Raw genomic sequence first — 57,671 nt, 5'->3', positions numbered from 1 at the left:
TGGAGTCGGATGCTTTTTCGACTTCTTCGCAGGCCCATTCCTGACCTTTAGTGTAGACATTCTGCATGTCAATGACAAGTAATAGATCCTGATTTGTTTTTGCTGTTTGATCCATAAAGAGATTCCTCCTGATTCTTGGCGGCCTGGTGAGAGAACCGTGTATCTAAAGTTTAGTATAGTTTTGATGAGGAGAATTTACAAGTGAAACGAATGTTACTTTATTAACAATCTTGCTTGAAATCAGGCGTTTTCATTGACTTTACACAAAATCAATGCTATCTTTATTTGGAATTGTTGTTAAATTGTAACTATTTGGGTTCAGTAGGTCTGCGCATTTACTGCGCTGACCGTAAGAAAACATAGGCGGGTAGGCAAAAATCCCATTGCCGCAGGCAATTTTTCATGGATTTTTGCTCGTGACTGTGAAGGTACTGAACAGTTACCTATTTGGAAGTTTTTGCGCTTGATGCGCCAACCGGATGGTTACGTTGAAGTCACAATTTAGTATGTTCTGGAGGGAGGATATTGTATGGGAAGGGAGCGGATGCTGCTGACTTAGATTTTAGTGAGTCTAAGGTAGCGGAATCTAGTGCTTCTGGGAGAAATGGTCAGGAAAGACGTGAGAAGCTCCTGATAAACTGGCAAGGATGAAGATTAAGAAAAAAGAAAGGGTATATGAGGTATGAAGAATTTATTTAAAACAAAGTTTGATGCGGCAGTGATCGTGCTGATCCCGGCCTGCATCGGTATCAATTATCTTGGAAAGCTGTTTGCGAGTGTATTAAAACTTCCGTTATGGCTGGATTCTATCGGAACATGCATCGGTGGATGCCTTGGCGGTCCGATCATCGGCGCGATCTGCGGTGCGGCGAACAACCTGATCTATGGTTTTTCCGCGGGAGATAATATTACGCTTATCTATGCATTGACAAGCTTAGGTATTGGAGCGGCAGTTGGAATCATGGCCCGCCTTGGATTTATGAAATCATTCCCGAAGGCAATTCTTACAGCCTGTGCAGCCGGTCTTGCAGCGGTTGTGATCTCCACCCCGTTAAACGTATTATTCTGGGGCGGTACTACTGGAAATGTATGGGGTGACGCTGTGTTCGCAGCAACTCAGGCGGCTTCCATGCCGGTATTTCTGGGATCTCTGTTAGATGAAGTTGTTGTGGATGTTCCGGACAAACTGATCACTCTGATCGTTGTATTCTTTATTTTGAAGGGTCTTCCAAAGAAGCTTACAACGCTGTATGAGGCAAATTCCGAGATCGAGACTCTGGACTAATCAGATTTAGAAAAGGAAATGCAGCTGTTCTTCGGAGCAGCTGCCGGGAAACAAATATATGAAAAGTATCAGCCTGTTTGTAGATAACGGGACATATCTGACGAAGGTGCATCCCTTTACAAAATTGATGTATATCGCTGCCGCCATCAGTATTCCGCTGATCACTGGAAAGCTTTGGATGTTTGGTGTGTTTATCGCAGTCAGTCTCTGTGTTCTGGCCAGCGGAAAGATCCTGAAAAAGACGTTTCCGCTGATCGCTTTTTCTTTTACGATCCTTTTGACGATTTTCCTGATCCATGGATTGTTCAACCAGAGAAACGAGAATGTGCTGTTTCTGATCGGCGGGCTGAAATTTTACAGAGAGGGCACACTTTACGCCCTCCATATCGGTTTAAACATTCTGAACATGCTGCTGTCCTTTGCGGTGTTCGTCCTCTCTACCAAGCCGTCTGAGTTTGTGGATGAGCTGGAGAAACGTGGGTTTTCACCGCGTTTCGGTTACATCGTGACATCCGTGTTCCAGATCATCCCGCAGATGATGGGAACTATGAATACGATCATGGACGCGCAGCGCAGCCGCGGACTGGAGACAGAAGGAAATCTGCGGACCCGTGCTAAGGCATTTTTACCGCTGATCTCCCCGGTGGTCATGAGTTCCCTGATCAATACCAGAGAGCGGGCGATCGCTCTGGAGGTGCGTGGATTCGGCGCAGGAAAAAAGAAAACCTGGCTGTCAGATCGGAAACGTCACAAGGGAGACCAGGAGATCACGATCTTACTGGGACTCTGCATTCTGGCAGCTATTGCATGGAGGATCGTTGTATGTCTGAGATAATCATTGAAAATTTACGATACCGCTATCCTCACGCGAAGAAACTGGCGCTGGATGGTTTGAACTTTTCAGTAGAAAAGGGAGAGTTTATCGGTATTATCGGAGAAAACGGAGCAGGAAAAAGCACGCTGAGCCAGGCGATTATGGGGCTTGTTCCGCAGTTTTACAAGGGAGCTTACGGCGGAAAAGTCATTGTGGACGGCATAGAGGCCGGAAAGACTCCGGTATCACAGCTCTGTGGTCATGTGGGTCTGGTGTTCCAGAATCCGTTTAACCAGCTGTCCGGAGCAAAGGACAATGTATATGAGGAAGTCGCTTTCGGAATGCAGAACCTGGGAATTCCGGCCGAAGAGATGAAGGAGCGGGTGGAGAACGCCCTGAAGCTCCTTGATATCTGGCAGTATCGCGATCGAAATCCGTTTGATCTGTCCGGAGGTCAGATGCAGCGTGTGGCGATCGCCAGCGTGCTGGTCATGCGGCCGGATGTCATGATCCTTGATGAACCGACTTCCCAGCTTGATCCGGAGGGAAGCGACGAGGTATTCCGGGCGGTTGAGACCCTGACGAATTCCGGTATCACGATCTTAATGATCGAGCAGAAGATCGAGAAACTGGCGGCTTACTGCGACCGCATTCTTCTTCTGCATGGTGGAAAGCAGATCGCGTTTGATACGCCGCAGAAGGTATTTTCCATGCCGGATCTTGCGGATTATGGGATTCAGGAACCGGCATTTACCCGGATCTGTAAGGCAGAACATGTGACTCTGCCGGATGGAACGTATCCGGTCACTGTGGAAGAGGCTGCCGGAGTGCTGAAAGAGAGACATGCGGGAAGAGCAGAGGCAAAAGGAGCTGCAAAGGCGGATAAAAAAAAGAATTCAGAAGTTTTAGGCGAGGAACAGTTCCTCATTAAGAATCTGGATTTTTCCTATCTTCCGGATGTGCCGGTCTTAAAGGCGTTGAACATGAGACTGGATAAGCGTCCGACGGCGATCATTGGCCAGAACGGAGCGGGAAAGACTACGTTGGTAAAGCTGTTGAAGGGACTGCTGAAGCCGGTATCCGGAAACATTTACTTCCGCGGCGAGGACATTTCTGGAAAAACGGTGGCGATGTTAGCTGGAAATGTCGGCTATGTGTTCCAGAATCCGGATGATCAGATCTTCAAATACAATGTGATGGACGAGATCATGTTTGGTCCGATGAATATCGGGATGGATCCGAAACGCGCGGAGGAAGAGGCAAAGCGGGCGCTGGAGCTGACAGGGTTGTCGGGTAAGGAGAAGGAAAATCCTTATGACCTTGAGTTATATGAGCGGAAGATGACTGCGATCGCTTCGGTTCTTGCCATGGACACGGATGTTTTGATTTTAGATGAGCCGACGATCGCCCAGGACTGGAAGGGACGCCAGATCATTGGCGGTATTATCCGCAGCCTGTCGGAGAGAGGAAAGCTTGTGATCGCGATCCTTCACGATATGGATTTTGTGGCGGAGAATTTTGAGCGCGTGATCATTATGGCTCATGGACAGGTGCTGGCGGATGGAACGGCCAGGGACGTGTTCATGCAGGATGAAGCGTTGAAAAAGGCAAGACTGCAGAAACCGTATATGATGCAGCTCGGTGAGGTACTGGGGTATGAGAGAGCGTATCTGACGGTGGATGAGATATTGAGAAATCAGGTGTCCTGATTAAAGTGAAAAAGATGTGCAGATCATTGGCCCGGGGAAGATTTGAGCCGATGGGGCACATCTTTTTTCTTTATGAGGCATGTGCCAGGAGTCTCATCGACGCTGGGTACTGAAGGGAGAGAAGGGATAGTTACAAAAATCATAAATATTTCGATCAGTTTACCATGTTGCTTTTGTTTTGTGATATACTGTTTTATATATTTTTTGGTCTCCGCTGCCGCTCTTCGTTCCACTACGGTCGGTTCAGAGCCAACGTCCACTGGACGTTGTGAACCGGTCGGCACAGAGCAGAGGTCCGCCGGATCTCTTGTGGTCTTCGCTTCGCTACGGTCGGTGCAAAGCGGACATCTACCGGATGTCCTGCACCCTTGTATTTGTCCTTATCAGAGTTTGTAAACACCGGTGGGTTGATATAGCACAAGGGAAACAATAAGGGAAATTCACTTTTTACATCTGAGTTTACGGTAGCGACAGGAGGAAAATTATCACCCTGATCGGGCAAGCGGTGAGTGAGACTGTGTGGGATAAAGAGGAGATCATCTACGCGGACCTCGACATGCAGAAGGTCCCGGCGAGCCGGATGGAGCATGATGTCTGTGGACATTACGCGAGACCGGACGTGTTGAAATTGAGTGTGGAGGATAAATAATGAAAGTATTGATGATCAATGGAAGCCCGCGGGCGAATGGAAATACATCGATCGCGTTGAATGAGATGAAGACGGTGTTTGAAAAAGAGGGAGTCGACGCGGAGATCGTGCAGGTCGGCAGTGAGGCGGTAAGAGGATGTATTGCCTGTAATCGATGCGCGGAGCTTGGGAAGTGTGTGTTCGACGATGTGGTGAATAAGCTGGCGGTGAAGCTTTCGGAGGCTGATGGACTGGTGGTCGCAAGCCCTGTTTATTATGCGTCCGCAAATGCGACCCTGATCGCGGTTCTGGACCGGCTGTTTTATAGTACATCCTTTGATAAGACAATGAAAGTCGGAGCGAGCGTTGTCTGTGCGAGACGCGGCGGATGTTCGGCGACTTTTGACGAGTTAAATAAGTATTTTACGATCAGCAACATGCCGATCGCATCTAGTCAGTACTGGAACGCCATCCACGGGCGCGGACCCGGAGAAGCAGTGGGGGATGCGGAAGGTATTCAGACGATGCGGGTTCTTGCGAGAAATATGACATTTCTCATGAAGAGCATTGAGCTTGGAAAAGAGAAGTATGGTCTTCCGGAGAAGGAAGAGGTCGTGCGGACGCATTTTATCAGATAGAGAAGAATGATATTGGAAGGAAATTATGCGATGAATCGGCAGAAACTGGTAAGTCAGATCAGAAGGTATGTGCCTTATAATGAGCAGGAAGAGGCGGATAAGGCTTTGATCCTAAACTGGATCGAGAAGAATGATGACGCGTTCCTTCGGGATAATGTGGTGGCGCACATGACGGCTTCGGCCTGGGTGGTGGATAAGGACAGGAGTAAAGTCCTTATGGTGTATCACAATATTTATCATTCCTGGTCATGGCTTGGCGGGCATGCGGATGGGGAGACAGATCTTCTGGCGGTTGCAATCCGGGAGGTGAAGGAAGAAGCAGGAATTTCCGATGTGCGGCCAGTGTCGGAGGAGATTTTTTCGCTGGAATCGCTCACCGTCGACGGACATGTGAAAAAAGGACGGTATGTGTCCAGTCACCTGCATCTGAATGTGACGTATCTCCTGGAGGCGGATTCTGAGGAACAGGTGTCTGTGAAGGCGGATGAGAACAGTGGGGTCGCTTGGTTTACGCCGGAGGAGGCGTTAAAGAAATCTACGGAGCCGTGGTTTGTGGAGCGGGTGTATGCGAAGCTTGTCGAGAAGACGATATCATTGTTGATGAACGAGTAGCAGACTGGTGTAAATCCGGTTTTGTTGCTCATTTTTTATTTCAGTCGAGAAGACTCCCACCTTTTTTAGAAAATGATTCGGTTCTATGCCCCGGATTGGTGTTTCTTTTTATCGACTAGTTATAGGTTTTCCCTATATGTAACCATAAAATAGAAAGATTATACAGAACTGCCGTCCGGTGGTAGATTATTATCAAATATCCTATGGAGATAGTAGGAATATGAACTTTCTATTTACAAGAGAAAACAAGACAGGAGTGAAAAGATATGGGGAGAGGAATTAATACACGATGTTTACACTTAGAGGAAACAGAAGGAAAAACAGATAATTACGGAGCACTGAGCTACCCGATCTATCAGACAGCGACTTACGCCCATGCAGGTGTCGGAAAAAGCACCGGATACGATTACAGCAGACTTCAGAATCCGACGAGAGAGCAGCTTGAGAAGGTGGTTGCAAGCCTGGAGGGCGGCATCGATGCTTTCGCCCTTTCGAGCGGAATGGCGGCGATCACACTGCTTATGGAAATCTTCAAGCCGGGTGACCATATTATCGCTGAGGCAGATCTCTACGGCGGAAGTGTCCGTCTGTTCGACAATGTCTCGAAAAAGAACGGATATGAGTTTACATACTTAAACTGTTCCAGGGATGACATCGAAGGTGCCATAAAGGAGAACACGAAGGCGGTCTACATTGAAACGCCGACGAACCCGATGATGAACGTATCTGATATTTCCAAGATCGCGGAGATCGCAAAAAGACACGGACTCTACCTGATCGTCGACAACACATTCCTGTCCCCATATTTTCAGAATCCGTTAAAACTCGGCACGGATATCGTGATCCACAGCGGAACGAAGTTCCTGGGCGGACACAACGATACCTTAGCCGGATTTATCGTGACAAACAACGAAGAAGTTCAGGAAAAACTTCGGTTTATCATAAAGACGACCGGAGCCGGGCTCGCACCGTTCGACTGCTGGCTGATCTTAAGAGGCATCAAGACTCTTGGAATCCGCATGGAGCGGTCCCAGGAGAATGCCATCAAGATCGCGAACTGGCTGAAGGAACAGCCGGTTGTAAAACATGTATATTATCCGGGACTTCAGGAACACCCGGGATATGAGATCATGAAAAAGCAGGCAAGAGGATTCGGCGCAATGCTGACCTTTGATGTGGACACAGAGGCACATGCGCTGCGGATCCTCGAGAGTGTCAGAATGATCAAATTTGCGGAGAGCCTCGGCGGCGTGGAGACACTGATCACCTACCCGACGACCCAGACCCATGCGGATGTGCCGGAGGAAGTACGGCTGAAAAATGGAATCACGCCGTGCACGCTCCGGGTATCTGTGGGAATCGAGGATATCGAGGACCTTCTCGCGGAGTTAACGGAAGTATTTAAGGGATTGAAATAGGATCAGAAACGCGAAAAGAGGAGAGGATTTCGGCATGGCAGAGAGAAATTTGAATTTTGATGAGATCGCCGAGCGGCGCGGAACAGACTGCTTGAAATATGATTTTGCAAAGAGGAGAGGAAAGCCGGCGGACGTCCTCCCGCTCTGGGTGGCAGACATGGATTTCAAGACATCTTCCTACGTGGAGGATGCGCTGATCGAGCGGGCAAAACATGGAATCTTCGGTTACAGTGATACCCAGGAAGTATATTTTAACGCGGTGGCAGGATGGATGGAACGGCATCATCACTGGAAGATCAAAGAGGACTGGCTGATCAAGACTCCGGGCGTGGTATTCGCCCTGGCAATGGCGGTAAAGGCGTTCACAAAGGCCGGTGACAGCATACTGATCCAGCAGCCGGTCTACTATCCATTTTCCGAGGTGATCCGGGACAATGACCGTGTGATCGTCAGCAATGACCTGATCCTGGGGGACGATAACCGGTATCATATCGACCTGGCTGATTTTGAAAAGCAGATCGTGGAACATGATGTGAAGCTGTTCCTTCTCTGCAATCCCCACAACCCGTCAGGAAGAGTGTTTACGAAGGAAGAACTGACTGCAATGGGAGATATCTGTGTGAAGCACGGCGTCACAGTGGTCAGCGATGAGATTCACAACGATTTTGTGTTTCGGGGTGAACATACGGTGTTTGCGTCCATCAAGAAGGAGTTCGAGGACATCTGCGTGGTCTGCACGTCTCCGAGCAAAACCTTCAACCTGGCCAGCATGATGATCTCGAATATATTTGTCCCGAATAAGGAGCTGAGACAAAAATTTCAGCATCAGGTCGATGCCGCGGGAATCAGCCAGCTGGGCGTACTGGGACTTGTGGCGACACAGACGGCGTATGAGAAGGGCGATGAATGGTATGAGAACATGCTCAAATATGTCTGGGAAAATATCGCCTACGTAAAGAAATATGTGAAGGACAACATGCCGGGAGTGAACGTCATTGACGGCGAGGGAACCTACCTCTTGTGGCTGGATTTCAGAGGGACCGGAATCGATGCCGATGAGCTGGACCGGCGGATCATCTACGACGCAAAGCTGTGGCTGGACAGCGGAAAGATCTTCGGAAAGACAGGAACCGGATTCCAGAGGATCAATGTGGCGGCACCGAGGAAGACGATTGAGGAGTGTATGAAAAGAATAGAAGGAATACTGAAATAGCGCATTTTTGGTCTCATAGGAAGACCGGGATCGCAGGATATGGATTGTGACAGGATAAAAAGTCTCTGGGACAGATTGGAAAATTTTTTGATCTGTTCCGGAGACTTTTTTGCAGCTTCCTGCACGATGAATGGGAAGTTACGGAATCCTTACGAAACATGTACGATTTCATTAGAATCCTCCATTAAAAAGAACCGTATGCTATAATAAAATTGGCAGAAAACATGTGAATTCCAGAAAATATGGAATGTTCAGGCAGGAGAAGGATAGAAAGAAATTGGAAATGTAACAGGATGAAAAAAGTGTGAGTGGTAACAGATTTTCAGTGAGGAGGAATGCGGAATGAAGAGAGTGCTGATCGGTGGCTTTTTATCTTTGATCGGAAGTATCTGGGCGATGGCGGTGCTGTTTGTTGCGGGAAGTAATCTGACGTCCGGATGGACAACTCCACCGGGGAGATTTATGACTACGGTGGCGGAAATGGGGCTGTCGGAAGTGTTTGGCATGGCGATCCTTTTCGTTGTTCTGGGGATTGTGATCATGATGGTTGAGTTATTCCGGAGAGATAAGCAGTAGAGATGGTATTCCGTCGATGGTTATGATTTTTTGCGAGTATGTCGTTATCATGTTAATAAGGAGTGAGATTGGTATGAAAAAGAAAACGATGATCCTTTTAACTGCTGTGCTATGCGCATCAGTTGGTGCGCTGGTCATGTTTTTAAACAGACCCTATAAACCAGTGTCATTTACTGTCGATGGAGATCAGTGGTCGGCGAAAACTGTTGATGGAGGTTCTCTACTGCTGGAACTTCATAATGATAACAAAAGCAGAGAATGGTCAATCGTGTCGGAACCAGAAACTTTTGTAAGCGATTATCATAACATTGCGGAAAATATTTCAGAATTTCATATAATTGCATTGGAGGATGGAAATGGTGAGATGGTATTTCAATGTGTAAAAGATGATGGCAGCGCGGACATGTATACGCTTGGACTTTCTATTTCACGTCATCAGAAAACCAATCTTCAAATTGATTCAATTACCTTCAAAATTTCCGGGTGTCTGAAACAGGGAATGGAAGAAAAATTGACAGAAACAGCGAAAGAACCGCGGAAAATCGGGAATGCGCAAGGAAATTTACAAGGAATGGCAATCTATTCTTCCTGCCCTTTTGTGCACGAAGACTCACAATGGGAACTTCAGATCTATGTGCAGGAAGATATGCTCATAGATGGAGAACTGACTATGGATGACAGCTGTCGATTTCTGATACAGGCAGTTTCCGGAGAGGATTCCTATGTATTTTTAGATGAAATGATCCAGTTAGGTATACCGGAGGCGGATATCTGGGAGGACGAACAGGAAAAAATGCATATAGTGCTTCGGGATGTACGGACTGCCAGATATAAAGTGTCTGATTTTGTTTTCAATCCGGAAGAAAAGAAATTTATCGGCAGTGATGTACTGGATGGAGAAGGAATCAATTACATTGGAACGACCGGCAAGTAAGAGAATTTACACCGGCACGATACCGCGAAAAAGATGGTATCAGAGGGAAGGCTTTACATCGTATAAAGCCGTTATGCAGCCATGACTTCTTAATCGCAGTCCATTTTTAAAGAAAAAATCTCAAATACGGTTCTTGACATTTTTTGAATTCGTGCTATTATTTACATATACCCCGTATGGGTATAGTTAAATAGAAAGGAACGACAAAGATGGAACAGTATACAGTGACAGGAATGAGCTGTGCTGCCTGCCAGACCCGCGTGGAGAAGGCAGTTTCAAAGGTGCCGGGCGTTACATCCTGCTCCGTGAGCCTGCTCACGAACTCCATGGGTGTTGAAGGTACAGCTTCCTCCTCAGAAATTATCGCGGCAGTTCAGGCTGCTGGTTACGGCGCGTCCGTAAAAGGAGTGGAAAAGGCAGACAGATCCGGAAACGGCACTCTCTATGATGAATCTGCTCTGGAAGACCATGAAACCCCGGTCTTAAAGAAACGACTCGTTTCTTCGATCGGTTTCCTTCTGGTTCTCATGTATTTTTCCATGGGACATATGATGTGGAACTGGCCGCTTCCGGCTTTCTTCAACGGAAATCATGTGGCGATGGGACTCTTACAACTCCTTCTTACCGTGATCATTATGGTGATCAACCAGAAATTCTTTATCAGTGGCTTTAAGGGTCTGCTCCACGGTTCTCCCAATATGGATACTCTGGTAGCACTGGGCTCCAGTGCTTCGTTTGCCTGGAGCACCTATGCCTTGTTTATGATGACGGACGCCCAGGTAAAAGGGAACGCGGATGCAGTCATGATCTATATGCACGAGTTCTACTTTGAGTCCGCGGCGATGATCTTAACCCTTATCACCGTCGGGAAAATGCTGGAAGCGAGATCAAAGGGACGCACCACAGATGCCTTAAAAGGTTTAATGAAGCTGGCCCCGAAGACCGCCGTGATCGAAAAGGACGGCGTTGAGACTACGGTTCCGATCGCCCAGGTTAAAAAAGGCGATATTTTCGTGGTCCGTCCGGGTGAAAATATACCCGTGGATGGTATCGTCTTAGAGGGAAACAGTGCAGTAAATGAATCTGCTCTCACCGGGGAGAGTATTCCGGTGGATAAGGCGGCAGGTGACCCTGTCTCGGCTGCGACATTAAATCAGTCCGGCTTTATCCGCTGCGAGGCATCGAGAGTCGGAGAGGATACCACACTCTCCCAGATCATAAAAATGGTCAGCGATGCGGCGGCAACAAAAGCGCCCATCGCGAAGATCGCCGATAAGGTATCCGGCATATTTGTACCTGCCGTGATCACGATCGCGATCATCACGACCATCGGCTGGCTCCTCGCAGGCGAGACCATGGCGTTCGCCTTAGCCCGAGGGATCTCCGTTCTCGTCATCAGCTGTCCGTGTGCCTTAGGACTTGCAACGCCGGTAGCCATTATGGTGGGAAACGGAATGGGAGCAAAGAACGGAATTCTCTTTAAGACAGCAGTTTCTCTGGAAGAAACGGGAAAAGTAGAGATCGTTGCCTTAGATAAGACAGGAACCATCACAAGCGGGGAACCCCGCGTGACAGATCTCGTTCCGGCAGAGGGAGTGAGCGAGTCAGAACTTCTTTCCATGGCATACGCTCTCGAGAAGAAGAGCGAGCATCCGTTGGCGAAGGCAGTCCTCTTAAAGGGTGAGGAAATGGGGCTTTCCGCAGCTGATGTGACAGATTTTGCGGCACTTCCCGGAAACGGACTTTCTGCGAAATTAAATGGAAATACGATCTACGGCGGAAACATGAAGTTTATCGGAACGCATGTGGCTGTTCCGGAAGATATGAAGAAGAAATCCGAAGCTCTCGCGGAGAGCGGAAAGACTCCGCTATTCTTTGCGGAGAATGAGAAGCTTGTGGGCATCATCGCTGTTGCGGATATGATCAAGGAAGACAGTCCACAGGCAATCCGGGAGCTCCAGAACATGGGAATCCATGTAGTCATGCTGACCGGTGATAATGAGCGCACTGCAAAGGCGGTCGGAAAAGAGGCCGGCGTCGACGAGGTCATCGCCGGAGTCCTTCCGGACGGCAAGGAGAGCGTGATCCGAAAGCTGAAAGAAAAAGGCAAGGTTGCCATGGTCGGTGACGGGATCAACGATGCTCCGGCCCTCACGAGAGCCGATATGGGAATTGCGATCGGAGCCGGAACCGACGTCGCTATCGATGCGGCGGACGTGGTCCTTATGAAGAGCCGCTTATCCGATGTCCCGGCAGCGATCCGCTTAAGCCGTGCGACGCTTACGAATATCCACGAGAATCTGTTCTGGGCATTTTTCTACAATGTGATCGGGATCCCGCTTGCCATGGGACTCTGGATCCCGGTATTCGGCTGGAAACTGAATCCGATGTTTGGTGCCGCAGCCATGAGCTTATCCAGCTTCTGCGTTGTATCCAACGCCCTGCGCTTAAATTTCTTTGATATCCGGCGTTCCGACAGGGACAAAAAGATAAAAACAAAAATCCATAACAATAAAGAAAAGGAGAGTAACATGATGGAAAAGACATTAAAAGTTGAAGGTATGATGTGTCCGCACTGCGAGGCAGCTGTAAAAAAAGCACTTGAGGCCATTGACGGCGTATCCGTTGCAGAGGCAGATCACGTAAAAGGAACCGCAACGGTGACACTCACAAAAGATGTTCCGACCGAAGTGCTTAAAAAAGCCATCGAGGATAAGGATTACAAGGTGATCGGTTGAGAGTTGACTGCAAAAAATGATTGAATATCAGCTGCCCCGGGATGAAAGATTCCTGGGGTGGCTTTCCTGCTATATAGGCAAATGCCTGTGAGGCAGATCAGAGAAGAAAACATGATATCGTAGGAACGTAAGATTGGGGAGGTTGTGCATGGAGAAAAAATCATGTTGCTGTGCCGGAGAAGCGGAGACAGTAAATGTAAATATGGAGACAACAGGGGTAACAGGAGCAGAAGCAACAGCAAATACGGTGACTGCCGAAACAGAAACACCGTCCGATGACGCTGTCTGCCACTGCCGCCACAAACATAGAACAGAAAAGGAAGAGAAAGATCTTCTGACACGCTTAAACCGCATTGAGGGGCAGGTCCGCGGCATCAAAGCTATGGTTCAGGACGAACGCTACTGCCCGGATATCCTGGTTCAGGTATCTGCCGTCCAGTCTGCCTTAAACGGCTTCTGCAAAGTTCTCTTATCCAACCACATCAAAACCTGCGTGGTGGAAGATATCAAGAACGGAAACGAGGAGACCGCTGTAGCGGAACTCTGCGAGACGATCAAGAAGATGATGTAGAGATGGGAGGTAACAGTGAAATTTGAAATATATAAAGTTTTACCCGGAATGTGTTATAATTACCGCAGTTGTATTGTATATAAAACATTTACTCTATCCTTATGATTTTCGTGAAAAATTCCCTTATGACGATCCGCCGCCGAAGTTTTTTGGCTCTTTCTCATTGGGGGAATTAGTACAATATATAATCCAGGTATTAACGTTACCTATTATAGGATTTGCTATGATTCCTTTGCAATTTTTAGGGAAGGTAGTGGATGTAATACTGATAATTTTATTAGTTATGTGGTGGTTCATACCAACAGGACTCGCTAGAAAAATAGATGACTGGTAATAGAAAAGCGTCCCTGCTATAAAAGCAGAGGACGATTTTCTATTGCAGTAAGATATGTTTTAGAAAGAGCGAAAAACATTTGTGTAGATGGGATAAATTTTTTTCATCAGATGCGAAGGGCGCATTTTAAAAGGATTAATGGATATAATGTTAGATATAGGAAAAAGTGATCTTATATAGAACAATCGCAGGCATGGATTTTGATTTTCCAGCCTGCGATTATATCTCGTAAATCTATCCGATCGTGCGGTAAGTAAAGAATGCGAAGCCGAGGATACAGAGGGACGCGATGATCTCGCTGATGATCCGGATGATGGTATTTGGGGCGCCGTTGCCGGCGATCCGGTGGATGATCCGGATACTCACAGTGATCGCCACAAGAATGATCAGTGTGAAGTACGCAGTTCGCAACGGAATTACATTGAAAGCGCCGAGACCGGCAGCGATCAGCATGGCAATGGAAAGAAGGATTCTGATTGCTTTCATAAAAACGCCCCCTCTGGATATAAAATTACGGAAAATTTAAGTTGAACGCACATGAACTCTGATGTGTGAACACGGTCAGTACAGGCTGACAAATTCTTTTCAGGATCACAGCATATCTTCGCAGAGTGCTTCTCCCAGATGGAGATGATATTCCCGCTCGGAAAGGCTGTTATGATCCGGCGTTTAAAGAAGTGGGACCTCATGAGTGAGATAAGCAGATGCGATGAGTTCTCTTTCGGATATTATAACACTATTCTGTTTAAAAAGAAAACTTTTCTGTTAATTTCTTTTCAAAAATTTGATCCGTCAGGCATGTGTGACGGATTAAAAATGGGAAGAAGAGTAGAAAATGTAGATAATGTAGATAAAATGCAAAAAATAGAAAAAAATCAAAAAAAGCTGTTGACATTTCCGCAAATCTATATTATACTTACGTACGTAATCGAGACGAGGCGTGGCTCAGTTTGGTAGAGCGCTGCGTTCGGGACGCAGAGGTCGCAAGTTCGAATCTTGTCGCCTCGACTTACTTAAATACTAAGGCCTGTTGGTCAAGCGGTCAAGACGACGCCCTCTCACGGCGTAAACCCGGGTTCGATTCCCGGACAGGTCACTTGCTGTTGCGTTATGCAGCAGCATTTTTTAAAGGTGCTTCCGTGGCTCAGTTGGTAGAGCAACGCATTCGTAATGCGTAGGTCGCCGGTTCGAGTCCGGCCGGGAGCTTACTGATGAAACCCTTGTGAATCAAGGGTTTTTTTGTTGTTCTGTGTGAAGATGAAAACTGTTTGGAATGGACGGCTTTTTGCGTTTTTATAAAAAGAACCCGAATCCATCTCTGGAGAAGTACCAGATGGATTCGGGTCTTTTTACTATTTTGTAAGTTTTTCCAACTCCTCATAAAAAGCCGGATAAGAGATATCCACGCAGTCCGCATCAATGATCTCAGTCTCCCCGTCCGCAGCGAGGGCAGCTACGGCGAAGGTCATGGCGATGCGGTGATCCTTGCGACTGTCGACGACGGCACCGTGGAGCGGTTTTCCGCCGTGGATGATCATGCCATCCTCAGTCTCCTCCACATCGGCGCCCATGGCGCGCAGGTTTTCGACCATGATGGCGATACGGTTGGATTCTTTGACTTTTAACTCAGCGGCATCGCGGATGACCGTGGTCCCCTCGGCGAAACATGCCATCATGGCGATGGTCGGAAGCTCGTCGATGAGAGTCGGGATGATATCGCCCTCGATGACACAGCCCCTTAAGGAACTTGTGCGGACCAGAAGGTCGGCTGTCGGCTCTGCGTTCTCGTGATCCTCGTTTAACAGGGTGAGATCAGCGCCCATAGCCTCACAGACCTTGATGAGTCCGGCTCTTGTCGGGTTGATGCCTACATTCTTAATAAGAACTTCGGAATTTGGCAGAATCAGGCCTGCTGCCACAAAATAGACGGAAGAGGAGATATCTCCCGGCACATCGATCCGGTTTCCAAAAAGCTCTGTTGCCGGCCAGATCGTAACGGTAGTTCCCTTTGATTCCAGCTCTGCGCCGAAAAACTTCAGCATCAGTTCCGTATGATTTCTGGAAACCTGCGGCTCCGTGATACTTGTGAGCCCGTCTGCGTAGAGTCCGGCCAACAGGATCGAAGATTTTACTTGGGCAGATGCGACTTTGGAAGTGTAATGGATCCCTGCAAGCGGTTTTCCACAGATCCTGAGCGGCGCACAGTCATTTCCGCGGACACTCTTGATATCAGCTCCCATCATGGATAACGGCTTGATAATGCGCTTCATCGGACGTTTCTGGATGGATTCGTCACCGGTCAGCGTCACGTCGAAATTCTGCGGCGCGAGAATACCGGAGATGAGTCTTGTGGTGGTTCCAGAGTTGCCGCAGTCCAGGGTCTCGGCAGGGGCAGCCAGTCCGTGCATGCCCTTTCCGTGGACAGTGACAACACCATTTTTATTTTCGATATCGATTCCCATGCGGCGGAAACAGCCGATGGTGGAGAGGCAGTCAGCGCCCTCCAGAAAGTTATGGATCTCTGTAGTTCCCTTCGCAATGGATCCGAACATGACACTGCGGTGGGAGATGGATTTATCGCCCGGGACCGTGATCTCACCCCGGACATGGTCTGCTTTATGTAATTTCATATAAATTCCTCGTAATTTGCGTTTAATACGATCTGATAAAAAACTGGTATGCATTTTGACGTAGCAGTCCGCGTATAACAGGCGGTCATGCGGTATCGGAATATGCTGGCGCATACCTGAATGAAACTATAAGTCTTACTTTGTCAGCACATAGTTATGGCTTTTCAAAAGCTCCGCCGCCTCATTCTTCTTATCTTCCTTATAAAAAGAAATCCGAAGTGCTCCTTCACCTTCCTCGCGGCTGTGATTGATACCTATATTCTTAACACTGATTCCCTTCGCGGCAAGGATCGCAGAGAGGACAGAAATAGATCCCGGCTCATCCAAAACATCCACACAGAAGGAGTAATCCCGCTCGATGGGACCCTGTCCGCGGTTCGGGAATGTGGAACGGTATTTGCCTGATTCCTCGAACATCTTGTAGATCGCGTCACCGTTATGGTTTTCCAGCGTGTCGCAAATGGATTCCAGGGAAGTGATATACCGCTTTAAGAGCACCAGAATATTTTCTGTGTTCGTCATGCAGATCTGCTCCCACATGACAGGGGAGGAGGAGGCGATACGTGTGATATCCTTAAAACCTCCCGCGGCCAGCCGCTTCATGATCTCATCCTTTGAATCGTTGTCATGGACAAGATTAACGAGGCTGGATGCCACAAGGTGCGGCAGATGGCTGATGGCCGCGACGGAAAAATCGTGCTCATGGTAGTCGAGAACGATGGGGAGAGCGCCGATGGCCAGGGCAACCTGGCGGATCCTGCCGATCTGCTCCGGTGTGGATTTTTTTGTAGGTGTAATAATATAGTAGGCATTCTCCAGAAGATGGTCCGTAGAGCTCTCATAGCCGGTTTTTTCAGAACCCGCCATCGGATGGCCGCCGACAAACACATCCTCGTAATCCAGACGTTCCACCGCCTGATGGATGTCTGTCTTTGTGCTTCCGATATCAGTGATCAGCGCACCAGGTTTCAGAAACGGGCGTACCTTTTCGAGGTATACCGCGTTGTATTCTACAGGGGTGCAGAGAAAAATAACGTCACATGCGGAGAGTGTCTCATCGATCCCGTCAAGGATCATGTCGATGGTCCCGTCCGCTTTTGCCTGCTCAAGCTTTGAGCGGGTCCGCATGTACGCCATGATTGTAATATCTTTATTCGCACGGCGAAGGCCTCTGGCGATGGATCCGCCGATCAGGCCAAGGCCGATAAAACCAAATGTAGAATCAGACATTGTACAGCTCCTCCTTTGTCCCTTCGATTTTATAACACAGGGATATGAATGTCAACAAGAAAAATCAATACTTTAAAGTGATAAATCAAACATTGCCAGGATCTGCATATCTGTGGGTGTGCGTCGCATGTCTGCCTACAAAACAGAGAAAAGAGAAGAAGAAAGATCTGTGTCTGCCAGAAAAATTTATAAAAATAGAATGCGGATGTCAATTTTTAATAGATTTTCGTTTGAAACACCCATATTTTCCACCACAATCGAAAAATGACAGAAAATATTTTGTGCAATTTCGATATTTAGCTTGAAAAATTCGAAAAGTTTTGGTAAAATATGACCATAGGCAATAAGCAGTATAGCCAAAACATCTGAACTCCGTAATTTGCGGAAGTCTTTTGAAAAATGGCAAAAAAACATATACGGGAGGGATTCATATGGATATTTATGGAACAAAACAGATCCGAAATGTTGTACTTTTAGGCCACGGCGGCGCCGGTAAGACGACGGTAGCCGAGGCACTGGCTTATCTGACCGGCGTTACAAAGAGAATGGGCAAAGTTGCTGACGGCAATACGATCAGTGACTACGACAAAGAAGAGATTAAGAGACAGTTCTCGATCTCCACTACGATGGTTCCGATCGAGTACGAAGGTGCCGAGGGAAAGATCAAGATCAACCTTCTTGACACTCCGGGTTATTTCGACTTCGTAGGCGAGGTGGAAGAGGCAGTCAGCGCCGCTGACGCAGCGATCATCGTCGTAAACTGTAAGGCAGGAATTGAAGTTGGTACAGAAAAAGCATGGGATCTGTGTGAAGAATATAAACTCCCGAGAATCATATTTGTAACAAACATGGATGATGACCACGCGTCCTTCCGTGAACTGATCTTAAAACTTGAGAAGAAGTTCGGAAGAAAGATTGCTCCGTTCCAGGTACCGATCCGTGAGAACGAGAAGTTCGTCGGCTTCGTAAACGCAGTTAAGATGCAGGGCCGCCGCTTCACAAACCTGTCCGACTATGAGGACTGCGAGATCCCGGAGTACACAAAGAAGAACCTTGGAATTATCCGCGACGCCCTGATCGAAGCTGTTGCTGAGACAAGCGAAGAGTACATGGAGCGTTACTTCTCCGGCGAAGAGTTTACACAGGATGAGATTTACACCGCAGTACAGACCCACGTATGCGACGGTTCTATTGTTCCGGTCATGATGGGTTCCGGCATCAATTGCCAGGGCTTCAACGCATTATTAAATGCTATCGACCGCTACTTCCCGTCACCGGATAAGGGCGAGTGTGTCGGCGTTGACGTATCAAACGGCGAGCACTTTACCGCAAAATACAACGATGAGGTTTCCCTCTCCGCAAGAGTATTCAAGACCATCGTTGACCCGTTTATCGGAAAATATTCCTTGATGAAGGTCTGCACCGGCACATTAAAACCGGACAGCACTCTCTACAATGTAAATAAGGACGCAGAAGAGAAGATCGCGAAAGTCTATGTATTAAGAGGTAAGGACGTGATCGAGGTTCCGGAGCTGAAGGCCGGCGATATCGGTGCCGTCGCGAAGCTCTCCGTGACACAGACAGGCGATACGATCGCTTTAAGATCTGCTCCGATCGTATACCACAAACCGAAGATCTCCACCCCGTATACATATATGCGCTTTGCCGCAAAGACAAAGGGCGACGAGGACAAGATCTCCAGCGCACTCGCAAGAATGATGGAAGAGGACCTGACACTCCGCGTTGTGAACGATACCGAGAACCGCCAGAGCTTACTCTACGGAATCGGCGATCAGCAGCTTGAAGTTACCGTCAGCAAGCTTCTCGGCCGTTATAAAGTCGATGTGGAACTCTCCAAACCGAAATTCGCGTTCCGCGAGACGATCCGCAAGAAAGTGGAGGCTCCTGGCCGTTATAAGAAACAGTCCGGTGGACATGGACAGTTTGGTGACGTTAAGATGTCCTTCGAGCCGTCCGGCGATCTCGAGACACCTTATATCTTTGAAGAAAAAGTATTCGGCGGCGCAGTTCCGAAGAACTACTTCCCGGCAGTTGAAAAGGGCGTACAGGAATGCTGTACAAAGGGTCCGTTAGCCGGTTATCCGGTAGTCGGCATCAAGGCAACGCTCCTCGATGGCTCCTACCATCCGGTTGACTCCTCCGAGATGGCATTCAAGATGGCTGCAACCCTGGCCTTCAAGAAGGGCTTTATGGATGCCAACCCGGTTCTCTTAGAGCCGATCGCTTCCGTAAAAGTCGTTGTTCCGGATAAGTTTACCGGAGACGTTATGGGTGACTTAAACAGAAGAAGAGGACGTGTTCTCGGAATGAATTCTCTCCATGGTGGAAAGCAGGAGATCGTTGCTGATGTTCCGATGTCCGAGATGTTCGGCTACAACACAGACCTCCGCTCCATGACCGGCGGTATCGGCGTATTCTCCTACGAATTCAGCCGCTATGAGCAGGCTCCTGGCGATGTTCAGAAGAAGGAAGTGGAAGCGAGAACGGCAGGCGGAGAAGTAGAGGCGTAAGCTTTGAAGATCCTCGTGAAAACTGAATAAAAGATGACTGCAGGGATCAGCTGTATGGCTGGTCCCTGTTTTTGCCGAAATTCTGCCATAGTTTTCCTCTGACTTCCATCTGGACAGAAAGAGAGAAAAATGGTATAGTTATAAACTGGTAAGCTTTAAATCAGCCGGATAAAAAACAAACTGCAAATCGGATAAAATTTTGCTCTATGACAAAATACTCCGGCAAAAAATGAGGAATTAGAATGAGAAAATGGTTTTTGATTATGGCCACAGCGGTGGTACTTTGTTCCGCCTGCGGCAAGAAAGACGCTTCAGTGAACGATGTGACTCAGGCGGCACAGGCAAGTTCGACGGAAGCGGAGAATCTCTATAAGGAGGGATCCCAGTACGTCGGGGAAGAGGACTACGAGAGTGCCATCGAATCCCTTTTAAAATGTATTGAACTGGATCCGGATTACAGCAAAGCCTATATCCAGCTTTCCAAAGCCTATATTGGAAATGAAGAGTACGATGAAGCTATGGCGATCCTGCAGCAGGGATATGAGAAGACAAAGGATACGTCCCTGGAAAAAGAACAGGATAACTGTGTCCGCACGATCTGCCAGGTCCTGACAGACAACGAGGATTACGAGACAGCGATCCCGTGGCTTTTAAAACTTCAGGAACTCGATGGTGTCACCGTGGAGAATTCCCTGCAGCTTGCGGAAGCATATTCCATGATGGATGATTATGAAAATGCAGTGTCAGTTCTTCAGAAAGCAGATCAGAATGATGCAAGTATTAAAAATGCCCTGCTGGAGGCAAGAGTTGCCTACGGACAGTACTGCTACGATGAAGGAAAGAACGATCAGGCGATCGAGACTTTAAAGGCTGTGATCGATGAGGCGCCAGACCGGATCGATGCATACTCTATGCTGATCGGTGTATATGTAGATGCAGGAAAAGTAAAAGAGGCGGAGAGTATCGTCCAGAGTGGTCTTGAGCGGTTCGTAAACCAGAATTCTACGGTGACAGATGACCAGCTTGATGAATTTTTAAATTCCGCATCTTCCTATTATCTGGAACTCGAGGATGTGGATGCCTGCCTGAGATTCTGGGAGAAGGCAGTTTCCATGAGACCTGGAAATAAAAGTTATAAAGAAGAACTGGACAGCTACCGTTCCTCCGCTGCAGACGAGTCCTACGCGAAGGCAGATGAACTTCTGGAAGCAGGGGACGTGGAAGGCGCTTCCAAGTATTATAAGCGTGCCTTTGCGCTGGCTCCGTCAAACTATGACGCGGGAGTGATCAGCGGAGGCGACTATACATACTGCCTGAACAAAGATGGTTCCTGGAGACTTGGCTGGTATACAGATGAGACTGGCGGCTCCTACTACTTCAATCCGGCAGCGGGACGTCTCTACGCCAGTGCGGTGACGGGATACCAGCAGCTTGACGGTGCGGTATACTATTTTGAGGATGATGGCAGAATGCTGGTGGATGATACGACTCCGGATGGCCGTTATGCGGATGTGGATGGAAAACTTTTAGACCACAATCCGTATGAGGATGAGACCACTGAAGAGGAGACGGATGCCGCCGAGGAGGAGACTGAGGCAGATACAGAAGAGGAGACGACAGGAAGCTCTGAGAAGGAATCTGCGGCAGCTTCTGTGAAAGAGACAACAGCAGCAGTTAAGGAAACGGTGGAGACCACAAAGGCAAATCCGCAGCCGACGCAGGCAGCAGCCGTGAACTCAGGAAACCTGAAGCTGAATGCGGACACTCTTCAGGAAGCTCATGACAATGGCGGAACAACAACCTACGAGAAGACAGATCTCTTCGACGGATCCACAGGGAAGCTGACCATGGGAGATGTCTATAACTGCCTTGCCAAGTACGGAAAGACCGAGTGGGTATCCCAGAAACTTCCGTATGAGCTGAAGGTCGGAAACTTAAAGGTATGGATCCTGCCTGGCGATAACTGGAATACAACAGGACTCGTCATTAAAGACGCGTCCCAGTATTTTGAGGTGTTAAAGAAGAAGGCACTTCCGGATAATGTACAGTTTGCGATCGAATTCGATTTCACCGCGACAGATAAGCTTGACATCAATAAAGTGAGACGTGTGAACGGAAACTAAGATGCTGTAAGAAATAAAAACGGGAATTCCTGCAGAAATGTTGGAATTTCCGCTTTTTTAATGGGATTCTGCGTCTGAAATGTGTAGAATATGAAAAAACGCCGCCTGGAATCCATAATGGAAAGCCGGACGGCGTAAATATTCTCTGAGATTTAAAATTAAAGAAGACCCTCGTTGTACTTTCTGATAAGCTTCTGGATCTTGTCTGTCGGGGACAGGGAGTTTCCGATGGAAACGTCGTGGTTTAAGGAGTTGATGATGGCAGCAATGTACTTGCTCATATCAGCTTCCACATACCATTCCTTTGTAAAGAGTTCCGGGGAACGGTAGTTTAAGTTTGTTGTGACAACGCTGTCGATGTAGCCCTTCTGGTAGAACTCATCGAATTTCTCGAAGCCTGCGGTGAAGAGACCGAAGGTGCAGCATACAACGACCTTCTCGGCCTTGCGCTCCTTTAACTCTTTTGCAGTATCGAGCATGCTCTCGCCGGAGGCGATCATATCGTCAACGACGATCACAGTCTTTCCTTCAACGGAGCTTCCGAGGAACTCGTGGGCAACGATCGGGTTTCTTCCGTTGATGACCTTGGAGTAATCTCTTCTCTTGTAGAACATACCCATATCAACGCCGAGGTTGTTGGCGAGATATACGGCACGGCTCATTGCGCCTTCGTCCGGGCTGATGACCATTAAGTGGTCTTTATCGATCCTTAAGGTATTGTCATGTTTAAACAGTGCTTTTACGAACTGGTAGGTCGGCATGAAGTTGTCGAGACCGGATAACGGGATCGCGTTCTGTACGCGCGGGTCATGTGCATCAAATGTGATGATGTTGGACACGCCCATGTTTACTAACTCTTCAAGTGCCATTGCACAGTCTAAAGACTCTCTGTGAGTACGCTTGTGCTGACGGCTCTCGTAAAGGAACGGCATGATAACGTTGATACGGTGTGCGGTGGATGCCGTAGCGCCGATGATTCTCTTGAGATCCTGATAGTGGTCATCCGGGGACATGTGGTTTACATATCCGGACATCTTGTAGGTAAGAGAATGGTTTGTTACATCGACCATGCAGAAAATATCGGTTCCGCGGACAGATTCGTTTACGATCCCCTTTGCTTCACCACTTCCGAAACGCGGGCAGGCGCAGTCGAGAAGATAGGAGTCAACATCGTAGCCACGGTACTGTAAATTTCCCTGGCGGCGAAGTAATTCTTCCGCATCGTTGCGGCGGAAGTTTACGATGTGGTCATTGACTTTCTGCGCAAGATCACGGCAGCTCTCAAGAGCAGCGATCTTAAGCGGTGCAAGCGGCAGACGGTCGTTGAAAACGTACTGATTAGACATGTCAGATAATCCTCCGATTTTTTGTGTTGCGGTCCGGCCTCTGCGGTCGGACTGTCAGATCATATTTTTGCCTGGATCTCCTTATTTATACGGGAACCTGCAGGCATTCCACGCCGAGTATACCATTTTCAGACATTTTTCGTCAATAGTTTCCCATGAAAATTCGAAGGAAAAAAGAATATCGTTCCTTTACAAATCGGAGGAAGATTGGTATGATTAAGTTTAGAACCATGCAGGAAGGATAAAAGAAGTGAAATATCAGGGACATAAAATTATGGCAGTTACCCCCGGATCCATCGCGGAAGAGCTGGAACTGGAACCGGGAGATGTGCTGCTTACCATAGACGGGGAAGAGCTGGAAGATATCTTTGACTACGACTATATGACGGATGCCGAGAGCTTCGTGATGGTCGTGCGGAAGGCAAACGGAGAAGAGTGGGAACTTGAGATCGAGAGCGGCGGTGAGGACCTGGGACTTACCTTTGAAAACGGACTTATGAGTGACTATAAGTCCTGCTCCAATAAGTGCATCTTCTGCTTTATCGACCAGATGCCGCCGGGAATGCGTGAGACGCTCTACTTTAAGGACGACGACTCCAGACTTTCGTTCCTTCAAGGAAACTACATCACCCTGACAAATATGAAGGATAAAGATATCGAGCGGATCATCCGCTTCCACCTGGCCCCGATTAATATCTCCGTGCAGACTATGAACCCGGAGTTGCGCTGTAAGATGCTCCACAACCGGTTTGCGGGGGAGGCGTTAAAGAAGATCGACCGTCTTTACGAGGCGGGAACGGAGATGAACGGACAGATCGTTCTATGCCGGGGCGTCAATGACGGAAATGAGCTGGCGTACACCATCGAACAGCTCTCAAAGTACGCGCCGGTGATGCAGAGCGTGTCGGTGGTTCCGGTCGGTCTCTCGAAGTATCGTGAGGGTCTTTACCCGCTGGAACCGTTTACAAAGGAAGATGCCTGCGAGGTGATAGACCTCATCGAAAAATGGCAGAAGATCAACTACGAGCGCCACGGGATCCACTTTATCCATGCAAGTGATGAGTGGTATATCCTGGCGGAGCGCGAGATGCCGGAGGAAGGAAGATACGACGGATATATCCAGCTGGAGAACGGCGTCGGTATGCTGCGGCTGCTGCATGAGGAAGTCATGGATGCCCTGGATGAGAAGACGGACGATGGAAAAGAGGAAGAACTCTCAATCGCCACAGGACGTCTGCCGTATCCGTATCTGGACACGCTTGTAAAGGAGATCATGAAAGTCTATCCGGGACGAAAGGTCCATATCTACCCGATCCGGAATGATTTCTTCGGCGAAAAGATCACGGTGGCGGGACTGATCACAGGACAGGATCTGATCGCCCAGTTAAAGGATAAGCCTTTAGGCGACAGGCTGATCCTTCCGGCCGTTATGTTTAAGAGCGGCGAGGAGATTTTCCTGGATGATATCACAAAGACCCAGGCGGAAGATGCTTTACAGATTCCGATAAATATAGTAAAATCAAGCGGATATGACCTTGTGGACGCGATCCTTGACCCGGAGGCGGCGAGAGAACAGACTGCGGAACACGGGGCATATGAGCTTACAATGAAAGATGCCGGTCTCACAGAGGACGGGGAAGTTATCCCTGATTGGGACGGCGAAGTATAGAAATGAGGAAAATATATGAGTAAACCAGTAGTGGCGATCGTCGGCAGACCGAATGTGGGAAAATCCACACTCTTCAACGTCCTTGCCGGCAGCACGATCTCGATCGTAAAAGACACTCCGGGTGTGACAAGAGACCGTATCTATGCGGACTGCACCTGGTTAAACAACAATTTTACCTTAATTGATACAGGCGGAATCGAGCCGGATTCCAAGGATATCATCCTTGCGCAGATGCGTGAGCAGGCGCAGATCGCCATCGATACCGCGGACGTCATCATCTTTATCGTGGATGTGCGCCAGGGTCTCGTCGACGCGGACTCCAAGGTTGCGGACATGTTAAGAAAGTCCAAGAAACCGGTCGTTCTTGCGGTCAATAAGGTGGACAGCATGGCGAAGTTCGGAAACGATGTATACGAATTCTATAACCTGGGAATCGGAGACCCGGTCCCGGTATCCGCGGCTTCAAGACTTGGCCTTGGCGAGCTTCTCGATGAGGTAGTCAAGTATTTCCGTGAGGACCAGTATGACGACAGCGAGGATGACCGTCCGAGAATCGCCATCGTGGGAAAACCGAACGTCGGAAAATCCTCTATTATCAATAAGCTTCTCGGTGAAAACCGTGTGATCGTATCCAACATCGCCGGAACCACAAGAGACGCTGTCGATACAGAGATCGTGCGAAACGGCACTGAATATATCTTTATCGATACTGCGGGCTTAAGAAGAAAGAGCAAGATCAAAGAGGATATCGAGCGCTACAGTATTATCCGTACTGTGACAGCGGTGGAGCGCGCTGATGTGGTCCTCATGGTCATCGATGCCGTTGAGGGAATCACTGAGCAGGACGCAAAGATCGCCGGTATCGCCCATGACCGCGGAAAAGGCGTGATCGTCGTTGTCAACAAGTGGGATGCCATCGAGAAGAACGACAAGACGATCTATGAGTACACAAGAAAATTAAAAGAGACCCTGTCCTACATGCCGTATGCGGAGTATATCTTCGTGTCCGCCCTGACCGGACAGAGAATGGAAAAGCTCTTCGAGCTCATCGATATGGTCCGCGAGAACCAGACGCTCCGCGTGGCTACCGGTGTATTGAACGAGATCGTGACAGAAGCTGTCGCTATGCAGCAGCCGCCGTCCGACAAGGGCAAACGCTTAAAGATCTACTATGTGACCCAGGTTGCGGTAAAACCGCCGACCTTTGTTATCTTCGTAAACGATAAGGAGTTAATGCATTTCTCCTACACGAGATACTTAGAGAACAAGATCCGTGAGGCCTTCGGCTTCCGCGGAACATCCTTAAAATTCATCATCCGCGAGAGGAAGGAGAAGGATTAAGCAATGGGCAGAGTGATTTGTCTTGTTATGGGTTATGTGTTTGGATTATTCCAGACAGGATATCTTTACGGTAAGATGAACCATATCGATATCAGAAACTACGGAAGCGGAAACTCCGGAACGACAAATGCGCTCCGGGTCATGGGAAAAAAAGCGGGGCTCATCGTGTTCGCGGGAGATTTTTTAAAGACGGTGTTCGCCTGTCTTGCGGCGCGGATCATCTTTAAGGGAAGCCCGGACACAGACCTCTATGTGCTCTACGCAGGTCTCGGCGTTGTCCTCGGTCATAATTTCCCGTGTTATTTAAACTTCAAGGGAGGAAAGGGAATTGCCTCCATGGCGGGTATCCTCGTGTCCATGGACTGGCGCGTGACGCTTGTCTGTGCAGCACTGTTCCTTGGAGCTGTCATCATTACAAGATATGTCTCCCTTGGTTCTATTCTGGTGGTGATCTCATTCTTTATCCAGATACTGGTCTACGGGGCGCATGGAACATTTACCGTCTCTGCAGATCATCTCATGGAGTTTTATGTCGTTGCCTTCGTCCTGATGGCGATGGCGATCTGGAGACACAAGACGAACATAAAAAGACTTTTATCCGGCACAGAGAACAAGCTCTGGGGTGGAAAGAAAAACTGAATAAGCGCTTAAGCACGAAAATATCAGTCGGTACAGGGCAGTGAGATTAAAGAGAAAAGGAGTTCCTGAACATGGAAAAAATTGGTATTATCGGTTCCGGTACATGGGGAACCGCGATTGCGGTGCTGTTAAGAAACAATGGACATGAGGTCACACTGTGGTCCGCGATCCCGGCGGAGATCGAGGAGATGGCAAAGACCAGGACTCACAAGAATCTTCCGGGAGTGACGTTGCCGGAGGGAATCATCTATACCGCTGACCTTGAGGAAGCGATGAAGGATAAGAACCTTCTCGTGATGGCGGTTCCGTCCGTATTTGTCCGCAGCACGGCGCAGAAGATGAAGCCGTTCTGTAAAGAGGGACAGCTCATTGTGGATGTGGCAAAGGGAATCGAGGAGAATACTCTCGATACAATGACCCAGATCATAAAGGAAGAACTTCCGATGGCGGAGACAGCTGTTCTTTCCGGACCGAGCCACGCGGAGGAGGTAAGCCGCGGACTTCCGACGCTCTGCGTTGCGGGATCCCGCAAGAAGAACGTTGCAGAGTACGTCCAGTCCACATTTATCAGCCCGGTGTTCCGCGTATACACGAGCCCGGATGTCCTGGGGATCGAGACAGGCGCCGCGTTAAAGAACGTTGTTGCCCTGGCAGCGGGAATCGCTGATGGCCTGGGTTACGGGGACAATGCGAAAGCAGCCCTCATCACCCGCGGTATGGCGGAGATCGCGAGACTTGGCATCGCCATGGGCGGAAAATACCAGACCTATACTGGACTTTCCGGAATCGGCGATCTGATCGTGACATGCGCCAGCATGCACAGTAGAAACCGCCGCGCTGGTATCCTCATCGGAAAAGGATACACGATGGAAGAAGCAATGAAGGAAGTCCAGATGGTGGTAGAAGGCGTTTACTCAGCGAAGGCTGCGAGATCCCTCGCAAAGAAATACAATGTTTCCATGCCGATCGTTGAGGAGGTAAACCAGGTCCTGTTTGAAGGAAAACCTGCAAAAGAGGCGGTGGCTGACCTGATGCTCCGCGATAAGCGCATCGAGCACAGCGATCTTCCGTGGGAATAGAAGTCAGAACAAGCCTTGCAGCAGCCTGTATTTTTCCGTACTGCGGCGTAAGAAAAGGCTCTGCCGGTATAAAATGTCCCCCTCGCGCATACACTGCAACAGTATATGCGAGGGGGTATTTTTATGGATCATTTCCATGTATACAAGGATATCGAGGCGAGGACGGGCGGAGAGATCTATGTGGGTGTTGTAGGACCTGTGCGCACTGGGAAATCCACATTTATCAAGCGGTTTATGGAGCTTCTTGTGCTCCCGAACCTCCCGGACGGACAGAAAAAGGCCCAGACCAGGGATGAGCTTCCCCAGAGTGCTGCGGGGAAGACGATCATGACCACGGAGCCGAAGTTTATCCCGAAGGAGGCGGCGGAGCTGGAGCTTGCGGAGGGGATCCGGGCGAAGGTGCGGCTCATCGACTGTGTGGGTTTTATGGTGGAAGGTGCTGCGGGACATACGGAAAACGGGGAGGAACGTCTCGTGAAGACGCCCTGGTACGATTATGAGATCCCCTTCACCCAGGCGGCGGAAATTGGTACGAGAAAGGTGATCCGGGACCATTCCACCATCGGGATCGTTGTGGCCTGCGATGGCAGCTTCGGGGAACTCTCCAGGGATGATTTTAAGGAGGCGGAGGAGCAGACGATCTCGGAGTTGAAGGAGATCGGAAAACCGTTCCTGATCCTGTTAAACTCTACAAGACCCTATGCGGCGGAGACGAAAGCCCTGGCGTTAAAGATGGAAAACCAGTACGGGGTCCCGGTGCGGGCGGCAAACTGTGAACAGCTAAAGCGAGAAGACATCGAGGAGATATTGGGCACCGTGCTCCTGGAGTTCCCGGTGACAGAGCTCGACTTTGAGATCCCGAAATGGGTGGAGATCCTGCCGGATGATCATGCGTTAAAGGCAGGTTTGATCATGGAGGCGGGAAAACTCCTGAAGAGATCCGTCCAGATGAAGGACGTGCCGAAGGAGGCTGTGCCGGAAACAGATCAGGCAGTGAAAAAACTGATCGCGGATGAGCTGGATCTTGCGAGCGGCCGGGTGACGATCCGGGTCTTGGTGGATGAGGCGGCATACTTTGAGGTCTTAAGCGATATTTCCGGCCTGACGGTGCGGGATGAGTACAGCCTGTTTAAAATCTTAAAGGAATCTGCCGGGATGAAGGAAGAGTACGAGAAGGTGAGAAACGCCCTGGTGGAGGTGCGCCAGAAGGGCTACGGAATCGTCCTGCCGGATAAGACGGAGATCTCCTTAGATGAGCCGGAGCTGATCCGCCATGGCAGCAAGTACGGTGTGAAGATCCATGCCCAGGCACCCTCCATCAATCTCATAAAGGCCAGGATCGAGACGGAGATCGCGCCGATCGTCGGGAACGAGCAGCAGGCGAAGGACTTGATCGCGTACATAAAGGACGGGGAAGCGACGGAGGAAGGTGTCTGGGATACGAATATCTTCGGAAAGTCCGTGGAACAGATCGTTGAGGACGGCATGCAGGCGAAGATCTCCCAGATGACGGAGGACTGTCAGATGAAACTTCAGGATACGCTGCAGAAAATTATTAATGACAGTAATGGCGGAATGATTTGCATAATTATCTGAAATTTGCTATAATAGATGCAAATAATACAGCTGATTTGCAAAAATGAAGATTTTCATCGAATTTTGCAAAACGATGCTGAAATTACAGTATTTGCGGCAGAAACCTGAAGGATAAAATCCGCGGTGAACGTGAAAAGGGTTGCGGACACTGCCCGGTTGGGAAAAATGGATATTTCTGTATATCGACCACAGGAATAGGATGTTTGCATGAGTTTCCAGATTTCGCCGCGAAAGGAGGAGTTCCATGAAACTGACATTTATCGGTGCAGATCATGAAGTGACTGGAAGCTGTCATTATCTGAATGCGGCGGGAAAGAACATTCTTGTTGATTACGGTATGGAACAGGGCGGAAACGTCTATGAGAACGCGGAGCTTCCGATCCCGTTCTCCGATGTGGACTACATCTTTATCACCCACGCCCACATCGATCACACAGGCCTGCTTCCACTGATCTATGCGAAGGGCTTTAAGGGGCAGATATTCGCCACACAGGCCACCTGCGATCTCTGCAACATTATGTTGAAAGACAGTGCTCACATCCAGGAAATGGAGGCTGAGTGGAAGAACAGAAAGGCAAGACGTGCCGGAAACCCGGAGGTCCAGGCGCTCTACACGGTAAACGACGCGGAAGGCGTTTTAAAGCATTTCGTGCCATGCCATTATGGTGATATCCTGACGATCTGCGACGGATTGAAAGTACGGTTTACGGATGTGGGACACCTGCTTGGATCCGCATCCATTGAAGTCTGGATCGATGAGGACGGCGTACAGAAGAAGATTGTTTTCTCTGGTGATATCGGGAACAAGAACAAACCTCTGATCAAGGATCCGCAGTACACGGATGAGGCCGACTATGTGGTAATGGAGTGTACCTACGGTGACCGTTCCCACGACCGGACCCACGAGCATATCGAGGAGTTCGCGAAGATCATCCAGAGGACCCTGGACCGTCACGGAAACGTTGTGATCCCGGCCTTTGCAGTGGGCAGGACCCAGGAGATCCTCTACTTTATCCGTAAGATCAAGGAAGAGGGCCTTGTCACCGGACATGACGGATTCCCGGTCTATGTGGACAGCCCGCTGGCCGTCGAGGCGACCCATGTGTTCAATAAGAACATTTCCGAGTGCTTTGACGAGGAGGCGATGGATCTTGTGAACAGGGGAATCAACCCGATCGCATTCCCGGGATTAAATCTTTCCGTCAGCAGCGACGATTCCAAGGCGATCAACTTCGACTCCGAGCCGAAGGTCATTATCTCCGCGGCGGGTATGTGTGATGCCGGACGAATCCGCCACCACTTAAAACATAATCTCTGGAGACAGGAGTGTACGATCGTGTTCGCCGGATACCAGGCTGTCGGAACTCTGGGAAGGAGCCTCATTGAGGGGGCGGAAGTCGTAAAACTATTCGGTGAGACCATCGATGTAGAAGCGGAGATCGTGTGCCTGGACGGACTTTCCGGTCATGCGGACAGGGAAGGACTTCTCACCTGGATCAACGCCTTTAAGAAGAAACCGGACCGTGTGTTTATGGTACACGGAGACGATCTCGTATGCACGAAGTTCGCGAACCTCCTGCGCTCGGACTACGATCTTGTGGCGGACGCACCGTTCTCGGGATCAGAGTTTGACCTTGCCGCGGGTGCGTGGCTCAAACAGACCGTCGGTATTCCAATCCAGAAGGAGACAGCGAGACAGAAGGAGAATAAGTCCATCTTTGCTCTTCTTGTGGCTGCAGGCGAGCGCCTGATGCGGATCATCCAGAAGAACCGCGACTGCGCGAACAAGGATATCAAGAAATTTACGGCAGAGGTCAACGCGCTCTGCGAGAAGTGGGATCTGTAACTGCGGCTTGGGCCGTCTGAATTCCGGAATCATATAAAATAAGACATCTGAGAGGAATTACAAAATAGACATGAAAGTAACACTTTATACGGACGGAGCGGCCCGCGGAAATCCAGACGGGCCGGGCGGATACGGAGCGGTGCTCCAGTTTATTGATAAAAATGGGACTCTCCACGAAAAGGAATTGTCCGCGGGATATGTGCGGACAACCAATAACCGGATGGAACTTATGGCAGCGATCGTGGGACTTGAAGCGTTAAACCGGTCCTGTGAGGTAGACCTTTATTCCGATTCGAAATATCTCGTGGACGCTTTCAACCAGAAATGGATCGACGGCTGGGTTAAGCATAACTGGGTCCGCCCTAAGACGGGACCGGTAAAAAATTCGGACCTCTGGAAACGGCTGCTCGTCGCGATGAACCCGCATAAAGTGACGTTCCACTGGGTCAAGGGCCATGACGGTCATCCCGGAAACGAGCGCTGTGACCGCCTGGCCACCAGCGCTGCGGATGGTGGGGATCTGTTGGTGGATACGGGGCTTAGTAACTAAAAAGGCAGCTACGCTGTTTTTTACAAAAGTCTTACAATGTATTACTAATTTGCGTTTTTTGTTCACAAAGATCTCACGATATGGTATCTTTTTAGTAGAACAAAAGTTACCTGAAAAATCGAGAGGGCACATATGAGCAGACGCAGAATATGGTTGATAATTATTGGAATCCTGATGGCCGGGGTATCCGCCACATGGGAAATGGAAAAATTTGTTTCTTCCCATGGGGTGAATACCGCGGCTGTCGTCGGTTTCGAGGCGGATGCCATGCAGCCGGATGCGGGAAATTCCGGGAATCCCTATATGACAGAGAATCGGATGAAGGTGGCAGAAAATACCCCGGCAGCCCAGAATGCGCCAGCTCCGGCGTGCGGCCCTGCCGATAATGGGATCGCCCTGTATCACGCGGATGCAAAAGCCAGCCGGGGACCGGAAGATGGGGGAGAAGCTTCTGATACTGAAACAAGGATGAAAGAATCTGCGACGAAAGAAAACGCAGCGGCAGAAGCTCCCGATGCGGAGGTCAGCGACCTGTCACTGGCGGATAATGATCAGCTGGCGGTGAGCGGAGGCGCAGACGAGGCGGCAGGGATACCGGTGGAAGAGACGGTCAAGTCCCCGCTGGAACCGGACAGCACAGCATCGGAAAATGCAGGGGAAGCAAAACTTGTGATCGAATACACACGTTCTGATCTGGAGGAGCGCCTTGAGGCGGTTAGAACTGAGGCGGAAAAGTACCAGGATGATCAGACGATGAGTCAGACCTCCCGGTATGCGACGGCGGAATATGTGAGAAATCTCTGGGACCGCGAGCTGAACCTGATCTATTCAAGCATCCATAAAGAGATGGACGAGAGTGCAGCGGAAGCGCTCCGCCGGGAAGAAGTGGAGTGGATTCGAAAGCGCGACCTGGCGGCGGATAAAGCCAGTGCGAAGTCAAACAGCACACCATCCCAGAGCATCGAGTATGTCCGCACATCAGCGAGCGTGACGATGGACCGATGCTATGAACTGCTGGAAAATTATGGGGATTACCTGGAGCCTGAGAAAAATTAAAAGACGACACATCGGCACATTTGAATCACTAAAAAATTCAGATGCGCCGGTTTCACTTATGAAGAAGTGACAGAAAAGCCGTTTGACGGCAGAAAAGGTCCACCAGAATGCCACGGAACAGAAAAAACATCTTGCCAACAGAACGAGAAACGATTATAGTATAAGTTATGAGAATCTGCGCAGAAGACCGGCGCACTGGCTTTATGGGCAGATCCCGAAAAAATAATATAAATAGAAACTGTACAAATGTGTCATTTTAAACACAGGCGTCTGAATTTTAGACAGCCGGAGAAGGAGGCGTTTTTATGTCCGCATTTTTCGCATCATGTATTTCAACAGCTTTAGAGGCTGTGATTCTGGCCGCAGTTGCCCTGGCGGGTATCGTTCTGGGTAAGAAATTCAGAGATAAAAAAAGTACACAACAGTAACCAGGAGGCAGTACCATGCAGAAATATGGTGTAAACGAACTGAGGAGAATGTTCCTTGAATTCTTCGAGAGCAAGGAACATCTTGCGATGAAGAGTTTCTCCCTCGTTCCGCACAACGATAACAGCTTACTTTTGATCAACTCCGGTATGGCACCGTTAAAGCCGTACTTCACAGGCCAGGAGATCCCACCGAGGCGCAGAGTCACCACATGCCAGAAATGTATCCGTACCGGCGATATCGAAAATATCGGTAAGACAGCCCGCCACGGCACATTCTTCGAAATGTTGGGAAACTTCTCCTTCGGCGATTACTTCAAGACAGAAGCGATCCACTGGGCATGGGAGTTCCTGACCGAATGCGTAGGAATCCCGGCAGACCGTCTCTATCCGTCCGTTTACCTTGACGATGATGAGGCTTTCCGCATCTGGAACGAGGAGATCGGAATCCCGAAAGAGAGAATCTACCGTTTTGGCAAAGAAGACAACTTCTGGGAGCATGGCGCAGGTCCGTGCGGCCCGTGCTCTGAGATCTACTATGACCGCGGAGAGAAGTATGGTACAGGCCCGGAGGACGTTATGGGTGGCGAGGGAGACCGTTTCATGGAAGTATGGAATGTCGTATTCTCCCAGTTCAACAATGACGGACACGGAAATTACACCGATCTGATCCAGAAGAACATCGATACAGGTATGGGACTCGAGAGACTGGCTGTTGTCTGCCAGGATGTGGCATCCCTTTTCGATGTAGATACAAACCGTGCCCTGATGGACGAGGTAGGCGCTCTTGCACACTGCAGATACGAGGAGGACGACAAGAAGGACGTTTCTCTCCGTATTATCGCTGACCACGTAAAGAGCTGCACATTTATGGCATCTGACGGAATCATGCCGTCCAACGAGGGCAGAGGTTATGTATTCCGCAGACTTTTAAGAAGAGCAGCACGTCACGGACGTATCCTCGGCATCGAGGGAAACTTCATGACAAAGCTTGCACAGGTCGTTATTGATCTCTCCAAGGACGGTTATCCGGAGTTAGAGGAGAAGAAAGATATGATCCTCCGCGTGATCGACCAGGAGGAAGAGCGTTTTGCCAACACCATCGACAAAGGTCTTGAGATCCTTGCTGATCTTGAAAAAGATATGGAAGCAAAGGGAACAAAGGTCCTTGCCGGTGAGGATGCGTTCAAGCTCTACGATACTTACGGATTCCCGATCGACTTAACAAAGGAGATCCTCGACGATAAGGGACTCACTGTCGATGAAGAAGGTTTCCACAAGGCAATGCAGGTTCAGAGAGAGACTGCAAGAAGTGCCAGAAAGACCACAAACTACATGGGACGCGACGATATCTACCAGAAACTCGACGCATCCTTAACATCCGCTTTCACAGGATATGACAAGCTTGAGGATGAGTCCAAGGTGACAGCCCTCGTAAGACTTGCCGCTGATGAAGAAGGCGAGGATGAGATCGCAGACGCGGTGACAGACGGTGAGAAAGCATGCGTTATCACCTCTGAGACTCCATTCTACGGAACCATGGGCGGTCAGGTCGGTGACCGCGGCGTGATCGAGAGTGCGAACGGCAAGTTCGAGGTAGAAGATACGATCCACCTTCAGGGCGGAAAGATCGGTCATATCGGACATATGGTAAGCGGTATGTTCCAGACAGGTGAGACAGTAACTCTTAAGGTAAATGAGGAGAACCGTTCCCTGATCGGAAGAAACCACAGTGCGACCCACCTTCTCCACAAGGCATTAAGAACCGTACTCGGCACACACGTTGAGCAGGCTGGTTCCCTTGTGACAAGAGACAGACTTCGTTTCGACTTCACTCACTTCTCTGCAATGAGCCAGGATGAGATCAAGGAAGTTGAGGCTATTGTAAATAAAGAGATCCGCGCGGCACTTCCGGTTGTTACAGATGTTATGAGTCTGGAGGACGCAAAGAAGACAGGCGCGATGGCGCTCTTCGGAGAGAAATACGGCGATAAGGTCCGTGTCGTAAGAATGGGAGACTTCTCCACAGAGCTCTGCGGCGGTACCCACGTTAAGAATACCTCCGAGATCAGCTGCTTCAAGATCCTTTCCGAGGCTGGTGTAGCAGCAGGTGTAAGACGTATCGAGGCACTCACCTCCGATGGCCTGATCCATCACTATGAGAATGTAGAGCAGGAGCTTCACGCGGCAGCAGCTGCAGCGAAGTCCACTCCGGCTGATTTAAAGACAAAGATCGAGTCCATGATGGAGGAGATCAAGACACTCCACTCCGAGAACGAGAAGTTAAAGAGCAAGCTTGCCAAAGAGGCAATGGGCGATGTAATGGATCAGGTTCAGGAAGTGAAGGGCGTGAAAGTCCTTGCAGTCCGCGCAGACGGCGTTGACATGAACGGCTTAAGAAACTTAGGCGACCAGTTAAAGGAGAAGATCGGAGAAGGCGTTGTTGTGATCGCATCCGTTCTTGACGGCAAGGTAAATCTTATGGCTGCTGTGACAGACGAAGCCCAGAAGAAGGGCGCTCACGCAGGTAACCTCATCAAGGCCATCGCAGGTCTTGTAGGTGGCGGCGGCGGCGGACGTCCGAACATGGCGCAGGCCGGCGGTAAGAATCCGGAAGGCGTTGCGGACGCACTCATAAAGGTTGCGGAAGTCGTTTCTGAGCAGGTAAAATAAGTTAAGAATTAAGGCTGTTTCAAGCCTTTTTGATGCCGGGCTGTGCAAGGTTGCCCGGCATCAAAAATAAATTTGAAAAAAATGCATTTTTCTAGTAAAAATAGGTTGACGAATGTGTAATTTATGATATAATCATACCAGTGCTAAAAAATACCCAAACAGTTGTATTATGCACAATTACACAACTGGAGGGAGGTTAGGTGTGAGCTATGTCAAACGTAATCGTTAAAGATAACGAAAGTCTGGACAGCGCTTTACGCAGATTCAAAAGAAACTGCGCAAAGGCAGGTATTCAGCAGGAGATTCGTAAAAGAGAGCATTATGAGAAGCCGAGCGTAAGACGTAAAAAGAAGTCTGAAGCGGCAAGAAAGCGCAAGTACAACTAATAAGCGTACAGGGGCTGTTCCTTTAGGGATGGCTCCTTTTTCTTTTGCCTGATATGGATACTCGCAGTGGATAAAAATTCAGTTGCCGGATGCAGGTATGAGTATTATACTATTAGAAAATAAATATAAAATATAATGATTGTTTTCTTGCGGTCAGCGCAGCAGGCGTGCAGACCTGCTGCGCAGTTACAAGCAAACTATACAATTCGGAGGAAGAAAAATCATGGAGAAGAAAATTGAAAGTCTGATCAAAGAACACAAGATCATCGCAATTTTAAGAGGTGTGCCGTCCGAGAAGATCGTTGATGTTGCAAAGGCATTATATGATGGCGGAATCCGCCTTTTAGAGATCACTTTTAACCAGAAATCCGAGACAAAGCTCATTGATACACCGAACGCTATCCGCGCAGTCCGCGAGGCGCTGGGGGACAAGATGGTGATCGGAGCCGGAACCGTGATGTCTGTGGAGGAAGTTCGTGCGGCGAAAGAGGCAGGCGCATCCTTCGTACTTGCTCCGAATGTGGACGAGACTGTAATTAAAGAGACTGTAGCATGCGGTCTTGAGTCAATTCCGGGCGCTATGACTCCGTCTGAAATCGCTGACGCTTACCGTTACGGCGCATCTGTTGTAAAACTTTTCCCGGCAGGAAACCTTGGTCTTTCTTACTGTAAGGCTGTCATGGCACCAATCAACAACGTTCCGATGATCGCAGTTGGCGGTGTGGATGACAAGAACCTTCCAGACTTCTTAAAAGCTGGCTTTATCGGTCTTGGAATCGGTTCCAGCCTTACAAACAAGAAGATGATCGAAGAGGGCAGATACGATGAGTTGAAGGTCTTGGCTGAGGTTTATGTAAAAGCAGCAGAGAACTAAAACAACAGGAGAGCAGTCATAAAATGAAAAACTATACGATCACGATCGACACAGGAACAACGAATACCCGTGTGTACCTGTTTAATGAGAAATATGAGGCGGTGGCATCCGCAAAATCCGAGATCGGTGTCCGCATCACCGCTATCGACGGTAACAATAACCGCTTAAAGGCAGCAATCAAGGGCTGTCTTGAGGATGTCTTAAAGCAGGCTGATATTACATATGACGATGTAAAGCAGGTCGCTGCGTCCGGAATGATCACCTCCAACGTGGGACTCACAGAGATCCCTCACGTGGTTGCCCCGGCATCTGCAGAGGACCTTGCGAAGGCGGCAAAGAGTGTTCTTATCGAGGATGTATGCCCGCTCCCGATCCTCTTTATCCCGGGAGTGAAAAACCGCGACGGAAAGTTGGATCTTACGACCTTCGAGTCGATGGATATGATGCGCGGCGAGGAGGTTGAGACCGTTGCTGTGATCGAGAGCCTTCCAAAGGGACAACCGTATCTTCTCGTTCTTCCTGGTTCCCACACGAAGTTTGTCTCCGTGGACCGCGACGGAAAGATCACTGGCTGCCTCACAACGATCACGGGAGAGCTCCTCTCCGTTATCACAAACGATACCCTGATCGCGGATGCGGTTGGACATTCCTTCGCTTCTGAGGAGACTTATGCGAAAGAGTATGTTCTCGCGGGATACGAGACTGCCAGGAAGACGGGAATCGGCCGCGCATGTTTCTCTGCAAGGATCTTAAATACCTTCGCGGAGCCGGATAAGACGAAGATCGCAAGCTATGTTCTCGGCGCTGTCTTACAGAACGATATGGAGGCCGTAAAGAACAGCAGCGCGTTAAAATGCGATGCTGATACAACGGTTGTGATCTACGGGAAGAATCCCCTGAGAGAAGCTCTCATGGACCTCTTCGCTAAGGAGAATTTCTTTAGGCATGTGACGGAATTCATCCCGAAGGACTCCGTTCCTACATCTGCCAAAGGAGCCCTGCATATTGTATCTCTGACAGAAAAAAATAAGTAAAATTACGAAAACTCAGACAGAATTCACATCAATTTTATTGATCTATCACACAACTTAACACGTTCTAAGCGCCTGACAGCTTGACGGCAAGGGCTGGTTTTCCTAAAATAGATATGTATAAAGAATCTCTAAACTTTCTGAAAAAAATGGGAAGAGATTCAGAAGAAAATATCTAAAAAGGAGAGACTTGTTATGAAAAAACGAGTATTAAGCCTGGCCCTCGCCGCAGTAATGGCGGCATCCCTCACCGCATGCAGCGGTAATTCCACCACAACAGAGACAACGGCAGCTGCCGAGGAGACGAAAGCTGCTGAAAATGCAAATACAGAGAGCAAAGAGGCTGACGGTTCCGGCGTGGATGTATCCGACTGGAAGAATAAGACGGTTACATGTATCGTTCCTTACGATGCAGGCGGCGGTACCGATACAGTTATGCGTGCCTTAGCAGACGCAGCGAAGGGCTCCTTCAAGAATATTTCCGTTGAAAACCGTTCCGGCGGCGGCGGAGCGACAGGCATGCTCGCGGGTGCCAATGCCACGGCAGACGGAACTACCGTTACCATGATCACGGTAGAGCTCGCGACACTTGAGGCTATGGGGACAAACGCAGGACTTACATATTCCATGTTCAAGCCGATCATGATGGTAAACAGCGCATGCTCTGCCATCACGGTAAACGCGAAGGACGACCGTTTCAACACCATCGAGGATTTCATCAACTACGCGAAGGAGAACGAGGTCTCCATGGGCAATTCCGGTAACGGCGCGATCTGGCATCTTGCTGCGGCAGGCCTTGCAAAGGAGACAGGGGCGAAGTTCAAGCATGTCGCTTACGACGGAGCAGCAGGTGCGATCACAGACCTTCTCGGTGAGCATATCGATGCGGTAGCGGTTTCCTACGCAGAGGTTGCAAACTATGTTGAATCCGGAGATTTAAAGGTCCTTGCAGTTATGAATGATAAGCGTCTCGACGCGATCCCGGATGTTCCGACATGTAAAGAAGCCGGTTACAATGTAGTTCTCGGTACATGGAGAGGCCTCGGCGTTCCGGCAGGCACACCGGATTACGTCGTAGAGCAGCTTTACCAAATCTTCTCTGACGCGGCACAGTCCGACGCGTTCGTTGATTTCATGAACAAGTCTAACAATGTGATCGATATCATGGATGGACCGAGCTTCGAGGACAGGATCATTGCTGACCTTGACACTTACAAGGCTCTTGTAACCGATCTCGGATTAAAGATTCAGTAAATATCAAAAGGGAGCCGCGGTATCAGCCGTGGTTCCCATCTGGAGGCTCTGCTGGAGGAAACAATTTCCGGGTTCGGCAGAAAACGATATTATGAAGAATCGAGGTCTCAGCTATGAGAAAAGGAAATATTATTGCGGGCATTGTCTGCGCGGCAGTTGCCCTCTATGTCATCGTGACATGTCTCGGTTATCCGAGGGCGGAAGCTTACGGTACAGGTGTTCCGGGTCCGGGACTCTGGCCGGGCATCATCGCGGCGCTTCTCCTCATCTGCTCGGTCGGTCTGATCGCCGGAACCCTGATGATGAAAAAAGAAGATCTCCCGGAGCTTCCGATGTGGACACCGGGAACAAAGCGTGTGTACATTTCCATGGCGATCCTGCTGGTTTACATGTTGGTGTTGTCCACGGTTGGATTCATCATCCCGTCTGTGATCATGCTGTTTGCGTTCTGCCAGTGGTTCCACAGAGGGGCCGTCTGGAAAAATGCGGTGATCTCCATCGCGGTGATCCTTGTGATCTACTATGTATTCAAAAATTTCCTGAACGTGCCGATCGATTTCGGTATGTTCAGCATATAGGAGGGCTGAGATATGAGTTTCTTTCTTGAAGTTGTACAGTCAGCGTTCAGCCCGATGGTCTTATTCTACATGTTCGCGGGCGTTGCGGCGGGTATCTGCATCGGAGCACTTCCGGGACTGACCGCAACAATGGGTGTAGCACTTCTTCTTCCGCTTACCTTCGGTATGGATGCTACATCCGGTATCTTAATGTTGCTTGGGATTTATGTCGGCGCGATCTACGGTGGATCTATCTCCGCGATCCTCCTTCATACGCCTGGTACACCGGCATCCGCGGCCACAGCTATTGACGGATATCAGTTCTCCAAACGCGGTGAGGCGGGGCGCGCGCTCGGTATCGCCACACTTTCCAGCTATATCGGCGGTGTTGTGAGCTGTCTCTGCCTGTGGCTCATCAGCCCGCAGCTCGCGAAGCTTGCGTTAAAGTTCAGCTCGGCTGAGTTCTTTTTACTTGCGGTATTCGGCCTTTGTATCATCGCCAACATCTCCGGTGAGAACATGGCAAAGGGCCTGATCTGTGGATTCTTAGGAATCTTAACAGCTACCGTTGGTATCGACAGCGTAACAAGCTACATTCGTTTTACAGACAACGCGAACCTTCTCTCCGGTATCCAGTACATTCCGGTCATGATCGGCCTCTTCGCGATGAGCCAGGCCTTCGAGACCATCGAGGATATCTACAGCACCGACGAGATCGATGCGACGGTGACAAGACTTCTCCCGACAAAAGAAGATATGAAGACCATGTTCCGGGTCGCTCCGGTTACCGGTCTCATCGGAACCATCATCGGTATCATCCCCGGTGCAGGTGCCGATATCGGATCCTTCGTTGGATACAACACCGCCCGCGGCATGTCCAAACATCCGGAACTGTTCGGAAAAGGAAGCCCGGAGGCCGTAGCTGCTTCTGAGGGCGGCAACAACGGTGTAACCGGTGGTGCCATGATTCCGATGCTGACACTCGGTGTTCCGGGTGATGCTGTAGCAGCTATCATGATCGGCGCGTTAACGATCCAGGGTCTTACCCCGGGACCGATGCTCTTTAAGACCAACAAGGTTCTCGTTTACACGATCTTTCTTGGAATGTTCGTGGCAAACACCATCATGGTGCTCCTCGGATTCTCCTGTATCCGCCTTTTCACAAAGGTACTCAGCGTTCCGAAGACGATCCTCACACCGGTCATCTTCATCCTCTGCGTAGTGGGAAGCTATGCGATGAGGAGCAACTTCTACGATGTGGGAACGATGTTGATTGCAGGCGTGATCGGCTGGCTCATGGGTAAAGTAAAGATCCCGACAAGCCCGGCGATTCTCGGCCTGATCTTAGGCCCGATGGCTGAGAAGAACTTCCGCACCGCGCTCTTAAAGTCCAGCGGGAATGTGGGTGTATTCTTTAATACTCCGATCTGCTGGTTCTTCCTGGCCCTGATCGCGGTCACCCTGTTTGGCGCGGTCCGCGGACAAATAAAGAAAAAAGCGGAATAACCGTTAAGAAAAAATGTATAAAAATTCAGGGCACCCTGACCGGGTTTGAAATTAATGTCCAACGGTCAGGGCGCCTTTTTTGGTAAAAAGCTACAAAAATCATGAAAAACCGTATGGAATTGAAAGTATCTTTTGTGAAGACTTTCCATAAAACCATTGACAAGTTGTTCACAAACGTCTACAATATGTCGTGTAAAAATTTCATAAAGAAACCTAAAAAATCGTTAAGAAAGTATTAGGAAAGAGAAAAGGAGTAGTTTTATGAGAAAAAGAGTAGTATCGCTCGCAATGGCAGCAGCTATGGCTCTCTCCCTGACAGCTTGCGGAAGCAGCTCCAGCAAAACAGAGACAACTGCAGCAGCGACAGAGGCAGCAAAAACAGAGACAACTGCAGCAGCTGAGGGGGCAGCAACAGAGGCAGCAGCTTCTGGCGTTGACACATCCGCATGGAAGGATAAAACAGTTACATGTATCGTTCCTTACGATGCAGGCGGCGGTACCGATACAGTTATGCGTGCTTTAGCAGACGCAGCGAAGGGTTCCTTCAAAAACATCTCCGTAGAGAACCGTTCCGGCGGCGGCGGAGCAACCGGTATGCTCGCTGGCGCAAACGCTAAGGCTGATGGCACAACCGTTACCATGATCACAGTAGAGCTTGCAACTCTTGAGGCTATGGGAACAAACGCTGGTCTTACATATTCCATGTTCAAACCGATCATGATGGTAAACAGCGCATGTGCAGCGATCACAGTAAACGCAAAAGATGACCGTTTCAACACGATCGAAGACTTCATCAACTACGCAAAAGAGAACGAGGTTTCCATGGGTAACTCCGGTAACGGCGCGATCTGGCACCTTGCAGCAGCAGGTCTTGCAAAAGAGACAGGCGCTCAGTTCAAACACGTTGCTTACGATGGAGCAGCAGGTGCGATCACAGACCTTCTTGGTGAGCATATTGACGCAGTAGCAGTTTCCTACGCTGAGGTTGCTAACTACGTTGAGTCCGGCGATTTAAAGGTTCTTGCAGTTATGAACGACAAACGTCTTGATTCCATTCCGGACGTTCCGACATGCCAGGAAGCTGGTTACGATGTAGTTCTTGGTACATGGAGAGGTCTTGGTGTTCCGAAGGATACTCCGGACGAGGTTGTTGACCAGCTCTATGAGATCTTCTCTCAGGCAGCACAGTCTGACGCATTCGTTGACTTCATGAACAAGTCCAACAACGTGATCGACGTTCTTGACGGCGCTACATTTGAGGAGCGTATCAAATCTGACCTTGAGACATACACAGCTCTGGTTACAGATCTTGGTCTGAAAGTACAGTAATGTAAACTGACTTAACGGGGAGTGGGAAACCCACTCCCCGGTTTTGTCTGCGAGGGCTTTCCCCAGGGAGACCTCTGTGAGACAGTTGTTTTAGAATGGAGTTTCAATATGAGAAAAGGAAATATTATCGCAGGTCTGATCTGCGCAGCTTTAGCTGTTTATGTGATCGTTACCTGTCTTGGCTATCCGAGAGCAGAAGCTTACGGTACAGGCGTTCCGGGTCCGGGACTCTGGCCGGGCATCATCGCAGCACTTCTTCTGATCTGTTCCGTAGGCCTTATCGTCGTTACCCTGATGATGAAAAAAGACCAGTTCCCGGAGCTTCCGATGTGGACACCGGGTACAAAACGTGTATACATTTCCATGGCGATCCTGCTTGTATACATGCTGGTATTATCTACACTTGGATTTATCATCCCGTCAGTGATCATGCTGTTCGCTTTCTGCCAGTGGTTCCATAAAGGCGCTTTCTGGAAAAACGCACTGATCTCCGTGATCGTAGTCCTGGCAATTTACTTTGTTTTCAAGAACTTCCTGAATGTGCCGATCGACTTCGGTATGTTCAGCATTTAAAGAAAGGGGTAGCAGAATGAGTTTCTTTTTAGAAGTATTTCAGAGCGCGTTCAGCCCCATGGTACTGTTCTACATGATCGCAGGCGTAGCAGCCGGAATCTGTATCGGAGCACTGCCGGGACTTACCGCAACTATGGGTGTAGCCCTTCTTCTGCCGCTTACATTCGGTATGGATGCCACAGCAGGTATCCTCATGTTACTTGGAATTTACGTGGGAGCAATCTATGGCGGATCTATTTCCGCGATCCTTTTACATACACCGGGTACACCGGCCTCTGCTGCAACCGCTATTGATGGATATCAGTTCTCCAAGCGCGGTGAGGCAGGACGTGCACTCGGTATCGCAACACTTTCCAGTTATGTGGGCGGTGTTGTCAGCGTTCTCTGCTTATGGCTCATCAGCCCGCAGCTTGCGAAGCTTGCATTAAAGTTCAGCTCTGCTGAGTTCTTCTTACTCGCGGTATTCGGACTCTGTATCATTGCCAACATCTCCGGCGAGAATATGGCAAAGGGCTTGATCTGCGGATTCTTAGGAATCTTAACAGCTACTGTCGGTATCGACAGCGTAACAAGCTACATCCGTTTCACAGACAACGCAAACCTTCTCTCCGGTATCCAGTACATTCCGGTTATGATCGGTCTGTTCGCGATGAGCCAGGCTTTCGAGACCATTGAGGATATCTACAGCACGGATGAGATCGATGCGAGCGTAACAAGACTTCTTCCGACAAAGGAGGATGTGAAGACGATCCTTCGTGTTGCTCCGGTTACGGGCCTCATCGGAACCATGATCGGTATCATCCCTGGTGCCGGTGCCGATATCGGATCCTTCGTTGGATACAACACTGCCCGCGGCATGTCCAAACATCCGGAACAGTTCGGTAAAGGAAGCCCGGAGGCAGTAGCTGCTTCTGAGGGTGGTAACAACGGTGTAACCGGTGGTGCCATGATCCCGATGCTGACACTCGGTGTTCCGGGTGATGCCGTAGCAGCCATCATGATCGGTGCGTTGACGATCCAGGGTCTTACCCCGGGACCGATGCTCTTTAAGACAAACAAGGTCCTCGTTTATACGATCTTCCTTGGAATGTTTGTGGCAAACACCATCATGGTACTCCTCGGATTCTCCTGCATCCGCCTTTTCACAAAGGTATTGAGCGTTCCGAAGACGATCCTTACACCGGTCATTTTCATCCTCTGCGTCGTAGGAAGCTACGCGATGAGAAGTAACTTCTACGATGTGGGAACGATGTTGATTGCAGGCGTGATCGGCTGGCTCATGGGTAAAGTAAAGATCCCGACAAGCCCGGCGATCCTCGGCCTGATCTTAGGGCCGATGGCTGAGAAGAATTTCCGTACCGCACTGTTAAAGTCCAGTGGTAACCCGGTCGTATTCTTCAACACCCCGATCTGCTGGTTCTTTCTTGCCCTGATCGCGTTCACACTGTTTGGTGCGATCCGCGGACAGTTAAAGAAGAAAACAAATTAAAAATTGTGAATTTTTAAGCCGCGTCTGCTCTCCGGTTTTGTGCCGGGGAGAGGGGCGGCTTTTGTAATAGAAAATTTTGAGGAATTTCCTGTATATGGCGAAAGGATGCCGGTTGACAGAAGGCAGGAAAGAATAATGGAAAGACATGGCGCATAAGATTTTGCAAGGCATAATTCGGCGGAGTAAGACATGAGAGGGCAGAAAAACGATGATGTTACCCGGACGGACTCCGCCGGGGTGTTTGCGGACGCATTGGGCGGGGAGACGCTTTTGACGCTCATCGGGACACGGGCGGTACATATTGAAAATTACAGGAGCATTCTTGTATACACGGATACGGAGATCAGAATCCAATGCAGGCACTATATTCTTTCTGTCTCCGGGAAAAAGTTAAAGATCTGCTATTACGATAAAGATGAGATGAAAATATCCGGCCGCCTGGAGGTGATCCGGTTTGAATAGATTTGAAAAATTGTGGGAGGGAAGCGTGAAAGTCCGGATCGATGGGAGAGGGATGGAGCGCTTTTTTAATATCGCGGCGCAGAGAGGGATCGTGATCGAAAAAATCGAGACAAAAGAGATCCCTGCTGCGGAATATGACGGCAATCGGCATGATCGATATGATAACCATGTTGAAAAGAAAGAATTGGAAAAAGAGGACAAGAAACAGGGGAAAACTGTCTGCTTCGAGATATCACCGAGAAACTTTAAACGTCTGAAGCCGATCGCCCGGAAAACAGATGTCCGTCTGCGGATCACGGAAAAGCACGGTTTTCCATTCTGGCTGATCCTGGGCCGCCGCAGAAGTCTCTGGGCCGGAGGTCTGGCAGCCTTTTTTCTGCTGATCTATCTTTCATCTTTTTATGTGTGGGACATTTCCTTTGATGGAAATCATCGTTTTACGGATGAGATGCTGCTGCATTTCATGGACACGATTCCGGTGCAGTGTGGGATGAGAAAAAAAGAGATTTCCTGTGGGGATCTGGAAAAACAGATCCGGAACGCGTTCCCGGAGATCGGCTGGGTATCCGCAGAACTGACCGGCACAAGGCTTACAGTCCATGTGCGGGAAAATGACGGGATCCTGAAGGCGGAGACCGGATCAGATGCGCCCTGTGAGCTCACAGCAGGATCAGATGGCACCGTGACAAAGATCATCGTCCGGAACGGGATTGTCAGGGTGAAAGCCGGGGACGAGGTGAAAACCGGGGATATCCTGGTCTCGGGGAAGCTTCCGATCTACGATGATTCCGAGACACTTGTGAAGACAAACTTAGTCCATGCGGATGCGGAAGTCTACGCAGAAACAACGAGAACGGTTACATGGAAGATCCCGGTTACGGAGGAGATCCGTGCGGGAACAGGAAAGAAACGCATGGGCGTGTTCTTTAAATTTCTGGATACGGAATTCTGTTTCCTGATGCCGGACCTAAAAAAAGAAAGCAGCTGGGAACTTTTCATGGAAGAATCCCAGCTCAGATTTTCGAAAAATTTTTACCTTCCGGTCTACGGCGGGATCCTCGCTGCCAGGGAATATATTCCCTACGAAAAAGTACTCACAAAATCAGAAGTTTCGGATTCTGCTGACCGGTATTTGAACGAATATATGCAAAATCTCACCGAAAAAGGTATACAAATCCTTGGTAGTGATGTTAAAATAGAGAGAAGTGAATCACACTGGAAGATTCATGGAACACTGACGGTGGTGGAGGACATCGCGAAAGAATCCCCCATGCCGGAAGATCAGGAGGAGATTCAGACAGTAGATGAGCATCATTGAGACAATCATAGACATTCCTGCAGAGCATGAACGGAAGGTCTGCGGACAGTTTGACAGTTATCTGAAGAAAATCGAGCGGACGCTTCACGTATCCATGGTGGCGCGGGATGGGGAGATCAAGGTCATTGGACCGGATCATGCCGTAAAACGTGCCAAGAGCGTGTTTTCGACGCTTCTGGAGCTTTCGAAGCGGGGCGAAGAGATCGGGGAACAGAACGTGGATTACGCTCTGGCTCTTTCCTTTGAAGATAAGGACACGGAAATGCTTTCCCTGGACCGCGATATCATCTGTCACACCATAAATGGAAAACCGGTAAAACCGAAGACACTGGGACAGAAGCAGTATATCGATCTGATCCGGAAAAAAATGATCGTGTTCGGCGTGGGACCTGCGGGAACCGGAAAAACGTATCTTGGCATGTCCATGGCAATCCAGGCCTTTAAGAATGGAGAGGTGGGCAGGATCATCCTGACACGTCCGGCCATCGAGGCGGGAGAGAAATTAGGCTTCCTTCCGGGCGACCTTCAGAGCAAGATCGATCCGTACCTGCGCCCACTTTACGACGCCCTCTACCAGATCATGGGCGCGGACAGCTATCTTCACAATTCAGAGAAAGGCCTGATCGAGGTGGCGCCTCTCGCCTACATGCGCGGACGTACCTTAGATAACGCCTTTATTATCCTGGATGAGGCCCAGAATACGACCCAGGCACAGATGAAAATGTTCCTTACAAGGATCGGTTTCGGTTCCAAGGTCATCATCACCGGCGACCAGTCCCAGAAGGATCTGCCTGCAGGCCAGGTATCCGGCCTCGACGTGGCGCTTAAGGTACTGAAGAATATCAACGATATCGGAATCTGCCGGTTCTCCAACGAGGACGTGGTAAGACATCCGCTTGTCCAGAAGATCGTAAAGGCATATGATGAATATGAAGGCCGTGAGAAACCGGAGAGAAGATCTTACACGGAACATGGAAAAAGCGGCCGGGAAGGACGGGAACAGAGATGACAGTGACAGTGGAGTACGAAGCGGAGGAAAAACTGGATCTTCCGTACGAAGAGATCATTAAAAACGTGATCGAGGAATCCCTGGATTATGTAGAATGCCCGTATGACGCGGAGGTGAATGTCCTCCTTACGGATAATGCCGGGATCCACCAGATCAACCTTGATATGCGCGGGATTGACAACCCGACAGACGTTTTGTCGTTCCCGATGTGTGATTTTGAGACACCGGGCGACTTTTCCCATCTGGAAGAGACGCCGGAGGAATACTTCGACCCGGATACAGGGGAATTACTTATGGGGGATATCGTAATTTCCGTGGATAAGGTGAAAGAGCAGGCTGAGAAGTATGGCCACTCTCAGACGAGAGAGCTGGCATTCTTAGTAGCGCACAGCATGCTTCATTTATCCGGCTACGACCATATGGAGGATGAGGAGCGGATCCAGATGGAGGACATGCAGAGAGAAATTCTGGAACGGAGGGGTTACAGGAGATGAGAAAACGGGGCAGAGCATTTATTATTGGTATTGGAATCATGATGGCAGCGGCAGCTCTTTCCGGGTGCGGAAAGAAGGCTGAGGAAGCAGCTGTGACAACGGAGGCGCCCACAGAGACGCCGGAAGAGACGAAGACCATCGTTCTTGAGACAGAACCGACGACGGAGGCGGAGACGGAGCCGGAAGGCCCGGAGGAGCGCAAAGAGGTCGACGGAAAGATCCAGAGTTACCTGACCGGTGAGATGGTGGACGTGGCGAAGGCCAACAGACGGCCTGTCGCGGTCATGATGAGCAATGATAAGGCATCCCTGCCTCAGTACGGCATCAACCGGGCAGATGTGGTCTACGAGGCGCCGGTGGAGGGCGATATGAACCGCTACATGGCGATCTTCGAGGACTATGATGATATCGAGCGGATCGGTTCCGTCAGAAGCTGCCGTACCTATTATACATATTTCGCAAGAGAGTACGATGCGATCTATGCCCATTACGGACAGAGCACCTTCGCAGTTCCGTATCTGAAAAGTGTGGACAACATCAACGGTGTCGATGGCACAGGCGGAAATGCGTTCTACCGCACAAAGGACAAGAAGGCACCGCATAACGCCTATACAAGTGGCGCGAAATTAAATAAGACCATCGGCCAGCTGGGCTACCGCACTTCCTACAGCGATACCTACACGGGACATTTCCAGTTCTCGAAGAATGCGTATGTCCCGGCGGAATCCGACGCGAAGGACGCGTACAAGTTCTACCCGTCCTACACGATGAATAATCCGTGGTTCGAGTACAATGAGAGTGACGGAAAGTATCACCGTTTCCAGTACGGCGGAAAGCACAACGGCGACGGCGGGCAGATTGCGGTCAATAATGTCATTTTCCAGTATGTGGAGTGGGGACATTACGCCAGCACCGATTATCTCAATATCAACGTTCACAAGGGTGGAGCGGGTTATGTATTTACAGGCGGAAAGTGCGTTCCTGTGTCCTGGAAGAAGGACGGGGACTTCGGACCGACCCGCTACTATGACTCTGAAGGAAAGGAAGTCATGCTTAACAAAGGAAAGACCTGGATCTGCATTGTAGGCGCAGACAGGTACAGTAAAGCTGAGATTTATGGAAAGTAACAGACAGAAAAAGAAAAAGGAATCCAATTTCGTTGTCCAGGGAAGTATCCTGGCAGTGGCATCTATCGTCGTGAGGATCATCGGAATCGCTTACCGTATTCCGATGATCAACATCATCGGCGATGAAGGAATGGGATATTACGGAACAGCATTTAATGTATACAATATTGCACTGCTTCTCTCATCCTACAGCCTGCCGCTCGCTGTGTCGAAAATGGTTTCCGCGAGACTTGCGGGAAAGCAGTACCGGAACGCAGCGAGAATCTTACGCGCGGCGCTCTGTTATGCCACCATCGTGGGTGCCTTTGCGGCTGCGGTGATCTGGTTCGGTGCTGATTTCTTCGCGAAAGACGTATTTTTTATGCCCTATGCGGCATTCGCGCTAAGGACATTAGCCCCGACGGTATGGATCATGGCCTATCTCGGCGTGTTCCGCGGATATTTCCAGGGACAGGGCACCATGGTGCCCACCGCCTTTTCCCAGGTCTTTGAGCAGATCGTAAACGCCATCGTCAGCGTTGCGGCGGGAAGCTTCCTCTTTAACGAGGCGTTAAAGACAGAAGTGTTAAAGAATCAGACGGGAGACGGATATTCCAACGCCTGGGGCGCTGCCGGCGGCACCATCGGTACAGGTGCGGGCGCGTTTACCGCATTGATCTTCCTGCTGTTTTTATTTGCAGCCTGCGCAAAGATGAGAAAGCGCCAGATCAGGAGAGACCAGACGGAGATCCTGGAGAGCTACAGGGACATCACAAGAATCCTGTTCTTCACGGTAGTTCCGGTCATCTTGAGCTCCGCGATCTACAACTTAAACAGCGTGCTGGACAACGGAATCCTTGCGTACAATTTTAAGACTCTCGGACAGGGGGATGAGTTTGCCTCCATTTGGGGTGTGTATACAGGAAAATACCATCTGCTGATCAACGTGCCGATGGCGATCTCAAATGCCCTTTCTTCCTCTCTGATCCCGTCCGTATCAAGGGCGGTGGCTATGGGAGATAAGAAACTTGTGAGAGAGCGCGTGGCATCCGCGATCCGGTTCTCCTGTATCGTTGCGATCCCGTCTACGGTGGGACTCACGGTGCTTGCGGGACCGGTAAACAACCTTTTGTTCTCCGGGGATAATTCCCTGGCGATCCGGATGACGATTTACGGTTCCCTTGCGGTGGTATTCTACTCCGTGTCCACGGTCACAAACGCGATCCTTCAGGGCATCGATAAAATGCGCCTTCCGATCTTCCACGCGGTGATCTCCCTGGTGCTTCACCTGATCGCCCTGGAGATCATGGCTCTCGGATTCCACATGGGAATCTACAGCATGGTATTCTCGAATATCCTGTTCGCGCTCTTCATGGTCTTGATGAACGCGAGATCAATCCGGAAGCTTCTCGGCTACCGGCAGGAGATGAAGAAAACGGTGATCATTCCGGTGATCGCCTCCGCGGTGATGGGAATCTTCACCTTCGGTTCCTACCAGCTCGCGCATCTCGCGGTGAAGAGCAACGCGATTTCTACGTTGTTTGCGATGATGATCGCAGTAGTTGTTTATGGCGTGCTGCTTATTAAGCTTGGGGCATTGTCCGCGGCAGAGTTAAAGACGATGCCGGGCGGAACGAAGCTCCTGAGAGTGTTCAGAAAACTGCATCTGATGTAGAGGCGGAAAGTACAGAAATAAACCGGGACAGCTGACTGTCAGTGCATGGACAAAAATTTGGTTTTTATGTGTTTAAAAATAGAAAAGAAAGCAGATAATACTTTCAAAGGAGGAATATTCCTATGAAAAAGTATGTATCCTGCTTTCTTTTCTTTTTCTTACTGACATCCGCGAGCTTGATCACATTGTTTCTCATGACGGTCGGGGAGGAAGCCCAGAGGGCGGAAGAGGTACAGATGCAGGAATCTGTGGAGGAACCGGTATTTGCGAAGGAGACAAAAGAGGAGATCCATGTGGTCTTGAATATGGAGCAGGTTGAAAATCAGACCGTGGCGGAGGATGAGGAACGGTATTTCCTTGTGGCGGAGGAAGGTTATCTCATCGTTTATGATAAAGGACAGGAGACCACAGACCTCTTCACCCATATGCCCCTGGCGGAATTCCCGGCGGAGGAGCAGGAGCGGCTGATGACGGGGATCTGGTTTCCGACAATGGCTGAAATTTTCAGTTATCTGGAGTCTTACAGCAGTTAAAATTTCGCCCGGAAAGTCAATTTGAGGTACTTTTTGCCTGAAATGGGTAAGATGCGGAACAGTTACTACTTGAAATTTTTGCGTCAGGTCGATATACTAGTATAAAAATTGTGTAATTGCCTGGCAGATCTGCGCACTTGCTGCGCTGACCGTAAGAAAACTTGGCGGCGGAAAGCGAAAGTCCCATCGGCGGAGCCGAGCTGGAATGGATTTTGCACGTAACTGTGAGGGTGCTGAACAGTTAAGGAATTGTTTGATACTGGGGTAGAAGTCTTAAAGTCTGGAAATCGGTCTCAGATCACAGGAAAAACCGGAGACAGGGAGAAAAAGAATGGCGGAGAACTTTAGAGGACGGAAAGGAATCATTATCGGCGGCGGCGCATCGGGACTTATGGCTGCGATCACGGCGGCAGAGCAGGGCGCGGCTGTTACAGTAATCGAGCACACGGCCCGTCCGGGAAAGAAGATCCTGTCCACAGGAAACGGAAAATGCAATCTGACGAACCTCTATATGGATCCGTCCTTCTACCGGAGCGATGAAAAGGGCTTTTGGGGGACTGCGATCCGAAATTTCCCGCCGAAGGCAGCAGTCGCGTTCTTTCGGAATCTCGGAGTCCTGACCATGGACCGCGGCGGATATGTCTACCCTATGTCCGGTCAGGCGCAGACGGTTCTGGATGCACTTTTAAGGGGTGCGAAAAGAGCCGGCGTTAAGATCGTCACCGGGTGCGAAGTGGAAAAGGCGGGAAGAAAAAAAGAACACTTTGAGGTCACAACGAATCTGGGAACCTTCACAGGGGATTTCCTGATCCTCGCCTGTGGATCGAAGGCAGCAAAGGCTACCGGATCCGACGGTAGCGGCTATGAGCTGGCGAAGCAGTTCGGACACCGGATCATAAAGCCTCTCCCGGCGCTCGTACAGCTCCGCTGTGAGGGAGATCTTCTCCCAAAAGCGTCCGGTGTCCGGGTGGATGCCCTTGTGAGCATCCAGACGGCGGATGGAAAGACGGCAGCAAAGGACCGCGGGGAACTGCAGATTACAGACTACGGAATCTCCGGCATTCCGGTATTTCAGGTGAGCCGGTACGCCGCAAAACTGCTGGACCAGAAAAAGAAAGTTCTGGCATCTTTAAATTTTCTGCCGGATCTTGATGAGACGAAGGTCCGGTATCTCTTGAGAGAACAGCGGGAAGTCCTTTCCGGGGAAACGGCGGAGGACTTTTTAAGCGGTATTTTTAATAAGAAATTAGCGTCGGTGCTTTTGAAGGCGGCGAAGATCCAGACGGACAAAAAAGCGGGTCTTCTGACATCGGAGGAGCTGGAACGTCTGGGTGCCACGATCCGGGAATTTAAGATCCCGGTGAAGGAGACAAATTCCTTTGAACAGGCCCAGATCTGCACCGGTGGTGTCGACACGGCAGAGATAGAAGCGGAGACCATGCAGTCGAAACGTGTTCCCGGCCTTTATATAGTCGGGGAGCTCCTGGATGTAGATGGAATCTGCGGCGGATATAATTTACAGTGGGCATGGTCCTCCGGGTACGCAGCCGGATGCCATGTGGCAGCAGGAATCGTTCCCGGGTATTTAAAAAACAGCCGTGCAGCAGGAAAAACGATGACGTTTTCCGGTGCGGAGGGAAACAGGACCCAGGGAAAACAGGAAAGGAAAAAACATACATATGATCCGGATCAATCAGCTCACACTTCCCGTGGACCACGGGGAAGAGGCCATAAAGAAAAAGGCGGCAAAGCTTCTAAAAGTCGATGAATCGGCGATCGGGGAGATCAGGATCGTCCATAGATCCATCGACGCGAGAAAGAAGCCGCAGCTGTTATTCAGCTATATTGTAGATGTGATGCTCGCGAACAGTAAAAGAGAAGGTACTGTCATCAAAAAGGCGGCGAACCAGAACATCCGGGCCGAAGGCTTCCGTCCATATGCGTACCCGGAGCACGGAACTGCGGAAATGAAAAAGCGCCCGGTGATCATCGGCGCCGGTCCTGCCGGAATGTTCGCGGCCCTGGCACTCTCCGAGAACGGCTGCGCTCCGATCCTTTTGGAGCAGGGAGATGCCGTGGAGGAGAGGACGAAAAGAGTAGAAGATTTCTGGAAGAACGGGGATGAGGCCCTGGATATCCGATCCAACGTCCAGTTCGGAGAGGGCGGAGCCGGAACATTCTCCGACGGAAAGTTAAATACACTGGTAAAGGATACCTCGGGAAGAAACGGGAAAGTTCTCTCCACGTTTGTGGAGATGGGAGCCGATCCTTCGATCCTTTACGACCATGCCCCACATATCGGAACAGATGTGCTGCGGGGTGTGGTTAAAAATATAAGAAACCGGATCATCGCCGGCGGCGGAGAGGTGCATTTCCGGACGGAAGTCACGAAAATTCTGGAAGAGAATGGAAGAGTCACCGGCGTGATGACTGCAGATGGCGCTGTGATTGAGACAGATCATGTGATCCTGTCCGTAGGACACAGTGCGAGAGACCTGTTCGCGGAGCTTGATCGGATGAAGGTCTTTATGGAACCGAAGCCGTTCGCGGTGGGACTCCGGATCCAGCACCCCCAGGCGCAGATCAATAAGAACCAGTATGGAATGGAGGACGCCGGAAAGCTCGGAGCGGCGCCCTATAAAGTGACGGCAAAGACCACCAGCGGCCGCGGTGTGTATTCATTCTGCATGTGCCCGGGCGGAATGGTGGTGAACGCGTCCTCAGAAAAGGGACATCTCGCTGTCAATGGAATGAGCAATTTTAAGAGAGACAGCGGTATCGCGAACAGTGCCCTGATCGTGGCTATCACCCCGGCGGATTTCCCGGAAGCAGGACCTTTGGGCGGCATCGCGTTCCAGAGAAGCCTGGAAGAGCGTGCGTTCGCCCTCGGCGGAGGAAAGATCCCGATCCAGCTCTACGGCGATTTCGCCGCGAACCGACCGACGGTGGCCCTGGGAGACGTAAATCCTGTGTTTTGCGGAGGTTTCTCCTTCGCGAACTTGCGGGAGCTGATGCCAGAGGCCTTAAACGGAGCGTTTCTGGAAGGAATGGAACAGTTCGGAAGACGGATCAAAGGGTTTGACCGTGCCGATGCTGTCCTTGCGGGAATCGAGAGCCGTACGTCATCACCGCTCAGGATCTGCCGCGATGAGAGCCTTCAGAGCAGTTTGAAAGGGCTTTATCCATGCGGCGAGGGAGCCGGGTACGCCGGGGGGATCACATCGGCGGCCATGGACGGCCTGAAGGTTGCGGAAGAGATCATAAAGCGATATGCGGCGGTCAGGTAGTCAAACGTAAACAGTCAGCAGTGCGTTAAATAGCACTGAGGATTCCGCTGAAAGGAGACTTTTCATATGACAGAGAGAGAATTATTAAAAGATAAAAAGAGAATCGTGATCAAGATCGGATCTTCTTCACTGACACACGCGGAGACAGGCGATCTGAATCTTGCAAAGATCGAGAAGCTTGTCCGCATCATCAGTGACATGAGAGGCATGGGAAAAGAAGTGATCCTTGTTTCCTCCGGTGCCATCGCCACAGGACGCCAGACTCTCGGCGGAAAGAAACCGGAGACGGTTGCCGAGAAACAGGCATACGCAGCTGTGGGCCAGGCACGTCTCATGATGGTGTACCAGAAGCTTTTCTCCGAGTACAACCAGACTGCGGCACAGATCCTGATCACAAAGGCGACGATCCTGGATGATACCTCCCGCACGAACGCGAAGAACACGTTCAATGAACTTTTAAAGCTCGGAACGGTGCCGATCGTAAATGAGAACGATACCGTATCTACATATGAAATTAAATTCGGTGATAACGACAGACTGTCTGCCATCGTTGCAGCCCTCGTGGAAGGCGACCTGCTATTCCTTCTCTCCGATATCGACGGCCTCTACACCGACGATCCGAAGAAAAACCCGGACGCGAAGTTCATCAGCCAGGTGGATGATCTTACCGATGAATTTATGGCTATGGGTAAGGGAACCACAGGAAGTGACGTGGGAACCGGTGGAATGGCGACGAAGCTCCATGCGGCAAAGATCGCGACGGAGAGCGGAGCCGACATGGTGATCGCCAACGCGGACGATCTGGAAGTTATGTGGCGGATCTTAAAGGGCGAGGAGATCGGAACGCTCTTTAAAGCGAATAAGAGCAGTGAATTTGCGCTGTTGGATTATATCCAGAGCATTCACGCGTAATATGGGCTCTGAAAAGAAACTGAGAGGACAAGAGAAACAAATATGAAACAGGAACAGATCGACAGAATCAATGAGCTTTACCATAAATCCCAGGCCGTAGGACTTACGGACGCGGAAAAAGAGGAACAGGCAGCTTTGAGAAAACAGTATGTTGCCGATATCAAGGCGAGCCTCAGAGGCCATTTAAACAATATCTCCATCGTTGAGAAGGATGGCTCCGTGACAGATCTTGGAAAGAAATACGGAAATGTTGGAAAAACAGAAAGCTGATCTTAGAAAAGAAATACGAGACCAGTTAAGGTTACTGCCGGAGGAAGAAAAAGAGATTCTGGACCGCCAGATCGCGGAGCGGGTCCTGACTCTTCCCGCGGTCACTGATGCCGGGGCAGTTTACGGATATGCGTCTTTAAACTGGGAGACTGGGACTGCGGAGATCTTAAAAGAGCTTTGGAAGAAAAAATGCATTGTCTGCCTTCCAAGAGTCATGGGTGAGACGATGGAGTTTTTCGTGACTGACTCAGAGGATGATCTCACTGAGGGCGCGTTTCACATTATGGAGCCTAAGAACGGATGCCGGAGCGCAGAGGAGTACCATTCGGAAATAGCTTCGGAAAAGATGGACCAGGAATTTCATCAGAAATCCAGGTATATTTTTCCGACAGCACCGATCCTGGTGCCGGGCATGGGATTTACGGAAAACGGCGTCCGCCTTGGAAAAGGCGGCGGATATTATGACCGGTATCTGGAGACGCATCCCGGTCATAAGACCATTGCCCTGGCATACGAGTTCCAGATCCTTCATGAGATCCCGGCGGAACCGTATGACAAGAGCGTGGATATGATCGTGACAGAAAAACGGGTGATCCAGTGCAACATTGAGTAACAACATGCTCAGGATCATAAATCAGGGAGGAAACAGTCATGTTAATAGAAATCGGACAGAAAGCAAAAGAAACTTCCTATATCCTCGGAAAAATGGGGACAGACTTAAAGAACGCGGGACTTCTGGCTGCGGCCCAGGAGATCTTGGATGAAGAGGATGAGATCTTAAAAGCCAACGCGGCGGATGTCGCAAAAGCGAAAGAAAGAGGAATGGCTCCGGGACTTGTGGACCGCCTGGAGCTGAACCACAAGCGGATCGAGGGAATCGTGGAGGGCATGCGCCAGGTCGTAGGTCTCGAGGATCCGGTGGGAGAGGTGATCTCCATGAAGAGGCGCCCGAACGGACTCCTGATCGGCCAGAAACGGGTGCCCTTCGGTGTTATCGGAATCATCTACGAGGCGAGACCAAATGTGACGGCAGATGCTTTTGCCCTCTGCTTTAAGACAGGAAATGCCGTGATCCTTCGCGGCGGCAGCGACGCGCTGGAATCCAATAAGGCCATCGTTGCGGCGATCAGGAATGGCTTAAAGAAGGAGAGAATCCCGGAGGACGCGATCTCTCTGATCGAGGATACAAGCCATGAGACCGCGAGAGAGTTCATGCGGATGAACGGATATCTCGATGTCCTGATCCCGAGAGGCGGGGCAGGTCTGATCCGTACCGTTGTGGAGAACAGCACGGTTCCGGTGATCGAGACGGGTACCGGAAACTGTCATATCTATGTGGACGAGAGCGCGGATTTCGATATGGCGTTAGATATCATCTTTAATGCGAAGACCCAGAGGATCG

Annotated in this window: 52 protein-coding genes and 3 tRNA genes (2 of these 55 only partly in view); 50 read left to right on the top strand and 5 right to left on the bottom strand. The window is 49.8% G+C overall.

The annotated features are described in order from the left end of the window. Positions 1 to 115, bottom strand: the 5' end (the start) of a protein-coding gene (locus ABCW45_RS02385) for a cysteine hydrolase family protein (protein ID WP_343220170.1). Its footprint begins 467 nt before the window's first position; the window shows 115 of its 582 coding nt (coding positions 1-115); its start codon is at positions 113 to 115; its stop codon lies beyond the left edge, outside the window. Positions 116 to 682: 567 nt separating this feature from the next. On the opposite strand from ABCW45_RS02385, the gene ABCW45_RS02380 reads away from it, so the two are divergent. The 13 genes from ABCW45_RS02380 (at position 683) to ABCW45_RS02320 (ending at position 13,470) form a co-directional block, all read left to right on the top strand. After that, positions 683 to 1,285: an ECF transporter S component gene (locus tag ABCW45_RS02380; RefSeq protein ID WP_117504062.1), complete on the top strand. Its 603-nt coding sequence runs from the start codon at positions 683 to 685 to the stop codon at positions 1,283 to 1,285. A gap of 58 nt (positions 1,286 to 1,343) precedes the next feature. Next, complete coding sequence (locus ABCW45_RS02375) at positions 1,344 to 2,120, top strand: energy-coupling factor transporter transmembrane component T family protein (RefSeq protein WP_117469629.1); 777 nt, start codon at positions 1,344 to 1,346, stop codon at positions 2,118 to 2,120. Next, the gene (locus ABCW45_RS02370) at positions 2,108 to 3,808 is read left to right on the top strand and encodes an ABC transporter ATP-binding protein (protein WP_117552630.1); all 1,701 of its coding nucleotides are present in this window, start codon (positions 2,108 to 2,110) and stop codon (positions 3,806 to 3,808) included. The genes ABCW45_RS02375 and ABCW45_RS02370 overlap by 13 nt, the downstream gene beginning before the upstream one ends. Positions 3,809 to 4,325: 517 nt before the next feature. Beyond that, on the top strand, positions 4,326 to 4,457 hold the full coding sequence (locus ABCW45_RS02365; protein WP_330579524.1) for a hypothetical protein: 132 nt from the start codon (positions 4,326 to 4,328) through the stop codon (positions 4,455 to 4,457). Next, on the top strand, positions 4,457 to 5,074 hold the full coding sequence (locus ABCW45_RS02360) for a flavodoxin family protein (protein WP_117566407.1): 618 nt from the start codon (positions 4,457 to 4,459) through the stop codon (positions 5,072 to 5,074). Before ABCW45_RS02365 ends, ABCW45_RS02360 begins: the two co-directional genes overlap by 1 nt. Before the next feature lie 30 nt (positions 5,075 to 5,104). Next, the gene (locus tag ABCW45_RS02355; protein ID WP_343220169.1) at positions 5,105 to 5,686 is read left to right on the top strand and encodes an NUDIX hydrolase; all 582 of its coding nucleotides are present in this window, start codon (positions 5,105 to 5,107) and stop codon (positions 5,684 to 5,686) included. Between the two features lie 266 nt (positions 5,687 to 5,952). Next, on the top strand, positions 5,953 to 7,104 hold the full coding sequence (locus ABCW45_RS02350) for a trans-sulfuration enzyme family protein (protein WP_117566408.1): 1,152 nt from the start codon (positions 5,953 to 5,955) through the stop codon (positions 7,102 to 7,104). Between the two features lie 34 nt (positions 7,105 to 7,138). Beyond that, a complete protein-coding gene (locus ABCW45_RS02345) occupies positions 7,139 to 8,317 on the top strand; it encodes a MalY/PatB family protein (protein ID WP_117566409.1) in 1,179 nt (392 codons plus the stop codon). Positions 8,318 to 8,659: 342 nt separating this feature from the next. Beyond that, positions 8,660 to 8,893, top strand: coding sequence for a hypothetical protein (locus tag ABCW45_RS02340; protein WP_015554280.1), 234 nt, complete (start codon positions 8,660 to 8,662; stop codon positions 8,891 to 8,893). A 73-nt stretch (positions 8,894 to 8,966) separates the two neighbouring features. Next, positions 8,967 to 9,827, top strand: a complete 861-nt coding sequence (locus tag ABCW45_RS02335; protein WP_117566410.1) for a hypothetical protein — start codon at positions 8,967 to 8,969, stop codon at positions 9,825 to 9,827. Between the two features lie 209 nt (positions 9,828 to 10,036). Then, positions 10,037 to 12,565 (top strand): heavy metal translocating P-type ATPase, encoded by a 2,529-nt coding sequence (locus ABCW45_RS02330; RefSeq protein ID WP_343220168.1) that lies wholly within the window; start codon positions 10,037 to 10,039, stop codon positions 12,563 to 12,565. A 148-nt stretch (positions 12,566 to 12,713) separates the two neighbouring features. After that, positions 12,714 to 13,136 carry a metal-sensing transcriptional repressor gene (locus ABCW45_RS02325; protein WP_425518582.1) on the top strand — a complete coding sequence of 141 codons (423 nt, stop codon included), beginning with the start codon at positions 12,714 to 12,716 and terminating at the stop codon, positions 13,134 to 13,136. Between the two features lie 22 nt (positions 13,137 to 13,158). Next, the gene (locus tag ABCW45_RS02320) at positions 13,159 to 13,470 is read left to right on the top strand and encodes a hypothetical protein (RefSeq protein ID WP_343220167.1); all 312 of its coding nucleotides are present in this window, start codon (positions 13,159 to 13,161) and stop codon (positions 13,468 to 13,470) included. Between the two features lie 234 nt (positions 13,471 to 13,704). On the opposite strand, the gene ABCW45_RS02315 is transcribed toward ABCW45_RS02320, so the two are convergent. Next, positions 13,705 to 13,956 carry a hypothetical protein gene (locus ABCW45_RS02315; RefSeq protein WP_015554284.1) on the bottom strand — a complete coding sequence of 84 codons (252 nt, stop codon included), beginning with the start codon at positions 13,954 to 13,956 and terminating at the stop codon, positions 13,705 to 13,707. Between the two features lie 448 nt (positions 13,957 to 14,404). On the opposite strand from ABCW45_RS02315, the gene ABCW45_RS02310 reads away from it, so the two are divergent. The 3 genes from ABCW45_RS02310 to ABCW45_RS02300 all read left to right on the top strand — a co-directional run bounded on the left by ABCW45_RS02310 (position 14,405) and on the right by ABCW45_RS02300 (position 14,676). Further along, positions 14,405 to 14,478 (top strand) — tRNA-Pro (locus tag ABCW45_RS02310). A gap of 16 nt (positions 14,479 to 14,494) precedes the next feature. Beyond that, positions 14,495 to 14,566, top strand: a tRNA-Glu gene (locus tag ABCW45_RS02305). A gap of 37 nt (positions 14,567 to 14,603) precedes the next feature. After that, a tRNA-Thr gene (locus ABCW45_RS02300) sits at positions 14,604 to 14,676 on the top strand. 146 nt (positions 14,677 to 14,822) lie between these two features. Here ABCW45_RS02300 and aroA read toward each other — a convergent pair. Continuing rightward, on the bottom strand, positions 14,823 to 16,100 hold the full coding sequence (gene aroA, locus ABCW45_RS02295; RefSeq protein ID WP_117471751.1) for a 3-phosphoshikimate 1-carboxyvinyltransferase: 1,278 nt from the start codon (positions 16,098 to 16,100) through the stop codon (positions 14,823 to 14,825). 135 nt (positions 16,101 to 16,235) lie between these two features. Beyond that, positions 16,236 to 17,363 (bottom strand): prephenate dehydrogenase, encoded by a 1,128-nt coding sequence (locus ABCW45_RS02290; protein ID WP_278286466.1) that lies wholly within the window; start codon positions 17,361 to 17,363, stop codon positions 16,236 to 16,238. Between the two features lie 398 nt (positions 17,364 to 17,761). On the opposite strand from ABCW45_RS02290, the gene ABCW45_RS02285 reads away from it, so the two are divergent. Both ABCW45_RS02285 and ABCW45_RS02280 read left to right on the top strand, forming a co-directional pair. After that, positions 17,762 to 19,861, top strand: a complete 2,100-nt coding sequence (locus ABCW45_RS02285; RefSeq protein WP_117469472.1) for an elongation factor G — start codon at positions 17,762 to 17,764, stop codon at positions 19,859 to 19,861. A 242-nt stretch (positions 19,862 to 20,103) separates the two neighbouring features. Further along, positions 20,104 to 21,984, top strand: a complete 1,881-nt coding sequence (locus ABCW45_RS02280) for a tetratricopeptide repeat protein (protein WP_343220166.1) — start codon at positions 20,104 to 20,106, stop codon at positions 21,982 to 21,984. Positions 21,985 to 22,142: 158 nt separating this feature from the next. Here ABCW45_RS02280 and ABCW45_RS02275 read toward each other — a convergent pair whose 3' ends face one another. Continuing rightward, positions 22,143 to 23,330 carry a ribose-phosphate pyrophosphokinase gene (locus tag ABCW45_RS02275; RefSeq protein WP_117505266.1) on the bottom strand — a complete coding sequence of 396 codons (1,188 nt, stop codon included), beginning with the start codon at positions 23,328 to 23,330 and terminating at the stop codon, positions 22,143 to 22,145. Positions 23,331 to 23,604: 274 nt separating this feature from the next. Between ABCW45_RS02275 and ABCW45_RS02270 the strand changes: the two genes are divergently transcribed. The 32 genes from ABCW45_RS02270 to ABCW45_RS02115 form a co-directional block, all read left to right on the top strand. Next, entirely contained in the window at positions 23,605 to 24,999 is a 1,395-nt protein-coding gene (locus ABCW45_RS02270) for a DUF512 domain-containing protein (protein ID WP_117471754.1), read from the top strand. Positions 25,000 to 25,014: 15 nt separating this feature from the next. Next, positions 25,015 to 26,340: a ribosome biogenesis GTPase Der gene (der, locus tag ABCW45_RS02265; protein WP_015554291.1), complete on the top strand. Its 1,326-nt coding sequence runs from the start codon at positions 25,015 to 25,017 to the stop codon at positions 26,338 to 26,340. Positions 26,341 to 26,343: 3 nt separating this feature from the next. After that, positions 26,344 to 26,979, top strand: coding sequence for a glycerol-3-phosphate 1-O-acyltransferase PlsY (plsY, locus tag ABCW45_RS02260; RefSeq protein ID WP_015554292.1), 636 nt, complete (start codon positions 26,344 to 26,346; stop codon positions 26,977 to 26,979). A 71-nt stretch (positions 26,980 to 27,050) separates the two neighbouring features. Beyond that, entirely contained in the window at positions 27,051 to 28,058 is a 1,008-nt protein-coding gene (locus ABCW45_RS02255) for an NAD(P)H-dependent glycerol-3-phosphate dehydrogenase (RefSeq protein ID WP_117471755.1), read from the top strand. Between the two features lie 123 nt (positions 28,059 to 28,181). Further along, on the top strand, positions 28,182 to 29,654 hold the full coding sequence (gene spoIVA, locus ABCW45_RS02250) for a stage IV sporulation protein A (protein WP_343220164.1): 1,473 nt from the start codon (positions 28,182 to 28,184) through the stop codon (positions 29,652 to 29,654). A gap of 244 nt (positions 29,655 to 29,898) precedes the next feature. Beyond that, on the top strand, positions 29,899 to 31,500 hold the full coding sequence (locus tag ABCW45_RS02245; RefSeq protein ID WP_015554295.1) for an MBL fold/beta-CASP domain-containing RNA metallo-hydrolase: 1,602 nt from the start codon (positions 29,899 to 29,901) through the stop codon (positions 31,498 to 31,500). 70 nt (positions 31,501 to 31,570) lie between these two features. Continuing rightward, entirely contained in the window at positions 31,571 to 32,050 is a 480-nt protein-coding gene (rnhA, locus tag ABCW45_RS02240) for a ribonuclease HI (RefSeq protein WP_015554296.1), read from the top strand. A 132-nt stretch (positions 32,051 to 32,182) separates the two neighbouring features. Further along, positions 32,183 to 33,106: a lysozyme inhibitor LprI family protein gene (locus ABCW45_RS02235; RefSeq protein WP_117469477.1), complete on the top strand. Its 924-nt coding sequence runs from the start codon at positions 32,183 to 32,185 to the stop codon at positions 33,104 to 33,106. Between the two features lie 305 nt (positions 33,107 to 33,411). After that, a complete protein-coding gene (locus tag ABCW45_RS02230; protein WP_015554298.1) occupies positions 33,412 to 33,534 on the top strand; it encodes a hypothetical protein in 123 nt (40 codons plus the stop codon). A gap of 15 nt (positions 33,535 to 33,549) precedes the next feature. Continuing rightward, positions 33,550 to 36,204 carry an alanine--tRNA ligase gene (alaS, locus tag ABCW45_RS02225; RefSeq protein WP_343220163.1) on the top strand — a complete coding sequence of 885 codons (2,655 nt, stop codon included), beginning with the start codon at positions 33,550 to 33,552 and terminating at the stop codon, positions 36,202 to 36,204. Positions 36,205 to 36,413: 209 nt separating this feature from the next. Next, positions 36,414 to 36,590 carry a 30S ribosomal protein S21 gene (rpsU, locus tag ABCW45_RS02220; protein ID WP_003504099.1) on the top strand — a complete coding sequence of 59 codons (177 nt, stop codon included), beginning with the start codon at positions 36,414 to 36,416 and terminating at the stop codon, positions 36,588 to 36,590. 223 nt (positions 36,591 to 36,813) lie between these two features. Then, a complete protein-coding gene (locus ABCW45_RS02215; protein WP_343220162.1) occupies positions 36,814 to 37,464 on the top strand; it encodes a bifunctional 4-hydroxy-2-oxoglutarate aldolase/2-dehydro-3-deoxy-phosphogluconate aldolase in 651 nt (216 codons plus the stop codon). Between the two features lie 23 nt (positions 37,465 to 37,487). Next, complete coding sequence (locus ABCW45_RS02210) at positions 37,488 to 38,498, top strand: 2-dehydro-3-deoxygalactonokinase (protein ID WP_117471761.1); 1,011 nt, start codon at positions 37,488 to 37,490, stop codon at positions 38,496 to 38,498. Between the two features lie 192 nt (positions 38,499 to 38,690). Continuing rightward, positions 38,691 to 39,749 (top strand): tripartite tricarboxylate transporter substrate binding protein, encoded by a 1,059-nt coding sequence (locus ABCW45_RS02205; RefSeq protein ID WP_343220161.1) that lies wholly within the window; start codon positions 38,691 to 38,693, stop codon positions 39,747 to 39,749. 113 nt (positions 39,750 to 39,862) lie between these two features. Further along, complete coding sequence (locus tag ABCW45_RS02200; protein WP_117469481.1) at positions 39,863 to 40,327, top strand: tripartite tricarboxylate transporter TctB family protein; 465 nt, start codon at positions 39,863 to 39,865, stop codon at positions 40,325 to 40,327. Positions 40,328 to 40,339: 12 nt separating this feature from the next. Further along, positions 40,340 to 41,812 carry a tripartite tricarboxylate transporter permease gene (locus tag ABCW45_RS02195; RefSeq protein ID WP_015554304.1) on the top strand — a complete coding sequence of 491 codons (1,473 nt, stop codon included), beginning with the start codon at positions 40,340 to 40,342 and terminating at the stop codon, positions 41,810 to 41,812. Positions 41,813 to 42,073: 261 nt separating this feature from the next. Beyond that, positions 42,074 to 43,141 carry a tripartite tricarboxylate transporter substrate binding protein gene (locus ABCW45_RS02190; protein ID WP_117469482.1) on the top strand — a complete coding sequence of 356 codons (1,068 nt, stop codon included), beginning with the start codon at positions 42,074 to 42,076 and terminating at the stop codon, positions 43,139 to 43,141. A 108-nt stretch (positions 43,142 to 43,249) separates the two neighbouring features. After that, on the top strand, positions 43,250 to 43,714 hold the full coding sequence (locus ABCW45_RS02185) for a tripartite tricarboxylate transporter TctB family protein (RefSeq protein ID WP_021904345.1): 465 nt from the start codon (positions 43,250 to 43,252) through the stop codon (positions 43,712 to 43,714). 16 nt (positions 43,715 to 43,730) lie between these two features. Beyond that, positions 43,731 to 45,203: a tripartite tricarboxylate transporter permease gene (locus tag ABCW45_RS02180; RefSeq protein ID WP_015554307.1), complete on the top strand. Its 1,473-nt coding sequence runs from the start codon at positions 43,731 to 43,733 to the stop codon at positions 45,201 to 45,203. Positions 45,204 to 45,392: 189 nt separating this feature from the next. Next, positions 45,393 to 45,665: a YabP/YqfC family sporulation protein gene (locus tag ABCW45_RS02175; RefSeq protein ID WP_015554308.1), complete on the top strand. Its 273-nt coding sequence runs from the start codon at positions 45,393 to 45,395 to the stop codon at positions 45,663 to 45,665. Beyond that, a complete protein-coding gene (locus tag ABCW45_RS02170) occupies positions 45,658 to 46,983 on the top strand; it encodes a sporulation protein YqfD (protein ID WP_343220160.1) in 1,326 nt (441 codons plus the stop codon). The genes ABCW45_RS02175 and ABCW45_RS02170 overlap by 8 nt, the downstream gene beginning before the upstream one ends. Then, positions 46,970 to 47,992, top strand: a complete 1,023-nt coding sequence (locus ABCW45_RS02165; RefSeq protein ID WP_015554309.1) for a PhoH family protein — start codon at positions 46,970 to 46,972, stop codon at positions 47,990 to 47,992. The genes ABCW45_RS02170 and ABCW45_RS02165 overlap by 14 nt, the downstream gene beginning before the upstream one ends. Next, complete coding sequence (ybeY, locus tag ABCW45_RS02160; RefSeq protein ID WP_021904350.1) at positions 47,989 to 48,486, top strand: rRNA maturation RNase YbeY; 498 nt, start codon at positions 47,989 to 47,991, stop codon at positions 48,484 to 48,486. Before ABCW45_RS02165 ends, ybeY begins: the two co-directional genes overlap by 4 nt. Beyond that, complete coding sequence (locus ABCW45_RS02155) at positions 48,483 to 49,613, top strand: DUF3048 domain-containing protein (RefSeq protein WP_343220159.1); 1,131 nt, start codon at positions 48,483 to 48,485, stop codon at positions 49,611 to 49,613. Before ybeY ends, ABCW45_RS02155 begins: the two co-directional genes overlap by 4 nt. Then, positions 49,603 to 51,267 carry a putative polysaccharide biosynthesis protein gene (locus tag ABCW45_RS02150; protein WP_343220158.1) on the top strand — a complete coding sequence of 555 codons (1,665 nt, stop codon included), beginning with the start codon at positions 49,603 to 49,605 and terminating at the stop codon, positions 51,265 to 51,267. The genes ABCW45_RS02155 and ABCW45_RS02150 overlap by 11 nt, the downstream gene beginning before the upstream one ends. A 122-nt stretch (positions 51,268 to 51,389) precedes the next feature. Continuing rightward, a complete protein-coding gene (locus ABCW45_RS02145) occupies positions 51,390 to 51,800 on the top strand; it encodes a hypothetical protein (RefSeq protein ID WP_015554313.1) in 411 nt (136 codons plus the stop codon). Between the two features lie 331 nt (positions 51,801 to 52,131). Continuing rightward, the gene (locus ABCW45_RS02140; protein ID WP_117471768.1) at positions 52,132 to 53,568 is read left to right on the top strand and encodes a BaiN/RdsA family NAD(P)/FAD-dependent oxidoreductase; all 1,437 of its coding nucleotides are present in this window, start codon (positions 52,132 to 52,134) and stop codon (positions 53,566 to 53,568) included. Further along, complete coding sequence (locus tag ABCW45_RS02135; RefSeq protein ID WP_015554315.1) at positions 53,480 to 55,087, top strand: NAD(P)/FAD-dependent oxidoreductase; 1,608 nt, start codon at positions 53,480 to 53,482, stop codon at positions 55,085 to 55,087. The genes ABCW45_RS02140 and ABCW45_RS02135 overlap by 89 nt, the downstream gene beginning before the upstream one ends. Positions 55,088 to 55,153: 66 nt before the next feature. After that, entirely contained in the window at positions 55,154 to 55,999 is an 846-nt protein-coding gene (gene proB, locus ABCW45_RS02130) for a glutamate 5-kinase (protein WP_015554316.1), read from the top strand. 42 nt (positions 56,000 to 56,041) lie between these two features. Beyond that, entirely contained in the window at positions 56,042 to 56,269 is a 228-nt protein-coding gene (locus ABCW45_RS02125) for a DUF896 domain-containing protein (protein ID WP_015554317.1), read from the top strand. Further along, entirely contained in the window at positions 56,247 to 56,882 is a 636-nt protein-coding gene (locus ABCW45_RS02120) for a 5-formyltetrahydrofolate cyclo-ligase (RefSeq protein WP_343220157.1), read from the top strand. The genes ABCW45_RS02125 and ABCW45_RS02120 overlap by 23 nt, the downstream gene beginning before the upstream one ends. 38 nt (positions 56,883 to 56,920) lie before the next feature. Then, a protein-coding gene (locus ABCW45_RS02115; RefSeq protein WP_343220156.1) for a glutamate-5-semialdehyde dehydrogenase crosses the window boundary here: on the top strand, positions 56,921 to 57,671 show its 5' portion. It continues 491 nt past the right edge of the window; 751 of the gene's 1,242 nt are visible here — the first part of the coding sequence; its start codon is at positions 56,921 to 56,923; the stop codon falls past the right edge of the window.

This window comes from Pilosibacter fragilis, from assembly GCF_032490495.1.
GTDB lineage: Bacteria > Bacillota > Clostridia > Lachnospirales > Lachnospiraceae > Pilosibacter > Pilosibacter fragilis.
The sequence above is the reverse complement of the archived record's forward strand: the minus strand, read 5'-3'. Positions and strand labels throughout refer to the sequence as shown.

Bases quoted from the DNA above. Each gene is read 5' to 3' on its own strand.
- ABCW45_RS02325 (WP_425518582.1), top strand. From the start codon at position 12,714: ATGGAGAAAAAATCATGTTGCTGTGCCGGAGAAGCGGAGACAGTAAAT.
- ABCW45_RS02345 (WP_117566409.1), top strand. From the start codon at position 7,139: ATGGCAGAGAGAAATTTGAATTTTGATGAGATCGCCGAGCGGCGCGGA.
- alaS (WP_343220163.1), top strand. From the start codon at position 33,550: ATGCAGAAATATGGTGTAAACGAACTGAGGAGAATGTTCCTTGAATTC.
- ABCW45_RS02280 (WP_343220166.1), top strand. From the start codon at position 20,104: ATGAGAAAATGGTTTTTGATTATGGCCACAGCGGTGGTACTTTGTTCC.
- ABCW45_RS02120 (WP_343220157.1), top strand. From the start codon at position 56,247: ATGTTGGAAAAACAGAAAGCTGATCTTAGAAAAGAAATACGAGACCAG.
- ABCW45_RS02275 (WP_117505266.1), bottom strand. From the start codon at position 23,330: ATGTCTAATCAGTACGTTTTCAACGACCGTCTGCCGCTTGCACCGCTT.
- ABCW45_RS02165 (WP_015554309.1), top strand. From the start codon at position 46,970: ATGAGCATCATTGAGACAATCATAGACATTCCTGCAGAGCATGAACGG.
- proB (WP_015554316.1), top strand. From the start codon at position 55,154: ATGACAGAGAGAGAATTATTAAAAGATAAAAAGAGAATCGTGATCAAG.
- ABCW45_RS02285 (WP_117469472.1), top strand. From the start codon at position 17,762: ATGGATATTTATGGAACAAAACAGATCCGAAATGTTGTACTTTTAGGC.
- ABCW45_RS02145 (WP_015554313.1), top strand. From the start codon at position 51,390: ATGAAAAAGTATGTATCCTGCTTTCTTTTCTTTTTCTTACTGACATCC.
- ABCW45_RS02375 (WP_117469629.1), top strand. From the start codon at position 1,344: ATGAAAAGTATCAGCCTGTTTGTAGATAACGGGACATATCTGACGAAG.
- rnhA (WP_015554296.1), top strand. From the start codon at position 31,571: ATGAAAGTAACACTTTATACGGACGGAGCGGCCCGCGGAAATCCAGAC.
- ABCW45_RS02235 (WP_117469477.1), top strand. From the start codon at position 32,183: ATGAGCAGACGCAGAATATGGTTGATAATTATTGGAATCCTGATGGCC.
- rpsU (WP_003504099.1), top strand. From the start codon at position 36,414: ATGTCAAACGTAATCGTTAAAGATAACGAAAGTCTGGACAGCGCTTTA.
- ABCW45_RS02190 (WP_117469482.1), top strand. From the start codon at position 42,074: ATGAGAAAAAGAGTAGTATCGCTCGCAATGGCAGCAGCTATGGCTCTC.
- ABCW45_RS02350 (WP_117566408.1), top strand. From the start codon at position 5,953: ATGGGGAGAGGAATTAATACACGATGTTTACACTTAGAGGAAACAGAA.
- ABCW45_RS02155 (WP_343220159.1), top strand. From the start codon at position 48,483: ATGAGAAAACGGGGCAGAGCATTTATTATTGGTATTGGAATCATGATG.
- ABCW45_RS02340 (WP_015554280.1), top strand. From the start codon at position 8,660: ATGAAGAGAGTGCTGATCGGTGGCTTTTTATCTTTGATCGGAAGTATC.
- ABCW45_RS02135 (WP_015554315.1), top strand. From the start codon at position 53,480: ATGATCCGGATCAATCAGCTCACACTTCCCGTGGACCACGGGGAAGAG.
- ABCW45_RS02125 (WP_015554317.1), top strand. From the start codon at position 56,042: ATGAAACAGGAACAGATCGACAGAATCAATGAGCTTTACCATAAATCC.
- ABCW45_RS02370 (WP_117552630.1), top strand. From the start codon at position 2,108: ATGTCTGAGATAATCATTGAAAATTTACGATACCGCTATCCTCACGCG.
- ABCW45_RS02360 (WP_117566407.1), top strand. From the start codon at position 4,457: ATGAAAGTATTGATGATCAATGGAAGCCCGCGGGCGAATGGAAATACA.
- ABCW45_RS02210 (WP_117471761.1), top strand. From the start codon at position 37,488: ATGAAAAACTATACGATCACGATCGACACAGGAACAACGAATACCCGT.
- ABCW45_RS02330 (WP_343220168.1), top strand. From the start codon at position 10,037: ATGGAACAGTATACAGTGACAGGAATGAGCTGTGCTGCCTGCCAGACC.
- der (WP_015554291.1), top strand. From the start codon at position 25,015: ATGAGTAAACCAGTAGTGGCGATCGTCGGCAGACCGAATGTGGGAAAA.
- ABCW45_RS02245 (WP_015554295.1), top strand. From the start codon at position 29,899: ATGAAACTGACATTTATCGGTGCAGATCATGAAGTGACTGGAAGCTGT.
- ABCW45_RS02355 (WP_343220169.1), top strand. From the start codon at position 5,105: ATGAATCGGCAGAAACTGGTAAGTCAGATCAGAAGGTATGTGCCTTAT.
- ABCW45_RS02200 (WP_117469481.1), top strand. From the start codon at position 39,863: ATGAGAAAAGGAAATATTATTGCGGGCATTGTCTGCGCGGCAGTTGCC.
- ABCW45_RS02315 (WP_015554284.1), bottom strand. From the start codon at position 13,956: ATGAAAGCAATCAGAATCCTTCTTTCCATTGCCATGCTGATCGCTGCC.
- plsY (WP_015554292.1), top strand. From the start codon at position 26,344: ATGGGCAGAGTGATTTGTCTTGTTATGGGTTATGTGTTTGGATTATTC.
- ABCW45_RS02255 (WP_117471755.1), top strand. From the start codon at position 27,051: ATGGAAAAAATTGGTATTATCGGTTCCGGTACATGGGGAACCGCGATT.
- aroA (WP_117471751.1), bottom strand. From the start codon at position 16,100: ATGAAATTACATAAAGCAGACCATGTCCGGGGTGAGATCACGGTCCCG.
- ABCW45_RS02175 (WP_015554308.1), top strand. From the start codon at position 45,393: ATGAGAGGGCAGAAAAACGATGATGTTACCCGGACGGACTCCGCCGGG.
- ABCW45_RS02140 (WP_117471768.1), top strand. From the start codon at position 52,132: ATGGCGGAGAACTTTAGAGGACGGAAAGGAATCATTATCGGCGGCGGC.
- spoIVA (WP_343220164.1), top strand. From the start codon at position 28,182: ATGGATCATTTCCATGTATACAAGGATATCGAGGCGAGGACGGGCGGA.
- ybeY (WP_021904350.1), top strand. From the start codon at position 47,989: ATGACAGTGACAGTGGAGTACGAAGCGGAGGAAAAACTGGATCTTCCG.
- ABCW45_RS02150 (WP_343220158.1), top strand. From the start codon at position 49,603: ATGGAAAGTAACAGACAGAAAAAGAAAAAGGAATCCAATTTCGTTGTC.
- ABCW45_RS02335 (WP_117566410.1), top strand. From the start codon at position 8,967: ATGAAAAAGAAAACGATGATCCTTTTAACTGCTGTGCTATGCGCATCA.
- ABCW45_RS02180 (WP_015554307.1), top strand. From the start codon at position 43,731: ATGAGTTTCTTTTTAGAAGTATTTCAGAGCGCGTTCAGCCCCATGGTA.
- ABCW45_RS02380 (WP_117504062.1), top strand. From the start codon at position 683: ATGAAGAATTTATTTAAAACAAAGTTTGATGCGGCAGTGATCGTGCTG.
- ABCW45_RS02205 (WP_343220161.1), top strand. From the start codon at position 38,691: ATGAAAAAACGAGTATTAAGCCTGGCCCTCGCCGCAGTAATGGCGGCA.
- ABCW45_RS02215 (WP_343220162.1), top strand. From the start codon at position 36,814: ATGGAGAAGAAAATTGAAAGTCTGATCAAAGAACACAAGATCATCGCA.
- ABCW45_RS02230 (WP_015554298.1), top strand. From the start codon at position 33,412: ATGTCCGCATTTTTCGCATCATGTATTTCAACAGCTTTAGAGGCTGTG.
- ABCW45_RS02270 (WP_117471754.1), top strand. From the start codon at position 23,605: ATGGCAGTTACCCCCGGATCCATCGCGGAAGAGCTGGAACTGGAACCG.
- ABCW45_RS02195 (WP_015554304.1), top strand. From the start codon at position 40,340: ATGAGTTTCTTTCTTGAAGTTGTACAGTCAGCGTTCAGCCCGATGGTC.
- ABCW45_RS02185 (WP_021904345.1), top strand. From the start codon at position 43,250: ATGAGAAAAGGAAATATTATCGCAGGTCTGATCTGCGCAGCTTTAGCT.